Here is a 57,671-nt window from a genome sequence, read left to right as displayed (position 1 = left end):
GTGTGACTGGTGAAATTGAAGGGAAAATACCTGTTTCGACCAACTTCCCGAAAGAAGCTTTCTCGGAAGTTGCCGAATATGCTAATTGGGTAAAACAATGATCCCTTCTATAAGCGCAGTAATTCCGGTCTTCAATGGTGAGCAATTTATAGTTGAAGCAATTAAATCAGTCATATCCCAAACTCATTCTGTGCAAGAAATTATAATTATTGACGATGGCTCAACTGACCGCTCCTATGAGCTAGCATTTGGTCTATCAAAAACATCACCGATACCAATCAAGATTTTCAGACAAAAGAATAGTGGTGTGTCCGTCGCTAGAAATTTTGGATTGTTATGTAGCTCATGCGCACTCATTGCGTTTTTAGATGTTGATGATATATGGGCCTCGGATAAAATAAAAAAACAAATTCTTTTGCACTCTGGGGCAGAAAATGAAACCGTCTTTTCATTTTGTGATTTTTATTTTAATAGCAGTGTTGAAGAAAATAGAAAATTCTTCAGATGCCCAAGTATTTATAATTTACTAGAGTATCAGTATAGCAAAGAAGATTTTCAGTGCGCGTTTATAAACGAAAACTTTGTAGGTACAGCATCGTGCATCATGTTCAATCGTGAACTTGCTCTTAAAATCAATGGCTTTAATGCAGTAATGAATCACTCAGAGGACTTTGACTTCATTTTGAGATACTCAAATCATGCACCTGTTAAAATCCTGAATGAAGTCTTAACCACAAAAAGAATACATGGTAACAATTTGACCGGAAATTTACGTTTGCATTTTTGGAGCCATTTGTATGCTCTGAAAATGAATATTCACTCTCAGTCTCGGTATTGCAGATTCAATTACTCTGAAGCGGTCTTAGGAGCCTTAAGATACTCTCATGATGTGTATAGTATGAAGTATAGCAACGAGCTTTATGAGAAAAAACCAGTAGAGGGATTAAAATCATATTTAAAGGGCTTATTTCAAGCAAAATCTCTTAAGGGTTTTAGAATCATAAGCATGGGACTAGTCAGAAAATTACTCCGTACACTTACGTTCAATAGGGTCAAAAGATGATAGATTCAATAAATTTGTATGAAAATCAGTTTGACCCAGCTCACAATTTTCCTGAATCCGAAATTCACAAAACTCTTATTATCGCCTCAACGCCCCGTAGCGGAAGTCACTTTCTTGGGCATGCGTTATTTCAGAGCAAGCATTTTGGCTTTCCACTCGAATATGCGAATCCCGTGAATATGAAAAAATGGAAAGATATATACGGAGAAACAAAATTTTTTGAAACTTTAGGAAAAATAGAACTGGACAGAACTTCAGAGAATGGCGTATTCGCAATTAAAACTCATTATTCACATTTAGCAGAATTTGGTGGTATTAACGGATTGCTCCAAAGGTATAAAAATCCACATTTTATTTTATTGACACGCTCAGACATCATAAATCAAGCCGTATCATTGGCAATTGCGAGGCAAACTGGCATTTGGATTTCTGACCAACTCCCTAAGAACAGCGTGCCGAAATATAACTACGACGAAATACACTATTGCTTAAAAAGAACATTGCTACATAACGCATCTTGGAAATACTTGTTAACAACACACAATTGCAAATTCATAGACTTAGACTTTTCAGATCTTAAAAAAGATTTAAAAACCACAATCTTGAAAATTAGCAACTTTATTGGAGTCGATGTGCCAGAAGATAGCCTTATATCTGAACCTGTCACTAAGCAGCAAAGCAATAACCTCAATGTTGAATGGATTAATCGGTTTTTAAAAGAACATCAAAGAGATAAAGAACTAATCGACATAGAATTTGAACTCGATAATTCAAGAAAGCAGCGCATACTCAAAGTATTGTTTGGCAAGTAGCTAGCATCTGCTCTAACTCTGTAATTAAAACGCTTTTTGACCATGCTCATTGTTTTTTGTTGCTTATACTTTTAATTGTGTTGAAGATTTCAGTGTCAACTCTGCATATACTTTTTAATTGGTTCAGCAAATCAACATCGCCCATTATGTCATCAAACACCTGTCTGCTGGGTGAGCGGTTTGTTAACTTTAACTCAATATTAGCATTTAATGTCTTATTTAGGTTTGTTATCCAACCATTGAGGTCATCCAAAAAACCAACACTATAAAAACTCTTTAAGTTATCGATCGACTTTTGAATAGCAAAGGATTCATTTTTTAAAATCGACTCTTGACTCAAACCTGAGAAGTATAATGATAAACACAGCCCGCTGGACACTCCTACTTCGCTTTCAATATATTCTCTTATCGGCAGTGTGTTTTTCTTCCAGTTCTCAGGCTTATATGTATTGTAAACATATTCAGAGACATACCTTTGCACCGGCTCCCTGAGAACGGTCAAAAACTTCCAATCACTTCCATAGGCAGTGACAACTTCAGGGTTGACATTACAATGACCGGTGACAAAAATTTTGTTTGCGCTTTGCAAAACACTCAATAACTGTACTTGTCTTACTTTTTGCTCTGGGATTTGAATAAGTTCTGCAATCTTCGCAGCAGAAAAAATGTCTATTCCTGTCGTAAGAGGTGTTTTTGTCAATATTTTAGGGTAAACGCCGGCCAATATTGAGTCCGCAACTGAAGAGCCTGCGCACTTAGGAACATGCACATATACGATTTTGGGATACTTAATCGTTATTTTTTTTAACTGAGTGTTGAATACTGATTTTAGTTTATTCATGGCCAAAACAAGCTATCAGAATTTTACTAAAAAGTCGCTCATCAATTTACAAGTTAATTGGATAAATTCTAATCAAGCTAACTAGAATTATTTTTTAAAGAAGTTAAGTTTACATTGTTTTAATATTTTGCGATCGCCAGTAAACGTTCAGAATGAAATACTGAGAACAACTAGGATGTGTATATGTCACTGATGGAGATTCATTGGTCAATTGGAAGCTACTATTGAATTTGATAAAGTAACACTCCCGTAGATCAGAAATTAGTCATAAGAGAACGAATATAAACTTTGATTTATATTTATTGCAGTACCGTATAGGTATTGCGACATAAACGGGAATCGAAGACACTACTTCATAAACTTGATCGCTATAATTTCTATAACTAGGCCAACAGCAAAAATGAGTAAGTTTAGAACAGATATACAGGGATTGCGGGCATTTGCAGTAATGATAGTTGTGTTATTCCACTTCAATCCTGAGTTTCTTACGGGCGGGTTTATAGGCGTTGACATCTTTTTTGTGATATCAGGTTATCTAATGACATCCATCGTTATTAGGGGCATTGAGTCAAATAAATTTTCTTTAGTTAGCTTCTATGTAGCAAGAGTCGTCAGAATAGTCCCAGCCTTGCTCCTTCTTTGCACCACACTCACTATTTTTGGCTTTATTCTGTTAAATTTAGCTGATGCCAGCGCACTTGCAAAACACGCTGTAAGCAGCGTCACTTTTATTTCAAATTTCGTCTATTGGTCAGAATCTGGATACTTTGACGATGCATCAAAATATAATTGGTTACTGCACACATGGTCCCTTTCCGTCGAGTGGCAGTTTTATCTTGTTTATCCAATTGCCATTTTGCTAATAAGTAAATTTTTATCTATAAAAGCAATTAAAAGCGTAACAATAGTTGCGATATTATGTGGCTTCCTGTTTAGTCTATGGGTGTCAAACAACATGCCGTCTGCTTCATACTTTTTACTGCCAACAAGAGCTTGGGAGTTATTGATTGGCGGAGCAGCATTTTTTTATCAATTACCTACAACGCTATCACAAAAAATGAGGAGTTTTCTTGAAGCCAGCGGTATCGTTTTACTCATGCTCTCGGCCTTCTATATAACAGAATCAATGGCATGGCCAGGTTACATGGCTCTTTTCCCAGTTTTAGCAACACTTCTAATACTTATTGCAAACAATCAAAGCAGTACTCTAACCGGTAACGTCATTGCTCAAACAATCGGTAAATGGTCATACTCTATATACCTATGGCATTGGCCTGTAGTCGTATTTTTAAATTATTTTGAGTTACCCAAATGGACTAACTTGATTGGTATTGTTGTTTCACTAATTTTTGGGTGGATTAGTTACCGATACTGTGAAATACAATTTACCAATCGGCCAGATAAAATAAACCTCTATAAACCAAAGCATGTGTTACTGAGCTTTACGATAGTTGTGTCAATTGGTGCGGGCTTGTACGTGTTACAAGATAATATTTTCAGGCGTAACTTAGCGGTCATCGAACCATTTATTTCTGGACAAAAGTATTTACTGAATAATACTTTTAAAGATGCAATTGCGGGCAATACTTACTTTTTAAATGACGCAAGCGCAAGCGACTTTGACTATTTAGCGATAGGCGATAGTAATCTTTCTCACTATGCCTACGGCATAACCAATCGAAAAGAAGACAAAATAATATTATCTTGGGAAGGTTATTGTCTGAGCTTTCCAAACTACATTACTAAACCCTCTGCCAGTTATATGAACAAAACATGGGAAAGTTTCTGTGAAAACAACTATAAAAATATAGATGTATACCAAGACAAACCATTGATACTAGCTCACCAATGGCAACTTAGAGATATGATTTGTGTCAAAGAGCCATGCATAATTGAACCGAAAAGATCTAACTATTATCTAATATTGGAAAATCAGCTAGATGCGCTACTGGAATACATCGGCTCTTCCAGAAAAGTCTTTATTGTTGGGCAAGTTCCGGCGCCAAGTTCAGCTGTATATAAATGTATGAAGGGCTTTAACGCTGATTCTTGTCCAAGAACATCAAATGAAAAAAACAATGAACGAGTTGAAGTTAATGCCATGCTTGAGAGCTTCTCGAATAAACACGCAAACGTTACTTTCATCAATCCGTTTAGCGCAGCATGTAATAGCGAATTCGTTTGCACCACGATAATAGACAATAAAAGCCTATTTCACGACGAAGGCCACCTATCAGCATTCGGCTCTATTTATTTTTGGGATTATATTTCTAAGACTATAAAAACTAAAAAGTAGAACCTCGTTATTTTTCATAATAAACGAATTTCGATTCAAGGATCGTACCTTAATCACTGAAGATATTTTTTGCAGTAGCTTTCATTTTCAGAATGTTTTTATTACTCATATTTTCGAAATGCTCAAGGAGCCTGACTCTTTTGACAAAAGCTTCGGCAATTTTTGTACAAACTTCTAAGGTGCTTTTCTCAGAATCTACTATACATTCTGCTAGTCCGTTATCATTGAAAATCGAGGTTATTTTGCCGTTATGACTCGGTTTAATTAAAGCTAGAGGCAAAGTGCCTGCGAGGGCTGCTAAAATAAGCACATGCAACCGATTACTTATGACCATTGCCGCCTCAGAATAGAGCTCATGGGCATCAGCAATACCTAAACGATTATCCAATAACGTTGTTACGTGTTTTCCTGCAAAATGTTCATGCAAAAGTCGTGATGGCTCCTTATCAAATTCAACTTGATGGCAAAAAACAAGCTCACAATCTTTGAATTCTGATTCTAGCAATAGAGCTTCTAGGCATAAAATTAGAGGTGTTAAATAACTTTGGTCATGCACAGTACCGTAGGAATTTGAACGAAAACAAACTACTATTTTATTTTCATTAACTTTTTTCCTTGGATATTCTGCGACATTCAGCGCCCAAGCCATATCAGGAAAATAGTCACAATTATCGATTCCAATTTTCTTAGCGTAATCAAGCGTAACAGTATCTCTAACACCGTAAAATTTGAACGCTTTACTGCCGAATTTTTCCGCCAAAACATTAGCGTTATCAAATGGCCCAATCGAAAAACCCAGCCGAACAATTTTTACTCCAAACCAGTTTAACAATTGTAATTTAAGATATAACTCTAAAGTTTTCGCAGCAACTCGCTTGCCTTTCCTACTAAAGTGACCAGGGGGTAATAGCAAGAATGTATTTGTATCCGACTTCTTAAGTCTATTTGCAATTTGGTGTTTTAAAATTCCAAAATAGAACCCGCTCGCACCATATTTCTTTGAATATAAAATATCGTTTTCTGCCTTTAAGCGATGAAGATACCAGTCTGGGCTGTTTCTATCATTCAGAATCACTTGCCCATGTGGCCGAATTAAGTTTATTAATGCCAAGTTAATTAACTCATCACCTGAGTTTTCAAACTGTGTAAATGTCTCAAAAAAAATTATGTTAATAGTCGTTCCCTCGTTGATTTTAATATGAAAAGGTACTTTCATATCTTCCTGATGTATTTTTCTACACTAGTTACTCAAATTGTGGAGTAATTCTAAGAGAAAAATACATATTGCTTTATGAATTATTATACCTTTTAGGTTTTCGGTGCAACGTTTTATGCCATAAAGATATAAAGAACTGAAATGTTATTGATGTATATGTTTTTTCGAAGTGAATACTATGCTGCAAACTAGTTTGCTTGAACATCTAGTTTATTGCGGGCAAGAAAAGCACCTATAAAGAACCAAAAATACCAATTAAACACTAGGTAATCGAATACATTATCTGAATAATGAATTAAACAATAAGCAACGAATAGTGCAAATACAATTATGTTTTCTGAGGCCTTATTTCTTAATTCCCAAAGTTTTTTTAGTAAGGGTACTAGTAACCATAAAAACGCAAAAAAACCTACGAGTCCAAGTTCGAATAACAATTGAACATAGGTGTTATGTGCACCGGCTCCCGTATCGCTTTCAATAATAAAAAAGGCGCTAGAATAATAAGTAAAGCTTTCGTATCCGAACCCGAGAATTGGCTGCTCCCAAAACTTAATTATAGCGCCGCCCCATATCACTTTACGCCAAGCATATGAATTCAAAGCCTCATAATCATTGAGAAGTGCATCGGGGTCATTGCCTTGGAAGATGTCCAAAACTCTATCCTGAATACTAGGTATCATCAACGCGACAGTCGCTCCGAATACTAAATAAAGCAGATAGCGCTTTTCCTGAAAAATACCATAAACCAAAATAAGTAACGCACAAACCGCCCAAGCAGAGCGCGTTTTTGTTCCTAATATACAAACCAAGCTAAATAATAAAATCAGCCAACACTGTTGACGAAACTTACCTTCTCGAGCGAATAAATCGCTTTTTATAGCAAAAAAACACACGCTGACCACCGTTACTAAATAAAAAGCAAATACATTTGGGTGGTTAAACGTTGAAAACAATCGGAACCCATTTATGTTGGTACTACCAGCGGGAAAAGCAAACTCATAAAAAACTGCTACTAAGGGAATAAAAGACGAATAAACGATGACTTTTAAGCACTCAATAAAATGCTGATCAGATTTTATAAAATGGAAAGGGATAAGAAATACCGCAACATAAGTTATAACTACTAATAAACTGCGCAGGCCCTGCATTAAATAGGGTGTATATAAGAGAGAGAAGCCCATTATCAAAATTAATGGAAGCCACGCCATCATCATTTTGTTTAGCTTAAACCGCTCATGACTTAATATAGCGAATAACACATACAGCATAAATAAATTAACAATTGCACCAAAACCCATGCCACCAACTTTAAATAAATCAAATATTGGGTCAAGAGAGGGTCTAGCGAGAATCACTAATAATAACAATGGGCTGTAAAAATATAGGCGTGGCAATTTAGACATATTGATGAAAACTTATGGCCCTTTGCATGCTGACAAAACACAGGAGTCTAGCGTAAAACATTTATGAGTCATTTATATCTTTCTCTTATAAAAAGGTTTATATGTATTGTAACGATATTGAGAGTATACCGTCTAAGTCTGCTTTCACGAACCATCGCTAAACATTATTTTGCATAAATTAATGTTCAGGTATTGCGAATGAGAAACTCATTGAAATAGAAAAAGTGATTTAGGTCCAAAAAATGGCTATCCTCTAGCTTATGCATGATCAATTGAGTCAACATCATGAGGACCCTAAAATAATGATAGATATTGTGACCAAAATTCAACATGTTGACACCCAAGAGTCGGCATTGGATGAAATTTCTTCCTTAATGAGCTACCCAAAGGTAAACGTTGTTTCATTTATCAATGCGCATGCCTACAATATGGCGGACAATTCGGACGCTTTTAAACACAGTTTACTGAATTCAGACGTACTTTTCAGAGATGGCGTTGGCGCAAAAATATTATTAAAAGCTTATAACAAACCCGCTGGTTATAATGCTAACGGCACTGACTTAATTCCTATTATACTCAACGCTTTCAAAAATAATAATATTTGCTTCATCGGAACAGAATCGCCTTATATTGAGCAAGCAACGGCTATTTGCAGAGATAAAGGCATAAATGTTGTCGACTATCTAGACGGATTTCAGACTACCCAAAAAATGAGCGAGTTCGTAGAGCATCACCAGCCTCGAATATTGATATTAGGCATGGGCATGCCGAAACAAGAAGCATTTTCAATGTTCCTAAAATCAAACTACGCTTCGCCTCTTCTCATTATCAATGGAGGCGCCATATTTGACTTTATGGCAAATCGTTTTGACCGAGCGCCTACTTTTTTCCGCAACAACGGTCTTGAATGGCTTTACCGCTTAACAAATGAACCAAAGCGCTTATTCAAACGGTACGTACTTGGCATACCAATATTTATTATGAAACTGCTTAAACACAAGGCGGCAGAGTGAGCGCTTAAACTTAATCGTCTCTTTTAGTGCGCACCCATTTTTTTTGGCGATTAGTAAAAAAGCTGGAATATATGCTGAATTTGCTTAATACGAATAACGGCATTCCTTTTAATTGCCTAAAAGACAATATTTCGCGTCCGAAATTAAACCAACTGATAGCAAGTCCAACAACTAATGCAAATACACTTAACACCAATATATAAAACCAAATGCTTGATATCCAAATACTAGCTATTGCGGCAGTTAGAGTAGTCGCCATCAAAACCACCCCCCACAAAACCGTTGGTGGAATTGCAGCGTCTAGTGCCTGCATAAACAATCGATAGTTCATGGTCATTATTGCTTTTAGTAACACTTTTGGCGTGCGCGATATTATAGAAAAGTGTCCGTGTTCCCAACGCTTTCTTTGTATATCTAAACCTTCTTCGTTTTCAGGAAAGTAACTTATCACCACAGCTGCAGGATTAAACAAAATAGCTTCACCACCATTTACCAAGTTCAAACCTAACTCTAAATCTTCTACAATATTTGACGACGCTAACGAATACTTCGCGAAAATGTGTTTTGGAAAAGCCATACCTGAACCCTGCAGATGACAACTAATGCCCATGCGTTTCTGTCCTAAAGGCCGAATCCAATTTTTAATCAGCCAAGTAAATTCGCTTATATTCAACTTTACATTCTGTTTATTGGGTGATTTCATTAAATAAAGAGCTTGTGAAACACTCTGCTTGGACTGCGAATCGCTGACTAAAACATCAAGAGCATCACTTTCAAAAGTGCAGTCCGCATCCATCACGACAATAGTCGGCCATTCATTTCCTAAGGCTTCTATATGATTTATACCTGCCTGTAATGCGTGCCCTTTGCCAACCTCGCTGGTGTTAAAACGCTCAACAACCATCACTCCCATAGAGCGAGCAAGCTCAGCAGTCTTATCATTGCAATTGTCTGCAACCACCACGACCAAGTCATCCGCTTTTGTCTTAGTCAGAATCCCCCGCAGCGTAGCTTCAATGCCCATTTCTTCATTATGTGCAGGAATAATGATGGCCGCTTTTTCTCTTGATATTTTTTTGCTACAACAACGCTTCGAACTAATCTGCCCGAGGAGTAGTTGGGCTGTAAAAAATAACGACACAAATGAAATTAAACAAAATAGTCCGGCTAAAAATATGGACATCTAAACTGCCCCTTTGAGGATTTTTATAATTTTTGCAGCTTCTGTTTCAATGTTATGATGAGTACTAACCGCATTAAAGGCCCTTTGTTTCATATCAACGATTTCAATACTGCTCAGTTGACTAAACTCTAGAAGCGCTTTCTCAATGGCAACTTGAGAGCCAGCACAAATAAGTAAACCTGTCTGTCTATGCACTATCAACTCAGGTATACCCGCGATAGAGGTACTAATCACCGCCACACCCATAGCCATAGCTTCCATTATTGCAACAGGGAGACCTTCAGCAAAACTTGGCAGCACCATCGCATCACTTGATTTTAATAACGATTGAATCTCGTTAGAATCTACCCAGCCTGTGATAGCTACATTTTTATCGAGGCCGTGCTGACTAACGTATGCCGCGACTTGGTCTCGCATTTCTCCATCTCCGGCAAATGTGAGGTAGGCCGGATTACCCTGTTTTACGAAATTGTTAAAAGCCTGTAGTAGTAACAACTGCCCCTTTTGCTCGCAAAGTCTGCCAATGCATAAAAAATTCAAATGCTTTGTTCGGGAGTCTTTAGCTGCAATAGTATCGTCAAAAAACGAGGGTTCCAATCCACAATGGACAAGTTTTATTTTATTCCAATCCTCAAATCTCGCCCAGCGACACAACTGCGATTTGCAAAAGTGTGTAATTGCAAATACCGCATTTGCGTGCTTTATTTTTTCATGTAAATTTAGGGTGATTGGTTTATCAAACTCTTCAGGTCCATGCACCGTAAAGCTATATGGAATACTTGTGAGCAAGCCTGTATACATGGCAACTTCAGCAGGATTTGTACCAAAATGAGCGTGGATGTGGGTGATACCATGTTGATTGCAGTAGTTCGCAACGTTACAACTCTCAACAATATAAATTATGTGCTTAATTAAAGATTGATTGGACTGTCTGTACATTTTAAACATTATTTTTAAAACAACCCAAAAGGTGGCCGGCTTAGAAATTACGGTACTAATAAGTTGCTTTAATAATGCGACGGGTGCGACCTTAAGAACGTAAAACGTTTTTTTGTATTCAGCTTTATCTATATCGCTCATTTCATTGAAATCGTCGGAACGCATCGCAACTCTCTTAACCTCAACACCATGCTTTTCTAGGGCTTGTATTTCACGCCTAATAAATGTGTGACTTACTTTCGGGTATTGATTTATTAAATAAAGTATTTTCATTTGATGTCGCTAGAATCTCAGGTGAACGTTAACAATGAATGCTCGAACAAAATTTACATTACAAACATTGACTTAGCCAATAGTTAAAACATTTGCGCAATATAAATGCAAGCTTACAGACTTCCGCTAAAAAATCATAAATAAAGTTTATTTTTTCTGTTAGAGGCGCTTGAGCGATAAAAGAGCTTTCACGACCAGTAATCGCTAGTTATGTTGCTTGTTTTTTTTGAAATATGTACGGTTAATAATTTGAGCGCATTTTCGGAAGTAGCCCCCCAAACAAATTAGTAATATCTCACTAAACAGATTATTGATTTGTGGATAACTATACATTGTTTGCATCAAAGCAGCTTTTTCGGAAAAACTCATTGGCGCTAGTTTGCTTTGAAGTCGCTCGAAGGCAAATCTAATTTTTGAGGCTGGTTTTTCAGAAATTCTGTTGCCTCCATGGTCATGAATTTGAACATACGAAAATGTATTTATATTCAACAAATCCCCCTTTGCTTGAGTGAGTCTAATCCATGTATCCCAGTCTTGAAGAGCCGGCATCAACTCATCAAAGCCATTGATTTCTCTAAGGTTAGCAGCAGTAGTAAATACTTGGTTACCGACTACATTCGCTCTTCGTAAAGCACGAATAGAAACTTTGGCTGTTTCATAACATCGGACCTTAGCATACTTTCTATGCTCCACGACGCTGTCAAACAGACCTGCATAATTGATACCCTCAGCTGTCAACCTTTGCCAAGATGACACAAAAGACTCAATTCTCCATGGTTCAAAATAATCATCATCGTCAAGTCCGGTAATAAAAATTCCGTTAGCTTTCTCAATAGCTCTATTACGCCCAAAACATGCACCTTTAGCGTCCCCTTCATTGCAAAATGCAATCAAATTAGAAATGGCCGCCTCACCTTTCAAATATTCTTGAGTACCATCTGAAGAGCCATCATCAGCAATGATTAACTCAATATTCTGATATGTCTGATTTTTCACTGACTGAATAGCTCGCTTCAGCAATGCGAGTCGATTAAATGTTGTGATGTACACTGTTACTAACGGGTTGTAAGAAGATTGAGTGAATTTAAGAGTAGCCAAATTTAAACGCCGTTAAAAAAACTAAATTAAATGTTATTTAAACAATACCAAGGATAATTCAAAGAATCACTTATTAACTTTCAAAATACCTATGTATCGAAATAAATCCATTTCAACGATAAAAAACGAGCTATTTTACAAGATTTAGTTAAGGTTTCCGCTCTAAAGCGCGATTACCTTTGAATAAACCTAATTTTAGAGCCTTTGCTTTTAATATGTTGATGCGCCGATTTCTAACATTTGCACTTTTATTAATGCTAACACTTGGATTGCCATCTGCATTTTCTAGTATTTTATTTAGTAGCAAATTATTTGAGAGTGTAGCGCAGCGCTACGACAAACGAGCAGAAGAGCGCGTGCGCGACTGGCAAAGGCTGATGGCCGAAAATCGAAACAGCTCAGTAGAAGACCAGCTTTTTGAAGTAAACCAGTTTTTTAATAGAATTGAGTTTGTAGACGATATAAAACATTGGGGTGTTAATGATTATTGGGCGACGCCTATAGAATTTATCGCCACCGACGGCGGCGACTGTGAAGATTTCAGTATTGCTAAGTACTTTTCATTGAGAGAGCTTGGCGTGCCAACTGAAAAGTTGAGGCTTATGTATGTAACCGCCACAAGGCCTAGGCAGGCGCACATGGTATTGGCGTACTACGAAACTCCTAGTGCAGTTCCACTTGTGCTCGACAACATCAACAAGCGCATATTACCGGCCTCGCAGCGACGAGACTTAATCCCGGTTTATAGCTTTAACGGCGAAGGCTTGTGGTTAGCAAAATCGCAGGGGCGCGGTCGACAAATGCAAGGTCAAAATAATAACGCATTATGGCAAGACTTAAATGATAGAATGCAGCAGGGCTTTTAATGAGTAAACTTATGTTATACAAGGTTATTAAACAACAGAGGAACAACCAAGATGTCGTTATCTAAACAGCTCGGATTAGGGTTTTTCTTTGTTTTATTGCTAGTGTTCGTAGGCACCCTGTGGATAAACACCCAAAATACTCGACATTTTTTAGAGCAACAGCTTAATTCTCATGCTCAAGACACGGCAACCTCTTTGGGCCTGTCAATCGTCCCATATATTGGATCTGAAGAAGACTTACCCATCATTGAAACCATGGTTAATGCAATATTTGACCGTGGATACTATCGCTCTATTGCGCTTTTTGACGAAACTGGGAAACTAATTTTCGAAAAATCACAACGTGATATGCAAACCGACATTCCAGAATGGTTCACATCAAAGTTTAAGATTACGGTACCTCAAGCGAGCTCTGAGGTGAATGACGGTTGGAATATTAAAGGTTCCTTAAAAGTGACCAGTAATCCAGGTTTTGGCTACAACCAGCTGTGGCAAAATGCCATTCACAGCTTGCTTGTTACGCTGTGCGGCTTATTTATCGCGATGATATTCGTTTGGTATTTGGTCAAAAAGGTCATATCCCAGCCAATCAACAAAGTTATTGATCAGGCCGACGCCATTAGTCAAAAACAGTTTGAGCAAATTCAAGACATTCCCACAACGAAAGAACTGTATCGTTTTGTAAATGCCATCAACAGCATGTCTGAAAAGCTGTTTATTATGTTCAAAAAAATGACCAACCAATCAGAAGAGTATCGTCGCTTTGCCTACGCTGATTTCGTTACCGGAGTAGGCAATCGTCGGGCATTTGAACTGGCGATAAATGGTTTGCTCAACGACACCGACGAACAGTCTGAAGGCTACTTGTTTTTAGTGCGCGCTAGCAGCCTTAAAACCATTCACACCGAGTTTGGAGGTGATGCTGGAGACAAGTATTTAAAGTCTATTTGTCAAGCAATAAAAGAGGCCGCAGCAGCAGAATATGACCACTTTGCGATTTACCGAGTTAACGGTGGCGATTTTGCACTGATTATTGAAAACATTAGAGAAAGTCATGCAAAAGCAATGGCTCAACTGCTCGCTATTTACACCAAAAGATTAGAAAAAAATGAACACCGAGAGGGCGCAGCGCATGTTGGCGGTAGCTCGTTTAGTTGTTCAGACTCTTTCAAAGACCTAATGGAACAAGCAGACTCTGCACTAATGACGGCAACGAACTCCGACAGCCGCTGGCAACTGCGTAGTAACTTGACCATGTCCCACTCTAATCATGAGTGGCGCGACAAGCTCAACGATATTATTAAATATGGCAAAGCTGACTTTGTTGCTCAGCCAATAAAAAGCAAAGCTAACAACGTCATATATTCAGAATGGTTTGCTCGCTTAACTGACAGTCAAACAAAAGAATTAGTCCCAATGGCGCAGCTTTTACCAGCGTCTATGCGTTTAGACTATGCACAGCAGCTCGACAAACTGATTATTCAAAATATGTTTATATTGGCGTCTCAACTAAATGAAAAAGTAGGTGTAAATATCAGCAGAATATCGCTGTTTGATAAAGCGTTTATTGCTTGGTTTATTGAAAAACTAAATGTGTATCGCTCAACGTGCCCTAATATCGTATTAGAAATCCCTGAGCGGGCGCTTGTACACGATGTTGACTCACTTGAAGAGCTGACTAAAACCGCTAAGTCTTACGGAATGGCCATTTGTGTAGAGCACTTTGGTGCCCAACTAGCTGGAATTGCCCATATCCGCCAGATAATGCCTGACTATTTAAAAGTTGACGGACGTTTTACTAAGAGTATTCACACCGAAACCGACAATCAATTGTTTGTAAAATCACTGATTAACATCGCGCACGGATTAGATATTAGGATTATCGCCGAAAAAATCGAATCCCAAGCTGAACAAACGTGGCTGTTAGAACACGGTATAGACGGTGTGCAGGGATATTTCATCGCACCTCCAGAGTCAATAAAAACACCAACTGAAGAATAGGCAAATCATAAGTTGATTAACTATTGAACAAAACGTAAAATAACCACCGGCCTGACGCTGTATGTTCAGGCAAATTAGAAAAGGATACATCATGAATTTGCGCCGCTTTATATTATGCTCCGTTGTTGGCATGTTTGCTTTAGTTAGCACTGCAACAGCGCAAATAGCATTCACATCAAACTTGTTTGGAGACGAAGAGCAACCCGGAAATCGTCTACACGACCAAATCATCATCATATATACCGGCGGCGATGAAGCAGCAATCGCTCGAGCAATTGATATCTCACTTGAAGATGACAATACTATTTTAGGTGGTGAAGCGAAGCAGGCAGTTGCGTTTGATGTGGAACATGCAAATGCGTTTTATGTAGAAATGACTCAAAGCAACAGTTTGATTGAAGTTACCAAACGCCTCATCGAAGCAAGACCTGAAATGGTAGTCCATACTATAACGCTCGGAGTCGTTCTTTATCCGGATTATGCGCAAGACATTTATGATGGAGCTTCACTCACAGGGGTAATGGAAAACGACGACCTCCTAGTTGCTATGCTTCAAGCAGGGGCAGATCCTAGTTCATTTGTTGACGCTACTGCTACTGGAAATATTACTGCAGCTGGCCCAGTCACTGCTACAATAGCCCCACTTGGCGCGGGAATCGGTGCTGGTGGATCAGGTGGTGGTGACACAACAGCCTCCACCAACTAGCTTGAAATTAGTTACCAAGCCCCTCAATTGGGGCTTTTTTAATGACTAATATAATTATAAGAAACTATCAGTGAGAACAATTCGTAACTTTACCGAGAAGCATTTGTCGGTTCCATTTTATATCTTTTTGGCAATTCTATTTTTGCTTCCTATTCCACTGGGCTCCAATAGACCTTGGGCATGGAGTTTTTTCCAAATAGCAATCTTTGCTCTAACCTTCTTTACAACATTTAAACTAAGAGAAACTAAAGATGCGGGTGTGCATCGTTATAAAAGTATGGTTCTACTATGGATTGTATTTATCGTTATTGCATTACTTCAAATTACCCCACTACCTGTTGTCCTAATAGACATATTCTCCCCATCATCGAGCGAACTTTATAGGCTTGCAGGTGCTGAAACATTTTATTTGTCAATAGATCATGGTCAAAGCATGATTAGCTTTATAAAACTACTTAGCCTATTTTGTTTGCTTTTATTGACAATGCAGCTTATTAACAGTGAAACTCGTATTAAGTTACTACTTTTAACAATGCTAGCCAGCGGCACTTTTCAAGCCTTGTATGGATCTTTGGAAATACTTTTAGGAGCAACGGAAAGCTTGGTTTTTGGATTCGAAGTAAAGGAATTTGCAACCGGCAGCTTTGTTTATAAAAATCATTACGCCAACTTTTTAATGCTTTGTTTGTGTGCTGGGATTGGCCTAATTGTAACATCCTTAGAAAAAGACAAGATGATGTCACCAAAGGACAAGTTACGTTCGATAGCATCTAGTCTGCTAAGCAGCAAAGCCATAATTCGTATATGTTTAGCGGTTATGGTCATAGGTCTAGTAATGTCTCGTTCACGAATGGGAAACGCCGCCTTTTTTGTGTCTGTAGCCATTGTCGGTTTAATATCATTGATACTGATACGTAACAGAAGCACTGGTCTATTTATATTTGTCGTAAGTATGTTCATTGTAGATCTATTTATTGTAAGTGCCTACTTTGGTCTTGCTCGTGTAAAAGAAAGGCTAGAACAAACGACCTTGTCAGATGAGACTCGAGATGAGGTGGTTCAAGATGCGTTTCCAATTATTGCTGACTTCCCATTATTTGGCTCTGGCGGAGGTAGTTTCTACAGTATTTTCCCTAGCTATCAGAAGCTTGAGGTTTTTGACTTTTATGATCATGCGCATAATGATTTTTTGCAATTTACAATTGAATTTGGTGTAAGCGGTGTTTTCATCTTATTTATTATTCTTTTATTTACGCTCTACAAAGCACTGAGAGCAATGTACATGCGCAAAAACTCAATTTTTAAAGGTGCATCTTTCGCTGTAGCAATGGCAGTTCTTGGTATGAGTATGCATATGACTGTAGACTTTCCATTGCAAGGATTTGCTAATGCTAGTTATTTTGTAGTCTTTATTGGATTGGCAATGGTGGCTAACGGTCTTAAAATTAGGCGTATTAAATCAACAAACAAAGAACGTGAAAATCGCTTTTAAAGCGATTGGCTTAGTTTTGCAGTGCTTTGCAATTTAAAATATCGTTATATACTAACTCATCGTCCCTTTTAGACCAGATGCACGACAACTCTAAAGCATCGTAACTTATGATAGCTTGTTTTACTCTCTGTCTACTCTCTCTATTGCGCAAACCAGCAATTAGTCGATGCTGAGTTTGCTCGCGCACGTTGACATAGAAAGGGTGGTTAGATACATATAGCGCTAACCCTAGTTCCGTAAATAAAACATGAATCTCTGGTTTTTGCGGCCCCATTTCATCGGCCTTATTCAAGTAGCTCAGCATTTCATCATCAAATTCCTGAAGACGCCATTTTATAACTGCTAAAGACCCCCAGGTTACAGGCCAACTTGGTCTCAATTTAGTCGCTCTTAAGTAATCGTATTTGGCATTCTGAAGAGCCTCCACAGATTTATAACCTGCCATAAAGCCCCACTCTTCCAATTGACCTGAGAGATCAGCATATAGTGGATGAGAAAAATGTTTTGATTCCGCGCTATCTATTGCTTGTTTTGCTGCCAAATATTTTTCATTAGTTTGTAAGTTTGCGTCATTTTGCCAAAGCTCTATTGCATTACGAACGAAGTAGTAGTCTAGGGCTGCCCCCCCAAATCTAAATGCATTCCAAATACCCACGGTCGCAAGCAATAGAATAAATAAAGCAAGTAGACGTTTGCGAGATAGTTCTGTGTCAAACAAATTTCTTAATTTATCTATTTGCATGTTCGCTATTGCCAAATAGTTTGAAGGGTTATCTTCTTTGGCGTATTTACAAATAAATTCTTAGCCATGCTTTCACCATTTTGATTCAAAACCGCTTTGTAAGCTTTAGACATCTCATTGGGGCGCTTAGATAAATTGTGCATATCAGAAGCAACATATGCAAATAAGTTATCATTAAGCATTCTCCAAACAAGGCTCTCAACATTGCTGCCAAAGGTGCCAGTAAAAGAGCCTGCTGTTGCTTGAAAGAGGACGCCTAGGCTTTTGAGCCAGGTTGCTCTATCGTAATTTTCTAAAATATCTCTGTTTCGCTCTGGGTGAGGAATAATTGGTTGAATATTATTTTTAAGTAACCACTTAATTAGGCTATCTGCCCCGGCCGGAATATGGCTGTGTGGGAGTTCCAATAAAAGTGCGGCTTTTCCTTCCCAAAATCCTAATAAAGGTATTTTTGACTGTAAAATCCAGTCTGTTATTTCCACTCCAATTCTTACTTCACATGAATAGCTTAGACGTATCGAAATTTCACTTTCTCTCAAAGTATTAACTGTGCTATCGAACACATCTTTAATACTCTCTCTATTATTATCAAAAACACCAATATGAATGTGCGGAGTGCAGATCATATGTGTAACGCCTTGGTCAAGTGACTGTCTAGCTAGTTCAACTGTATCTTCAATTGTGCGCGGCCCATCATCGATACCGGGTAACAAATGACTGTGTAAATCAATCAATTTTTTTGATCATCCGCTTGGTAGCTGTTGTAGCCATATTGATCATAAAACCCAGCATATTCACCGCTACGCCTTGCCTTTTTTATATCAACCTGATTGAGCACAACGCCATCGATACGATGGCCAATCTCAATAAAGCGGCTAAGGCCGTTCTTGATCAATTTATTGCTAGTGCTATCCGCTTTTACTACGTATACCAACGAATCACAGTGCTTTGAAACAACAATAGCATCGCTTACTGCTTGTGTAGGCGCACTATCAACTACAATGTAACTGTAAGTAGCTTTAAGCTCTTTCATTAGAAGGCCAAACTTTTCAGATGCAAGCAACTCTTGTGGGTTTGGAGGGAGAGTTCCTGCGCTTAAAACGTAGACATTAGAAGCTTGGTCGAACACCACACATTCATCTAAAGTGTGACTTCCAGAGATAATATTCGCTAAGCCTGGTTGAAAACCTGGTAAACCAAATTGTTTAGAAATCGAAGGTTTACGTAAATCGGTGTCAACTAAAATGACTTTTGCTAGTTGCCCCATGGCAAAAGCCAGATTTATCGAAACGGTGCTCTTGCCCTCTTTAGGCACGCTTGAAGTGACCAGAATTGTTTGTGATGGCTTTTCGATGTTAAGTAGCTGAAGACTAGTTCGTAAAGTCCGAACTGACTCGCTAAACATATGGTGGTTAGGGTCAAAATAATGCCTTAACGCCAAACTTTCTTTTTTGTCATGAGGTTGCCAAGGAATAATTCCTAGCATTCGCTGCGATAACTTACGTTCAACATCGTCAACTGAACGTATACCGTTATTAAGTGCCTCTAAAAAAAGTGCTAAAAAAACACCCAAACCAATGCTAGCCACAAAAGCGACGCCAACTATCAGACCCTTTCGTGGCTTTGATGGAGTAAAGGGGGGTTTTGCAGAATCTAATACTCTTGCATGAGCAGATTCGAATCCACTAAGTTGATCTGTCTCTTTAAGGCGAGTGAAAAACGAGTCATATAGTTGTTGGTTAATATCTACATCTCGTTGCAAAGCTTTACGACGACTTTCTAAATTAGAAAGTGTTCTGAAATCTGCTCTAGCTCTAGTAACATCGCGTTGCAACGCTCGGACTTTAGCTTCTGTGGACCGGTATTCATTGGTTATGCCAGAGACTAAATTAGTAATTTGTTCCCTAATACTATTCTGAATAGAGTTAAATTCAGCCGTCGCAGCGATCATTATTGGGTGCTTAGGTCCGTATACTTCCTGAAGTTCAGAAACTCGACTTTGCGCGAGTATTTCTTCCCTTTTTACCGATTGAACTGATGGGTGATTTAGTACTTCAGGTACGGCGGCAAGTTCAGCAATAGAAAGTCCTTGACGATTTACTTGCTCATAAATCGCCTGATTCTGGTTTAATAAAACTTGAGCATCTATTAATTGGTCGCTTAATTGCTGGAGTTCATCAGATGCAAGTCCAACCACGCCGTCGACATTTACTAATTGCTCAGCCTCATCAAAGTCTGAAAGTCGCTTTTCAGCCTCATCTAACTTAGTGCGTAAGCCTTGCAAGCTTTCATTTAACCATTTTGTCGCCTTTTCGGTCATCTCAAGCTTTGCTACTAAATAGTTTTCAATATATACATCAGCCATCTCGTTAGCGATATCTGCACTTAACTTAGCGTTGGGTGTTTCGATAGAAACTTCAACAACCTGAGTGTTTTTCAGAGGCGTTACTACTGTGCTTCTCATCAGTAAAGAGACCGCAAAAGCCTTACGAGCGTCTAGCAATTGTTCTTCTGTACGTTCTTGTATGATTTGTTGGGGTAAAAATGGTAGTGACGATTTTAGTAATTCTTTGGTTCCTTCAACAAAACTAACAATTGCACCTTGATTTTCTTCAATCACATCTTTATCAAAGTATTCTGTGTCCTGAAGTTGCATGCGCTCGACTACTCGCTCCGCGATTTGCCTTGATCGTAAAATCTGATATTGCGTTTCAAAATATTCTTTTCTACTTGAATCGAGCCCATAGACTTCCTCTATAGATAAAACGTTAGTTTGTTCTGCTTCGATTAGTATTGAAACTTTTGCGTTGAATTGTGGGGTGAGCGAGAGAACTATCAAAGCAACTAAAAGCGTTAAAAAGAATGCTAATCCCAATATTCTCCAAGCAAAACGCTTCACGACTTGAAAGTATTGAGCGAAATCTATGATATCTGAGTCAAACAGTTTAGTGTTAATTTGTTCTACTTGATTGTTAATCATTAGAGGATTTAACTCACTTAAAAGAAACGTTGGGGAACAGTTATAATATCGCCTGGCATAACAATTTCGCTAAGACTGGCTTCGATGGAAACCTCTCGGCCTGTAACGCTTCTCCTTATGCTAACAGAATTTTTTGCGGCCCGCTCTGTATAGCCCCCTGCAAGTGCTGCTGCTTTTTCAACAGTTAAACCGTGCTGGTAGGGATAGCCACCCGGTTTGGAAACTTCACCATTTATAAAAAATGGTCGATATTCTAAGACTGTAACTGAAACCGATGGATCAACTAAATAATCGCCTCGCAAACCTTCATCAATGAGCAGTTCGACCTGATTGACTGACTTTCCTACAAGTCTAATATCCCCTAAAAATGGAAATCGAATGATACCGATATTTGAGACACGAGTCTCTACAGTCAGGTCATCTTGACCAAATACCGTAATCTTAATTACATCGCCACTCCCAAGAGTATATTCACCCTCAGCAGTCTGAGCTACTCCAGTTTGAATCCAAAATGCGAACAACAACAAAAATAATAGTTTTGGAACATTAATCATTGGATTTTGCATAACTTCTCCTTTACCAAACTAAGGTATGAAATCTTATAGAGTAATTAGTGCATTAATTAGAAATTGATTGCGACCAAAATCAATATCGTTCCTATTACTGTCTCGTTCATCGTAAATATACCCAACTTCAAGATTTAACCATCGTCTAAATTGATAATAAACTGTTGCCCTCAACCTTATATTATCATCTGAACGAATATTCGAATCATCAATTAATCTACCTTCATATCTGTCGGTCCCATAAGAAACTCTGACAGAAGACCTAAGCCTCTCTAACCAACGATGCCTCCATTCTGCAGAATAAGCGTCCGTCCGGATAAAATCACCTTCACCATTTGTTTCATTAGTACCAGCAAGGGTCGTTAACTCTAAACTGGAGTAATCTACAGGCTCCCACAGCACCCCAAGCTCCCAATCAAAACCTGCAAAATCTTCTCTAAACGATGAGTCAAAATTCTTTTCTTGATATCCTACTTTCGCATAACCTGATGTCTGCGCTGTTGCTTCCCACTCTAATCCGATCAAATAAGATATTTCATTACTATCTAACGAACTAGCATCATCAAACGAAAATTGATAGTCAATGGTAGTATATCTAACATCAAATACAGCATCAGTAGCAGCACCTACTCGATAATAAAATGTGCCCGCCAAACTTACTAACTCCCTGTCTCTTGCACGATAAGCAGGTGTATCGATATCATAATCGAGTTCAGTCATATCTAGGTTTATATCTAAACGACCATCAGCATTAAATGCTCCATACGAATATAGCAAATCAAATTCGGATTGTTTATACTGGTCAGGCTCAGTAAGAGCCTCTCCAAAACCAATAGAAAAGTTACTCCCTCTAGCTTCGTGTCCGTCCTCAAAGTTCAGCGTCGCAATTAACCTGTTTCTAGCGCTAAATTCCATGTTGGCCTGCGCTAAAAAGAAGTGATCTGTATAATTGTCTTCTGAACTACTAAAGAACACCTCATCTCGCAATCTGTATGCTAGAGTAACTTGGCTCGCACCCAAAGCGCTTTCCATAGTAATTTGAGGTGAAACAATACGCGACCAACTGCTTATTTCGTCGACATTCGCTCTCGTTACATTGTCATCATAGCGGAGGCCTAAGTCTATGGTTGGAGTTACGTCGAATCCGCCAACTGGGAAGGTAGCCGCATCATCAAATTGCTGCCCATGAGCAACCATAGAGAGTGATAGTGTTAAGGTGACACTGACTTTGGTGAAAATATTCATAATCGTCCTTTTTAGCAAAATCCATAGACTAACTTGGCGAAGTAGCGGTATTTGGTGAATAGCTTCATTTTAGCTGCTATGCATCATTATGCTGCTGAAAGTTCGCAAAAGTCTAATTTCAGGCCGACTCACATCTTAAAAATATCGCCTGAGTCGATTATACATCACATAAATTAGATTGAACAATGACCAATGAAAAAACCAATTAATTACTGCAAAAGTGTCTGTATTTGGATACTAAAGGGGACTAAAGTCGACATCTTTGTTAATTTTCTTAACAACATCTATATATTCAATTGAAATTGCTTGCGTTTTACATAGCTTTGACCCCAAACTTATTCAGAAATGGAAATTTACAAAATTTTGAGGTTATGTTTGGTTAACGTTTGAAACAGTAAACACTTGCAACTTAACGTCAGCTGAGAGTATGCATGCTACCATCCAGATTTTTAACAATAACTGTTAGGCAAAGTAAACTAAATGGATAAAAAGCAACGAATCGACAATCCCTCTAATAGAGGCGGTATTATTCAATCAAACAAAAGTAGCTTTGCTTCTTTGTATAGATTGGTCGATTTAATTGTGCTATCAACATTGTATTATATGGCATTTATTTATCGTGAGATTGAGATTAACTCATTCACCTCCCTCACGCTGCTCGTAGGTATAATCATTTTTAATATCAGCGCCGAGACCCTTGATCTGTATCGGTCGTGGCGCACGCAATCGAGCACTGCGTTGTTAAAAATGACGGTCGTGACGTGGACCATCACTAGCATCGCTATTATTCTTTTAGCATACTTTTTCCCAAGCATTTTAAATATCAAAAACGAAGCACTATTGCTTTGGTTAATAGTTTCTTATCCATCCCTGATGGCATGGCGACTGATTTTTAGAGAAATTTTATTTATTCAGCGCAAACAAGGGCGCAATAGCCGCACAGCTGCCATTATTGGCGCAACTCCTTCTGGTTATAACCTAATGATTCAACTCGTTGAAAATGATCATTTAGGCATTCAACTGCACGGATTGTACGACGACCGAGATATAAAAAGACTGCCCCACGAATTTCAAAACCATGTTACCGGCACCATCACAGATGCTATGGAAGCCGCTAAAGACGGCAAAATAGACTATATTTACGTCGCTATGCCAATGAGCGCTGAGTCGCGGATTATGGACATCCTCAACCAATGCAGCGACACTACCTGTAACGTATATATCATCCCCAACTTCTTTATTTACAACTTATTAAATGCGCGCTGGCAATCGGTTGGTTCAGTGCAGACGCTCAGCGTATTTGACACCCCTTTTCAAGGCGCAAATAACGTTTTAAAGCGCGCAGAAGACATTGTTTTCGGCAGCATAATTTTGGCAATGATTACCCTACCCATGATATGCATCGCCATTGGGCTTAAGCTGAGCTCTCCAGGCCCAGTATTGTTTAAACAAAAGCGCTACGGCTTAGACGGCAAAGAAATCAAAGTCTATAAATTCAGGTCCATGGTCGTTCAAGACAATGGTAGCGAGGTTAAGCAAGCCACTAAAGGTGATGTTCGAGTAACCCGATTCGGCGCTTTTTTACGGCGCACATCGTTAGATGAGCTTCCGCAGTTTATCAATGTATTACAAGGCCGAATGTCAATCGTCGGGCCCCGTCCGCATGCGGTTGCCCATAACGAGCAATATCGTAAACTCATTGAAGGATATATGCTTAGGCACAAGGTCAAACCGGGTATCACAGGCTGGGCTCAAATCAATGGCTTTAGAGGCGAAACCGAAACCATAAATAAAATGGTCAAACGGGTTGAATACGATTTGGATTATATTCACCGTTGGTCGGTGTGGTTAGATATCAAGATTATCTTTGCTACCGTGTTTAAAGGATTTATGGACAAAAACGCATACTAAACCGCTGCGGCGTTTTCAGAGTAAACATAACACGCAGCTTTATTCAGGCATCTCATGACAGCCATCCCTTTGGTATTTCATCCTATTTATAGTCAGTTAGACTTGCCCGTAAGGCACCGCTTTCCTATCGAAAAATATCAGGGTATTAAAGACCAATTACTGTCTTTAGGCTTAGACGAATCTGCATTTCATCAACCCGAAGCTCTGAGTATTGAACAGTTACAGCGAGTATACGAACCCTTATACATCGAACAATTGACTACGGGCAAATTAGATCCAAAGGCTATGCGCCGGATAGGATTTCCTTGGTCCCAGCAGTTAATAGAGCGCACACTTACCGCCGCAGCCGGCACAGTATTAACCGCCGAACTCGCGCTTTCCCATGGCAAAGCATTGAATTTAACTGGTGGGTATCATCATGCCTTTGCCAACTATGGCTCTGGATTTTGTATGGTCAACGATTTGTATCTAGCGGCGCTGAGCATGCTAGAGCATTCACATATAGATAAAGTGCTGATCTTTGACTGCGATGTCCATCAAGGAGACGGCACAGCTAAACTCGCTGCAAATAATCCTGCGGTTTATACTGTTTCGCTGCATGGCGAGAAAAACTTTCCTTATCGCAAACAAATCTCTGATTTAGATTTCCCAATTGCCAAAGGCACAAGTGATGCGGAATACTTGAGCACAGTGGAGCAGGCTCTTGGCATGGCGCTTAGCTACAGCCAGCCTGATGCGGTGATTTATGATGCCGGCGTAGACATCCATGAAAACGACGACTTAGGGCATTTATTGATTTCTACCGACGGGGTATTTAAACGTGACAAAATGGTATTTGACGCATGTGAGCAGCTCAAATTACCTGTTGCAGCGGTTATAGGCGGTGGATATCAGCGCGACATAGACGCCTTGGTGGGGGTGCATTTACAGTTGTTCAAAGCCGCAGGAGTTTTTTAAAACAATCTAATCATTTTGATTGCACACTGAGTATTCATCCAGTAGACTCTGTACAAATTAACAGTAACTACAAAGGTGAGTAATGACTCTAACCGCGACTCATAATCTCATTGAACAGCACCTTGTCAATTTGTCCTTATCTCAGCGTGAACGTTTAGCGTTCATCGATTTTAATTTGCAATTCTTTGGCAAGATTTCGCGCGGAGATTTAATTGCGCGATTTAAAACAGGGCTTGCCGCTAGCACAAGAGATTTTGCAGCCTACCGAGAATTAGCAGAAGACAACCTCTCACTCGATCACTCTACAAAACAATACTATCGCACTGCGCAATTTAAACCATTATTTGTATTCTCTGCTGACACTATTTTACAGTCAGTTAGTAAAGGCTTTAGCGACGGCATCATTAGTGACTCTCAGCCTTCCACCCATTGTTTTGAAGCCGTACAGCTCATTCATCCTGACGTAGAAATTATCGCCACTTTGATGCGCGCCATTCATAACCAGCAGGCCTGTATTGCCAAATATGTATCGGTAAGCTCGGGCGAAAGCCAGCGCAGATTGATACCCCATGCCATCATTAACAATGGTCACCGCTGGCATGTGAGGGGCTTTGATGGAAAATCAAAATCTTTCAGAGACTTTGTATGTACACGCTTTACTGAAGTCAGTGAGCTTGGTGCGCCGAGTGAACAACATGAGCTCGCCCACGCCGACACGCAGTTCAATACTTTTGTAGATTTAGTGCTAGTACCACACCCAGGGATCAGCAATCCTAAGGCGATTGAAATGGATTACGCGATGAAAGACGGTGAAAAATCCATGCGTGTAAGAGCCGCACTTGCGGCCTATATCCTTCGGCAATGGCAAGTAGACTGCTCAGCAGATGCGCGTATTTTGCATCAAGGTTGTCAACTGGCGTTAAAGAATACGCAAGTCCTTGATAGAATTGAAAATCCTCAGTTGGCACCGGGATTTAGGGCAAAAAAGTGAACCTGTACTATAATGATAGGTCGAACATTAACGAAAATAGCTAGGATGCAGTTATGTCTGAAAACTCCGATACATCATTTGCTCGTTCTCAACGCTACAATGAAGCCTTGGTTCGTATGTCAGTTTTGTTTTACCAAATTGACGGAAAGATCACCCTAACAGAACAAGACTATTTCGAAACGCTCACAGAATCTCTCGATTGGAAAAGTGGCATCGTCATATCAGCATTTATCAGTCAGGCAATTCATGAATCAAGAGAGGCTATATCGAGTGGAAACGCCTGTGAATATTTACGAGACCTTGGCAATGACTTAAATATTGATGCGGCAAGGTCACTTGAAGTAGCGATGGACATTACCGCTGCTGACGGCAAAAGAAGCGATGAAGAATTAGAGCTTCTGTCGCTTCTTTCCAATAGAGTGCTAGCGAAAGGCTTGGTTGCTTAAGTCATACCTCAGCTTGCTCATTCACTACACCAAACATCTGTGCATAGCGCTTACAAACGATATAAGAAGCGATGCCACCAACAATGCCAGGCGCGACCCAAAACACTAACTGCCATTGTCCGAGGTCGCTGAATAAAGTACGTCCTCCAAAGGTCAGAAACGCAGTGTAGGCAGCAATACCCGAGCCTATCATGCTGCCGATGTGTTCTATTATCCACTGGCGCTTGGCAACTGAGGTTTTTAAGCAATAGCGCAACATATTCACGCCAATTACCAAACCTAAAATCCCAAATGCGATATGCAGAACGTTGCTGTTAACTATGCCAAATACAAACAACATCACCCCGCCAACAGCTAACATCCAAACCGGCACAATATAGTTAAACTTGCGCAGTTGCTCCCGTTTGTCTTTTACTGCCAATACTTCGATACCGTGGCGAGTGGTAGTAAATGTTAGTAGCGCTAAGAAAATTAAAAATATATTTAAGGAGCGAAAGTATGCAACAACCGCTTCTGGGTTTTCATGGTTTAGATACTCAGGTTTTACTACAAAAGGTTGCGCCATCATCATCGTTGCCATTAACACACCAGTTAATGCAACTGTGTACATCGCCACTTTATAATGATGCCCAAATTTACGATGATTCAAGTGCCCCTTTTTCGTAAATATTGGCACCCAAAACAATACCAATGCAATAGCGGCAAATACGATGTGTAGCCATAAATTAGCGGAGTATAAATATGTCATGGTCTTTCCTTTGTTTTAATATGGGCAATGCTTGGCTTGCCGCTTTACAATGTCTCAACAATACTTCACCTATCTATTGAGCATCAGTGCCAAAGGTCATGACTTTTTTTATGACTTTTTACCTATAGGCAATGTTTAGGCTTTACTGATAGGCTTGCATTAATATTTAAGATTTAATTGAGTGCGTTTGACCATGACTGCTTTTAAAGCTTTATTTTCACTAGAAAAACTCTCTGGGCTCGTCACGTGGGCGGTTGTGACTGGCATGAGCCTGCTGGTAATGGTCAACAATGACTTGTCAGCGCTGCAAATTGCCTTCGCTAGCGTACTCTACCTATCTTACATCGTGCTGTGGTTTTGCCTGATAAGAGAAACCGAATATGCTCGCGATACACGTTCGAGAATGGCAATTTTAGTCATCTTATTTGGCATTGTTGTGACCATATACTTTGTTGTACCGCTCTCCTTCAATAGCATTTTAATGGGGATTATCACCGGCGCGCTTCCTTACTTTTTTAGCGTGAAGCGCTCGTTAATTATTAGTTCGTTGATGTCACTGCCTTTATTTTTTGTTTTTACCTATCATTGGGAGCATACTTTTGTATTTTTAACGGCATCACTGTTTTGGACATTCAATATCTTCGCGGTGATCATGGTAAATTCAACTGTAAATGAAAAACTGGCACGCCAGCAAGCTGAAGATGCTAATCGACAGTTGCTCAGTGCACAGGCCTTGCTCAAAGAAGCCAGTAAACAAAGCGAAAGGGTAAGAATCGCTCGAAACATTCATGACTTGTTAGGTCATCACTTAACAGCGCTGACCATTAACCTGCAGGTTGCGAGCTTAAAAACAAACGGTGAGGTCAAACAAAGTATCGATCAATGTCATCAGCTTGCTAAGCTATTGCTAAGCGATGTCAGAGAGGCTGTCAGCGATATTCGGGATAAGAGCCAAGTAGATTTAAAAGCAGCTATTCAGAGTATGTCTGATCAGGTATCTGGTCTCAATATCGACCTAGACCTTGCCGACAATCTAAAAATTGACGACCTACAAATAGCCGATACACTGATGAAATGTATCCAAGAGTCTGTCACTAACACCATTAAACATGGGCGAGGTAAACACGTGTCTATTGCACTATCGCAAGATGCCAATAATGTTAAGTTACGCATTCAAAGCGACGGTAAAATGCCAGCAACACTTATTCCAGGCAATGGCTTAAAAGGCATGAAAGAGCGAATAGCATTGGTCAGCGGTAGCATTGAATTTATGCTTAGTAAACAATCGCTAATCACCGACGTCATGATCCCCCTAAATACTGAACAGCTTGCATGATAAAATTGATGTTGGTCGATGACCAAACCCTAGTGCGGCACGGTATTCGCAGCCTACTCTCGATGTCTGAAAAAGTCAGCGTGATAGCCGAAGCTGAAAATGGCGAAGTAGCACTACAAAAGCAATCTGAGCATAACGATATTGATGTCATCTTAATGGATATCCGAATGCCGGTTAAAAATGGCATTGAAACCTTAATCAACTTGCAGCAGCGCACTAACGTCCCGCCGGTCATCATGCTTACCACCTTTGATGATCATGAATCGGTAATGCAGGCCATTAAAGCCGGCGCTAAGGGCTATTTACTAAAAGACGTGTCTTTAGATACCTTAGTCAAAAGTATCGAAACTGTGCACGCGGGCAATACACTGATTCAACCAGCCATCACTGAGCGCCTTATCGCTGGTCTGCAGGGTAAACCCTCAGAGTTTGCATCAGCTGATATACCAGAGCCACTGTCAAAGCGTGAGACCGAAATATTGCGCCTAATGGCCTCAGGCTGCAGCAATAAAGAAATGGCAGACAGCTTATTTCGTTCTGAAGGTACTATTAAAAATCAGGTCTCTAGCATATTAGCAAAACTCGGGGTTCGCGATCGCACAAGAGCAGTGTTAAAAGCAATTGAACTTGGTGTTATTTAAAGTATTTAGGCATATACTCGGCGTCCACACCAAGGTCATACCCTGCCAATTCGGAGCCCATATTGCAAAGTATTATCGACGAAATCGCTGAGCAAATGTTGCTCACAGAAGATAAAGGTAAAGTCGCGACCTATATTCCGCAACTTGCGCGAGTCGACTCAAATCAGTTTGCGATCACAGTTGCCTTACCAAGCGGTGAAATATTTAGCGCAGGGTGTGCCAATACCTTATTTTCAATACAAAGTGTGTCTAAAGTATTTACCTTAACCTTGGCCTTAGGAAAATTAGGCGACTATGTATGGACACGAGTCGGCCGGGAACCCTCTGGAGACCCTTTTAATTCAATTGTTCAGCTAGAGCATGAGCATGGTAGGCCAAGAAACCCCTTTATCAATGCTGGTGCAATTGCGATTGCCGACACCATTATGCAAGGTCATGAACCCAAAGAAACCTTAGCTGAAATCATACAGTTTATTCGTTTTTTATCTGACGACGATAGCATCACTATCGATGAAAAAGTCGCCCGGTCTGAGCAAAAAACCGGAGCAAGAAATACTTCACTGGCCTATTTTATGGCTTCTTTTGGACATTTTGAAAATCCAGTTGAAAAGGTCCTTGGCACCTATTTTCATCATTGCTCGATTGCGATGAATACAGTGCAATTAGCAAAAGCAGGTTTGTTTTTAGCTAACAACGGCATTAACCCCAATTCAGGCACGGCGATTGTGTCACCTAAGCGCGCTAAACGCATAAATGCGCTAATGCTAACCTGCGGGCATTATGACGGTTCAGGTGAGTTTGCATTTAGAGTGGGGCTACCCGGAAAAAGCGGCGTGGGTGGTGGCATTTTAGCAATCGCCCCTGGCAAAGCTTCTATTGCGGTATGGTCACCAGGCCTAGATCCCATTGGTAATAGCAAACTCGGAACGCTAGCCCTAGAAATTCTTGCGGCTAAAACTGGCTGGTCTGTGTTTGGTGAATAAGCGCTAAGCGAAACTTAAACGCCCGCATTTGTGCCAAATTTAGGTAAGGTGACTCTAACTATCAAGCCACCTGTGCTGCGATTACTCAGAACAATTTGACCATGGTGAGCGTCTATAATTTCTCGACAAAGCGCTAAGCCTAATCCAGAGCCATTGCTCTTCGTCGAATAGAAAGGGATCAACACACTGTTAAGTGAGCCCTCAGCAATTCCTTTTCCTGCATCAGTCACAATAATTTGAGTCTCTTGCATTGCTGGCGCAGTAAAAATTTCAATGCGAATGTCTTGTCGCGGCGAACCCGATTCATGGGCATTCTTAAGTAAATTGATAAGTAACTGCTCTAACTGTGCTGGGTCTGCATAGATAGGTATATCTTGGCTTATGTCGTATGTAAACTCCCATTGATCAGACAAATTTTTCAACAGCGCTTGGCTGCTAATTAGCTGGACCTTAGGCTCCGGAATTTTAGCAAACTGACCGTAGCCTTGCACAAACTCACTGAGGTGTTTAATACGTTCATCGATGGTTGAAAACACTCGGGCCAAGCGGTCTTCGTCAACCTTTAAGCTTAATATACGGCCACTGTGTAGCATCGAAGAGATTGGGCCCAAACTGTTATTTAATTCATGGCTTATTACCCGAATCACCTTTTTCCAAACCGCCACTTCCTGTCGACTTATTTCACGCGTCATTTGCTTTAAAATATAAAGTCGGTGAGTTTGATTATTTAGCACAAAATTACCGCTTGCCATATGCCAGGTTTGAGAGTCTTGATGATTGTCTTGACCACTAAAATTGATACTGAATAAACCGTCTTTACCTGCCTCTATGGCACTTTTAACGCCCGAAGGAGCAGTCTCTAATAGCTGACTTAACTCCCCGCCGTCTAGACTTGTGGGTACGTCAAAGAATCGTCTGGCGGCAATATTACTGAAGATGATTTGCTGATTATCGTTAACTAAAAATAGTGCTTCGGGAGAGCTTTGGGTGACCTTATCTAGCAATAGTTCTCGCTGATAGAGCCAGCGTTTTTCAAGGCGTAGATGTTCGACTGTTTGATTATACAACTGACACAGTTTGCCAAGCTCATCATCATTTTGATAAACCAAAGTCGTCGAAAACTCGCCATCTTTTAGATTTAGCAAACCCACTTCAAGGGCAGCGAGCCCCTCGTTTACATCTTTAAATAAATAATGCGCAATTACCCACCCGCTGAGATAAATGCTTACCGAAAATAATCCTTTGTATACCAGCTCCCATTCTGCAAAATACCACACAGGTATCACCGCCATGCTGCAAATCACCAGCACAATTACCCACACACGATGCAGTAAACGAAGCTTCATTAATATTCGATACCAAACTTAGTTAAGCGCCGGTAAAGCGCTTGTCGACTCAATCCAAAGTGCCTTGCGACCCTTGCTATGACTCCCTCGTGTTGCTTCATAGCCCGTTGTAACTCGTCTTTCGTTGGTTCCTTTATTACGCCAGTCTGAGTACTATTGCCCTGCATGTCGACAAACGCCAAATCTTCGCGCTCGATGATGCCTTCAGGTTTCATCACTGCAAGACGTTTACAGAGGTTTTCGAGCTCTCTCACATTGCCTTGCCAAGTATGCTGCATCATGGCTTTTTCAGCGTCCAAACTAAATGCGCGCTCGGGTAAAAAGTGTGTCAATAGAGGCTGAATATCATCCAATCGCTTACTCAGCGCCGGCAAATGCAGCTCAATAACGTTCAAACGATAATACAAGTCTTCTCGAAACTCGCCGGATGCAATCAGCTCTGGTAAATTGGCGTTGGTCGCTGAAATCACCCTTACTTTTACTTGCATAGTATCGACGGAGCCCAAACGCTCAAATTCGCCGGTTTGCAACACGCGTAGCAATTTAGTTTGCCCCGCATACGACAAGGTACCAATTTCATCTAAAAATAAGGTGCCGCCATTAGCCGCTTCAAACCTGCCTATTCGTGTTTTATTTGCACCGGTGTAGGCACCAGCCTCTGCACCAAAAAGTTCAGCCTCAATTAAGTCTGCCGGCAACGCTGCGCAATTAACCCGTACAAAGGGCTTTTCTTTGATCGGTGAATTGGCATGGATCAGCTCTGCAATTTTTTCTTTTCCAGCACCGTTGGCCCCGGTAATGAGCGCCGAGATATCTGACTTTGCAACCTGCATTGCCATATCAACCACTCTTTGCATGGCAGCACTGGCATAAATCAGTCCAATTTTTTCTGCAGCGTCTCGATGAGGCTTGTGTGTTTGTAAAGTGCGAGTAAGGCGCTCATTTTGCTGTTTCGATTTACCGAGCTCAATCAGGTTTGCCACGCTAGTCAGCAACTTTTGATCGTCCCAAGGCTTACCGATATAGTCAGCAGCACCTGCTTTGACGAGTTCAATCGCTTGCTCTAGGTCAGTCCAAGCGGTGATCAGAATAATAGGCAGATGCGGGTTTATAGCGCGAAATTCATGAAACAGCGCCCTGCCCTCATCCCCCGATGTGGTGTCTGCCGTAAAATTCATATCTTGGATAACTAATGAAACTCGCAGTTGATCAGCCAGTTCAATCGCATGCTCAGGAGAGCTTGTGGTGACCACATCATATCCATGAATTTCGAGCAGGAGCGACAGTGCTTCTAGCACTGCCTTGGTATCATCCACTATGAGTATTTTTTCCATGAGTTACTCGTTTACCTCCCTAACTTGCGCATTCGTTTGCCGTGACACAATTCTCTATACACTTCTTGTCGCCACACTTGGAGATATATTCGCTGCCCTATTTGCCGGAACCAACACAGATAGCAAACTGACACAAAGCACACACACTGCCGTCACCACAACGTAGGTATTATCTAAAGCGGGTAATGAGTAATGTGTGAGCAAGGCTTGTCCTAAATATATGGCAGCAATTGAACCTAGTGCTAAACCGAAAACACAGATTAAGCTATTCTCGACTAAAAAGTAACGAACTATTGCAGACTTTCTGGCGCCGAGTGCTCGGCGCGTGCCGATTTGCTTTGTGCGTTTATTAATATTGAACACTGTCAAACCAAATATGCCGAGTGCCGTCACCATGACTAATACTGAGATAAGTACAATCAGCATGCGCATCATCAGGATGTCAGAAGCGTTGTATTCTTGTTTGGCATCGTCCATACCTTGGGGCGAGGTGATCACTCTTTGGTCGTAGTTAGCCAGCATTAATTCCTCTACCTGACGCATCACCGCGGCGCGCTGGCCGGGTTCGGTACGCACTATCATTTTTTGAAACGTTTGCTCAGTCACCAATGGAAACAAGATCATATTATCTGCGGCGCGGTCTTTTAACCAAGGGCCCTTCATTTTTTCGATAATACCAATAATTTTTATAGGGTATGGACCGAAATGGAAAATACTGCCCAGCGCATCCCCCTCTGGAAACAAATCATCGGCAAAGCCTTTTGACACCACCGTTACGGTAGGGATTTCATCGGGTGTTGTCTGAATCACTACGTCTTCTTGGGTAAAATCGCGGCCTTCTAGAATCTTTACGCCAAGCGTACTGATCATATTCTCATCGCCAAACGCATATGCTGAGCGTGCCGTCTTACTGTCAGTAGGATCGGCATCCAATGCAAATGAACTAGCAGAGCCACTTCCCGATAGTGGTATCTCACTCATGTGCACCGCATTGATCACGCCCGGTACGTTGCGCAGCATGTCCTCATCTTTTTGTATTTGCTGAACCTTGTCGATGTCGGTGCCAAAGGTAAGCACACTGAAGCTGAATACATCCTGCTCTGGATACCCGGTTTCTTGTTGCAAATAGTTGATACGATCATAAATAATAAAAGCGGCGTTACTTACTATAGCAACGGTGATCGCAATTTGTATAAGCAGCATCATTGCACCGGCTTTAGAGCGGCGCAGCGAATTAAAAATTGGTTTAATTTCTAGCATATTGGGCGCTCCTATTGGGTTTTTAAGTAAATGGCGGGGGCGGTTTTACACACCAACCAAGCGGGATACATACCAGCTATAATACAGGCAACAATAGAAATAACTGGCGCGGCTAAGAACATAGATAGGTCCATGGTCGCCAAGGCGCTGTAGTAATCATAAGTATGGCGCACGCCCCACAAGCCCAGTTGCGCAATGCCTATTCCGGCAATTCCGCCAATCAAACCCAGCATCGAAACTTCTACCAAATGCTGTAAAAAGATTTGCCGTTTATTGGCGCCCAATGCTCGTCTGACCCCAACCTCGGGAGCACGCTTTAAGAACTTCCCGAGCAGTAAGCCTAATATGTTGGCAAGACACACGACCAAAAACATAAAGCTCAAGCCCACCAGCACTTGATTATCTTCAGAGACAACGTTGTTGTAGCCTAACCACTCACTCACATCTCGAATCGCATAGAGCGGCTCGTCGTTACTCTCAAAGCGACCCAGGCTCCCTTGCTCAATCATGTAGTCGCGAATAAAGTTGTCGTATTCGAGCACCGCTTGAGCATCGGGCAGCTCTGCCCAAAACTGTATCCACCAAAGCTCTGAAGCTAATCGCTCTTGAAAGGTATTGACCTCTTCAAATTTCCAACCGTTGGTATTTCCCCATGTAGGCAGCTCCAGCGCCGGCAATAAACCAAAGGGGATAAACAAGTTTTCTACATCGTTAAATGCGCCGTTGGTTAAATCATAATACTTAATGTGAATATCCCAATCTTGCAACACGCCAATGACCTGAAAGCTGTACTCGTCTAACAATATTTCTTTGCCCACAGAGTTTGCGCCACCAAATAGCGTATTGTTTAGCGCTTCACTGATCACTACTACAGGTGCAGCACCCACTTCCTGCTCCATTGACCATGGTCCACCGTAAATGAAGGATAGTTCAAACATGCTAAAGAAATCTCGCCCGGTCACTCTTGCAGACTCTAAAAAAGGCTTAACCTCACCAGACCTCATGTGGACTGAAAAACCGGTGCGCATCATCGGGACTTTTTTGGCAGGAATATCGGCTTGATAAAGGGCCATAGCGTCTTTGTAGGTAATATTGCGATTCCAACGATCTCGATCTTGACTGTCATCCGCGTCGGATGTGACAGTTTGTACTGCAAACAGCTTGTCGCTCTTGCTGGGAATGGGGTCCATCGACATCATGTGATATACCGACAAACTGGTCATGGTAATGCCAATACCTACCGCAATGGCCATTACCATTAGTGCGGATACTAATGGCGTGCGTTTTAGGCTGCGCCAGGCTAGGTCAATGTAATAGGCTAACATGCTACACCTCAGCGGATTTGTTGTGGGCACTTGCTAGATCAGCAATATCCGAGGGTTCAAGTACACCGCTGTTGCGGCTTTGATACAGCGTAAAATCGGCTAACTGGCCGTCTACTACTTGGATATTTCGCGGCGCTCTTCTGGCAAGCTCTTGGTCATGGGTAACCATGATAATCGTAGCGCCTTCTGCATTAATTTGTTCGAGTAACTCCATCACCTGACGTGCCATTAAACTATCAAGGTTACCGGTGGGCTCATCTGCCAGTAAAAACCGCGGTTCGCCTGCTAAGGCTCTGGCAATAGCTACACGCTGCTGCTGGCCCCCGGAGAGCTGCTGAGGAAGGTGTTTCGCGCGACTGCCTAAGCCGACCTTTTCTAAACACTCCATAATGCGGCGTTTACGCTCTGCTGACTTAATACCGCGATAACGCAAAGGGACTTCAATGTTTTCGTATAAATCCAAATCAGGAATAAGATTAAAGCCTTGAAAAATAAAACCGATTTTTTGATTACGTAAATCTGCTCGCTGATTGTCAGATAGCGACCCCACATCAACGCCGTCAAGTTTATATTGACCAGAGGTAAATGTTTCGAGCATACCTGCGATATTCAAAAACGTGGTTTTACCGGAGCCGGAGGGGCCTGTTACGGCAATAAATTCGCCTTCTTGCACTTCTAAATCGAAATCGCGCAAAGCATGAGTTTGTACTTTTTCAGTTTGGTACAACTTGCTAATATTTTTCATCGATAACATGTTTAATTCCCTGTGTTATACAAAACGTTGGATGTAGGCGAGCATTACTATGCTACTTAAGTAAAATGCTGTCTGCCCCTTCAAATTCGCTGTAGTTTGAAATAATAATTTGGTCGTTTGCAGAAAGGCCGCTGAGTATTTCAATTTCACGCATACTGCTCGCCCCAATCTGAATGTCTATGCGAGTGGCGATATCACCCTCTACTTTGTAAGCAATAAAACCACCTGCCTGCACAAAGCTGCCGCGGCGGACCTTTAATACATTGGCCTTGTTTTCGAGTAAAACTCGTGCCGATATTTGTTGATTTTGGCGTGTACCCTGCAGTTCTTCTTGATCAAAGCGCACCCGCGCTGTGACTTCACGATTAGTGACTTCAGGTGAAATTCCCGATAGCTGCCCCAAAATTGTCTTGCCCTGAAAACTCACTTCGACTGTCATGCCAATGCTTAAGTCGCTGGCATACGTCTCTGGCACATTCAGCTCAGCCTCATAGGCTGTCAAATCGACCAAGGTCATCAGGGGCTGGTTTTTATTCACGAGGGCCTGTGGTTGAGTGAGCAAATTGCCCACAACGCCCGTAACAGAAGCGATTATCTCTAGTTCTTGGGTTTTGCGGGCCAGCTCTTCTACTACCAGCGCCTGACGCTCTACCGTACTTTTGGCACTGTCGAGTTCAAAGGCTAAGGTGTCTTTTGCTAGCGCAACTTCTTGCTGCGCATGCTTGAAATTAAGCTTCGCTCTGGCTAAATCGTCTACCGCTTTCTCGTGATCAATTTGGCTGATCAGGTTATTTACGATCGACGCCTGTGCCCTGCGCTCTTCTCGTTGCGCGGCTTGTAAATCTACTTCGGCCAAATCTAATAGCTTGCTGAGTTGCAGTGCTTGACGTCTCGAATCAAGCTCTTGGCGCGCTAACTCGCCCATCAATCTATCTTGCTCTGAGAGCTCTTGTTTAAGCTGGTTTTGCAGCTCAGGACTGTCAACCACCGCCACTATCTGGCCTTTTTCGACCGCATCACCGGCTTTGACTCGCAGCGATACAAATCCTTGCTCGGGGCTATAGAGTTGAGGTGCATTGGCGGCAACAATTCTGCCAGTGGAAAGTACATCTCTGACCAAATCACCCACTTCTAAAGTGGCAATTTGAACCGAGCTCCGATCAATAGAGCGAGTGGCGGTTGTGACGCCCGTCAGCGCGCTAATACCCAGAGCGATAACTATTATTGCTACAACAATAATGATAGCTACCTTAAGCTTCTGACTCTTTGGGGCGACTGCCGTGTCGGTTGCGCTGGTATCTCTTATCATGTCCATTTAACCTATATTTTAAAATAGCGGGTGTAATACTGCCTCGACCTATCTAATAAGGCGAGTTTCTAACCATGCGAACAATAAACCAAAAACAAACACCGTTAAGGGCGGCAACAAAAAGTAAAAGGCAATCATCTTAAGCTCCAATATGGTTTGCTTCATACAAGAGAGATAGCCATATTCATGCCATAATTAACTAACTGTTTTTTATGAGTTTTATTTTAAACAACATGTACGCGGACAGCTAAAGTGTCCGCTGCGGACAGGTCTAGCGCTCAAACTCAGGCAAGCAAAAATAACGACGCTACTGCATCATCACTTGTATTTTTAGTAAGGTTTCGGCAAAGCTTAGTGTTCGATAGCGCGATGAATGCTTTGAGCAATACTGCTTGGGGAGAGGTTTTCTTTACTGAGTGTATGCTCGATGCCGCAACTGTGGATCAAGGTATCAACTTCCGCTTCATCTAGACCTGTTACCATCACCACCGGTTTATTTATACCCATTTCGATAAGTGTGTTAACCAACTCCACGCCAGTTTCACCCGCTAGATAGTAATCGAATAGGCAAACGTCAATCGACGTGCTTTGTAATATGCCAATAGCGTCATTTGCGCAATTAGCTTGAAAGCAATTGATGTCCCAATCGCTTATTTGCGAGACAAAGTAGCTCATTAGTTTAAGCTCAATTTCACCATCATCCACCACGAGGACATTTAGCGATTTTTTATTGTCATGTTCAGTGCTTTTCATTTTGGCTCTACACACCTGTGCATCATCATTAAGATAAAGGGTCCGACCAATTCATGTGCAATCGCACATAATTTTCAAACCCTTAGTATCTATCGGCCGCTAACTACTTTTCACCAATCCACTGCACGCGATAAAGGTCACGACGCTTATCGAGATAGTTCCTAACCGAGCCTTCATTTTTCAACTTTTCAAGCTTATCGAGATCGAGGTCGGCAATCAGCATCATTTCAGTATTAGGCGTTGTTTCTGAGACAATAGCGTCGTGTGGAAAGGCAAAGTCAGACGGTGAAAATACCGCAGTTTGCCCATATTGAATATCAACGTTATCTACTTTGGGCAAATTGCCTACACTGCCGGCAATTGCGACGTAGCATTCATTTTCGATTGCCCGCGCCTGCGCACAACGACGAACCCGTAAGTATCCGTTTTTAGTGTCGGTCCAAAATGGCACGCACAATATTTGAATTTCTTCTTCTGACAGCAAGCGCGCAAGCTCTGGAAATTCGACGTCATAACAAATCAATATGCCGATTTTTCCAAAATCTGTCTCAAAGGCAGCCAGTTTATCGCCGCCCTTCATTAACCACCCATTTTTTTCATAGGGTGTAGGATGCAGCTTGTATTGACTGTCGATGCGTCCGTCTCGATGACACAAATACGCAACGTTATATAGCTCATCATCTTCAATAACCGGCATTGAACCGGCAATAATATTAATGTTGTAGCTAATCGCCAACTCTGAAATTTGGGTAAGAATTTCAGACGTGTACTCTGCGAGATGCCATATAGCATCGATGGGCGCTTCTGATTCGCTTAGGCCCATTAATGGCGCATTAAAAAATTCAGGTAATATAGCGAGATCGCATTTGTAATCGGACAATGCATCAATAAAATACTCAACCTGCTGCTGCATGTCTTTTACGCTATCAAAATAGCGCATTTGCCATTGTACCAAGCCAATTCTTGCGCTCGAGAACTTGCTGTCGAGCAACGAAGGTTTATCTGCGTCGAAATACATGTTGTGCCATTGCAATAAGGTGGCAAACCCCATCGACTGATTATCTTCAGGCAAATAGGCCTTGAGCACTTGCTTGACCTCAAAACCATTGTTCATTTGAAATGACAAGGTAGGGTCGTGTATTTCTTTTGCTTTAACTTCTTCGATATATTCAAACGGTGTCATTTTATCCGCATATTTTGAATAATTCGGAATGCGGCCACCGGCCATGATACTTTTCAAATTAAGGTTACGGCAAAGCTCCTTGCGTGCTTCGTAAAGCCTGCGACCAAGTCTTAAGCCGCGATAAGCTGGGTCCACAAAAAAATCGACGCCATAAAGGACATCGCCTTTAGGGTCATGGGTAGTAATGTAAGCATCGCCCGTAATTTCTTCATAGGTGTGTTTATCGCCAAATTTTTCATAATCAACAATAACTGAGAACGCTGCCGCAACGACTTTTCCTTTATCTTCAATACAGATTTGACCGTCAGCAAAGGTATTTATCTGTGCCTGAAAACGTTTCTTGGAAAATGCTCCACCGATATTCCGATACACCACATTCATGAGTGATTGGATACCTTCATAATCATCTAATGTTAAATGACGAAGTTCAAATAGATGTTCGGTTTCATTGGCTGATTTGGGCGCTTTTTCGTCGCTCACGTATATCTCCTAAAATTTTGATGTGCCGCTATTACTGCATAATGCTTATAGCATAGCATTCACTGGCATCCTTAAGTATCTAAACTACCAAGGGTGTCAATTACGGCGTAAAGTATGACCAAAAGCAAAACAACGCAATACCTTTTTAAAAGATTATTTGAAGTAGTTCGTTAAAGCACCTTTTAACACTCTAAATACTCAAAATTGCGCAGGCCATTTGTATAAAAAAGGCAGCCGTTGGTTGGCTGCCTTTATTGCTCTTAGTTAGCGGTTTTGCACTAAAATTTTACGATGTTAAGCGCCTTAGTATCAGCGCTGCCACTTAGGGTTTTTTGATATAAGCCTAACATTGCCTCTATCCCTTCAAAATTCTCCTCGTGCATGGTGTTTTGAAGCGCTTTGGCGACGTGTTGCCATGCAAGTGCATACTTCTCTAAGAATACGCCCTGCCCCCACTCTTGATTCAATGACTTGACTAACGATGGCGCAAAGAATATTTCGGCTTCGAGGGCTTTTTTGTTGGGTTTTTGAGTAGCCTTCCAATCGGTTGCGCCAATTAAGGTGATTTTACCTAGATGTGCCTGCAAACTTTCTTGCAAAGCGGCAATCACTTCGCCGTTTGCGGCGAAGTCTAATAGCCAACTGCTTTGTTTAGGTAAAGACGCAATTTCATCGTAAGTAAACACAAGGTCATAACATCCTAACGATTCGACTAAAGCTTTGTTGGATGATGAAGTGAGCCCAATCACTTGATAGTCTTGATTACGTTGGGCTTTGTTTGCCTGAAGTAAGAATGCAGTACCAAATGCGGTTTTACTTGAGGCACTGCTCAGGATCAATGATGCTTGATTTACCTGCTGGCCGACAAACTCATCAAGCACAAAAGAGGTCATAAACAAGGGTCTGAAATTTAACTGCCACGGCTCACGCTTAGGGTTATAACCAGGGTCTTTTTTGCAATACAAGTAATTGTCATAAACTGGACTAATCGATTTACGATTAGGGTGCCCATCTGAAAATCCATATTCACTTATCTTGTGCGGACGCGCCACTAAATGCGAGGCCATTGGTAAATAGCCAAATACCTTTTCACCCACTGCAATATCTTTGTGCTTTGAGGCAGCCACTGTCGCAAAACCCCAAACCGGCACGATACCGTAGCCTTCATCTGCAGGAAAGAAGCCCCAATAGCCCATGCCATGGCCAAGTGCCGCATAGGTAATGTTATTGGCAGAAAATCCGAAGGTGTCGGTTGCTAATAATATTTCACCTTGCGCTAACTGAGCCTCATCTATTTCAACAAGCTTGGTTTTGGTAATGGCCAAATCGTCTTGTTTAACTTGAATTTGCGTAATTGTGGTCATGGGTTTCCTTAAACATTGAGGGTACGGAATACTTTGTAGTATGCGCGCGAGTTTTGCGACTCATATCTGGCTATGGATAACTATTAGCGTTGCTTAAGCAAGAGCATCAAAGCACACTAATGCTCCCGCCGAAAACAGCATATTGTCTACCCTTCATTTTTCTGGGAGCCCATCACACCGGTATCTGGATGGAGTTCTTCGTAGCTTGGCATGCGCCGCTCTTTTTGCGCCGTCATCGCTTCCATCACGTCAGGCATCTGAAACATACCCGCTTGCCATGTAGCCATATAGTTCAAACTATCTGGCACGCTATGGTCACGCGTATAGTTAATCATCTCTTTACAACCAGCCACTGCCATGGGGGAATTTGCAGCAATGCCCTGAGCAATTTTCATGACCGCGTCAATCATTGTATCTTGATCATCAAATACTTGATTAACAAAGCCTTGCGCCAGCGCCTCTTGCGCACTCCAATTGCGGCCCGTATAGGCTAATTCACGAATGAGGCCTTGTGGGATCAAATGCGGAAGCCGCTGCAAGGTGCCGACATCTGCAGTCATGCCAATTTGAGTTTCTTTGATTGTAAAGAAGGTATCTTGGGTGCAGTATCTGCAGTCTGCAGCGCTCACCATATCGACTGCCCCGCCTATCGCACCGCCATGAATAGCCACCAATACTGGCATGCGCACTTCTTCTAACGAATTGAAGCTGTCTTGTAATGCCAGCACAGAGCGCCTCATAGCCTCTGCTCTGCGCGCCGGCTCACCGGTAAATGTTGATGCCATATTGGTAAATACTGATAAGTCCATGCCGGCACTAAAATGTTTACCGGTACTGCTGATAACAATCACCCGAATATCGCCACGCGCGTCCAACTCTCTTACTAAACTTGGCAACTCTTGCCAAAACTCGGGGATCATAGAATTGAGATGCTCTGGGCGAATCAACTGAATATGTGCGATATTGTTAGATATGGTCAAGGCGAAACATTTCAGTGCATGATCCGTATCCATTTGCTTTGATGCATTTGTAGAGGTCGACGACATTGATAAAAATACTCTTTGCTTATTTGAATATTCTTATCTTATGATCAATGGGAGGATAGGCAAAGCAATTAAGTACTAGATATTGGAAAATGAAAAAACCCAGCTGATGCTGGGTTTCTAACAAGTATAACGCTCGACTATTTAGACGACTGAGTGATATCAAGATTCTTATGATTGACCGATTAAACGCTATTATTAATAGAGAGTGGCTTAGTTTAGATACTCAAATCACGGCAAAATTGCGCGATACTGGCCGCCGTTTCTCGACTAATTTCAGGGCATGCAATAGGAAATACTTCAATGGCGTGGATTGTTCCCATCACCTCACGAAAATAAGCCTTAGCGCCAGCTTGCTTTAATAGTTGATAGAATTGTTCACCTTCGTCACGCAGAGGGTCGCATTCATTCACGCTTATAACCGTTGGCACGAAACCGCGCACATCGTCTTCAGTTGCAAACCTAGGCCAGGCTAGAGGGTTGCCCTTCTCAAATTCTTCAATACCGTAAATCGTGCGGCCCTGATTGTTGTGTAGGTCGAGCAAAATGCCATTGTTTTCAACTGACGATGGTAAATCTGCTTGTGGCCATTGCCCTGCTATGTAGGGACAAAGTGCAAAAACCCCCGCAATAAGATTGAGGTCACCGTCTTGTTTTAAACGCAAGGCGCTGGCTAGCGCTAAGTTACCGCCCCCGCTATCGCCACTGACAACAATTTTAGAAGCATCAATAGCCAGTTCAGTGCTGTTTGCACTTAACCATTTCAAGCCTGACACACAATCATTTAAGCCGGCCGGAAAAGGCGCAACTTCTTTTGAAGAAGACGCTACCAAGGCGTTACGGAAGTCGACCATAGCAACAGCAACACCTTGCGCCGCCATAATGCGCCCCCACGCTTTATAGTTGCCATCGTAACAAGACATCGTCGCCATACCACCACCATGAATGTAATACACACAGGGTAAAACGTCGCTATTGTCGGGGCGAATAAATTGAATATTAACAGTGTTGCCATCAGGCTCAGAACGGAAGGTTTTATCGCTAACGACTAAGCCCGTTGAGGGAGCCAGTGTTTCGGTGTCGCAGCGGTTTAAAAACCCACTAACCATTTGTCGAGTGAGTATTGACTTTATGCTGTTCGCCGATTTAATCGCCGACTCTCTGCTTTGCACATCGTTACTGCTGCCGAGGGCTATGCTGCCAAAAATTGCTTTGATCCGTGGATCGATTCTTGGATCATCATTCATTTTACTCATTTATTGCTTCCTAATTTTTCGGTCATGGTATACGAAAACAAGCAGCACTCATAATCGCAATAACGATATTTAATCTCTTTGCAAACTTCTTATAAACAAGGATGGGGAATAATGCCGTCTGTTGAAAAGTCCTTATGCCAATACTCATAGGCGGTTTTGCCATTGCTAAACCAACAGTATTCATTGTTCATCTGCAGACGCCATTGCATGGATGCAATCGGAACTCTACTAGCAAAAGCGCTCGGCTTAAAAACTGCAACATTATTGCCTTGCTCGAATCGGGCACTCGGGTAAATCAAATACGCAAGACCCTGCTCTCGAAATTGCGTGCCTTTTTGTTGCGATGCTTGCCAACTGTCTGCTGCACATAATGTTTTCAATTCGTCTTTAGTCACAAGCTCGGTGAGCATGGCTCCTTGTTCAGTTAACAAGGCAAATTGAAACGCAGTGCGCTGCGCATGCATCTGTTTAAGCGGACCTAAGTCGGCCATGCCGGCTTGAAATAGCCATAAATATACCGAGGCTTCAGCAAAGGCCGTTTCAAGAGACGTCGAACCATAAAAAATACCGCGCTCAATAGCAGAGCCAAAACGAGAGCCATAATCTAGAGGCGGATAACGAAAGGGTGTAAACAAACGATAGTCTAAACCAACGCAATCGAGAGGCACCATCGGTTTAGTCTGATCAAGGAGTTCCTCGAGGCGGCTTTGTGCTTGTGCTGAGGCTGTAACCGCGCGTGTTGCGGCAATTTCCTGCGTTTCAACTATTCGCCAGCCCAGATGATTTTCAGGTGCAGTCATTGTATTAACATGCAATTGTTAACAGGCGTCTTATTTTTACGGATGATGTTTGCTAAAGAATATGGACTAAATTCGGCCACGCATAGCATCCAGGTAGCGCACAGTGGTGTACATACCCTGTATCGATTTAAGCAGTTGTAGCGGAGTTTGTTCGTTTAAATGACGATTATCGGTATTTATCCAATGCTGCATCTTGGCTTTGTCACCGCCCACGATGGCAAATAAACTACGGTAAATACGAATCAGCATCAGCGCCAACTCCATACGCTTAGCGTCATTGATTTCAGCGGTCTTGGCCTTGTACCGAGCAATAGAGGCAACCGATGCCCCAATAATATCAGCTAAATCTTCGCGTTTAAGACCCAGCCACTCACCCGCTTCACAATAAGCTTGCGTCACTATTTGACCATCACTTTGCTCTTGTATGTGCTGATTACTCGATGCCACTATATATCACCTGATACTAATGAATTTAAATCGTATCAGATGATACACTTGATATCTAAAAATATCAACTTTGTACGAGAATGCCTAGATTGAAGCCTAACAAGCGAGTTAACCTTATTCCCGTATCTCCATGCATCTATTGATAAGAAGAGACAATAAATGAACAAACACTTCTCACTCGTTTTGGCAGCACTTAGTTTTTGGGCCACACCGCTTTTGGCCACAAACATCGACTCCGATATGATCAGTAAAATCTCTATCGAGGGTGGCAACGGCAAGGTCGCCTTGGCCGATAATGCCTTTTCGGATGTCGTTGAGCATAATTTTATACACAAAATCACCCGCAAAATTGATCAAGGGCTGCCTCCAACGCTATTTAATACAACTCAAGATTGGAGCGCACTAAGCGGTGAATCCGCAGGCACGCACCTGCTCAGATTTTCAATATCTGCTAGTCAGTTTACAAAAGGTAGGCTCAGTATAACGGGCGCAGAAACCTCATCTTTATATTTAAATACAGAAGCGATGAAGGGTGACAATGAGTATGACTTAACACTTATGAACCAAGACTATCGTGCACTGCTAATGGTGACCGGGGTTGAGCAATGGCAGGACTTTTCGATTGAGTGGGCGGATGATGCTGTCGCACAAACTCAAGCTGTTGAGCCGGATAATGCTGAATCGACTGATAGCAAGCGCAGTGATGCTGCCACGCAAACGTCTAGCACGGTGACCTTTGGCAGCGACCAAGCGAAAAAACGCGCTTCCATGAAGCAGTATTACGACAGCGAAACCGTCGGTACATTAACCCTATCACCCGACGGCGAACTGCTTATTTGGTCAAAACACGCCTACAGCGATACCAATGGTGACAGCCCTATCTCGGTGGTTGAAATTATTAATGTAGATTCACAGCAAGTGGTTTATCGCTGGCAGGGCATGTCGCCTCAACAAGCCACATGGCGAGCAGATAGCAAGGCATTGGTGTTTGTTCATGACAATGTTTTGTATCAGCTTGACCGCAAAGATTGGCAATTAAGGGCGCTAGCCGAAGATTTAAAAGGCATCAGAAATATCGATTGGTTGAATAATTCGAGTCTGCTAGTTTCTTGGCATAAACCTGAAGACGCACCGTCCAAAATCACAAAAAGGTACCGTGCGCTTGAAGACCGCTGGAGCTATTGGCGCGGCAATCTGCAGCTGCAAATATTTGACATCAACTCAGGGCTATTTACACAGCTTACTGAACATGAACTCTCTACCAACCTTGCTGATCTTGATGCCGAAAATATGCGAGCATTAATTACGCGCAATCCTTTAGATTACCAAGCGCCGCCCCATAGCTTGACGCAGTTATCAACACTCAATCTAAAAACCGGCGAAGAGCAACTGATTGGTGAATATAGATTCTTTGGATCGGCCTACTTTCATAAAGACGGCATCGTTTTTCACGCTGGCCCAGACTTTAATGGCGGCAAAGGCAATACAGTAAGCGCTGGCGGTATAGCCAATAACTACGACGGCCAAATATATTTAATGGATGATTCTGGCGAAGTTACTCCGCTTTCAGAGAATTTTACTCCCTCCATTAGCGCTGTTGAATTACTCAACAACGGCGATATGGTATTGCTAACCACCGACCAAGACAAAACCCTCCTGTATAGCTACGATCTTAGCCGCAAAAAATTTACGCTAATCGATACCAAAGTAGAGGCGGTTAGCGGGTTTAGCGTGTCAAAGCAAAACAAAGCGACGATGGTCTACAAAGGCTCTAGTGCCACCCAACCAGAATCTGTGCATATGCGCAGTATTAGCTCCAGCAAAGATAAGGTCTTATTTGACTCTGCTGCGGAAAGTTACGCCAATGTAGAATTTGCGAGCTTAAAAGATTGGGATTACACCACGCAATCCGGCCAGTTTATTGACGGGCGAGTTTACTATCCACCGGGCTTTGATGCAGACAAACAATATCCCGCACTGATTTACTATTATGCGGGAACCTTCCCGGTTGGTCGTTCGTTTACCGGTAGATGGCCGTTTAGCATGTGGGCATCTCATGGATATGTCGTTTATGTCTTGCAGCCGTCTGGCACTGTTGGCTACGGGCAAGACTTTTCTGCGCGCCACGTAAATGCATGGGGCATCAACACGGCAGATGAAATCATTGAAAGTACACAAGCGTTTACCGAAGCACACCCTTTTGTGGATAAAAACCGTTTAGGTAATATGGGTGCCTCCTACGGTGGATTTATGACCATGTACTTAGCCACACAAACCGATATTTTTGCTGCCTCTATTTCTCATGCAGGGATCAGTAACTTAACTTCTTACTGGGGTTATGGTTGGTGGGGATATGGATATTCAGGTGTGGCTACCACCGGCAGCTTTCCGTGGAATAGAAGCGATTTATACACCCAGCAAAGCCCAGTATTTGCCGCCGACAAGGTGACAACGCCAATACTTTTAGTGCACGGCGACTCTGATACCAACGTACCGGTGGGCGAAAGCCATCAAATGTTTACCGCTTTAAAACTGTTAGACAAAGATGTGGAGCTAATTGAGTTTTTAGGCGACGACCATCACATCAATAAGCGCGAGCACCGACTGCATTGGTGGAAAACCAAACTAGCATATTTTGACATGAAGCTTAAAGGCGAGCCGCTTTGGTGGCATAGCATGTATCTTGAGCAAGAGTCAAAATAAAGTAGTAGGGAATATGGCATGCACTATGACTATCACGGTTCGATCAATGCATTTTTTGCCCAATAAATTCGCACTGTGACAAGCATGAGCTATGTCGCCACGAAAATATATAGCGCGAGAAAATTGGACGCCAAAAATGCTATTACCTTTTTTATTGCAAGGCTAAATAAACAGCCTAGGATTCAAGTTTATTCTGTTTATCGATCTTATCTATTTTACCGATAATAATGTATTGCAGAATAATGGATAACGCTATGGAGCTCCCTAAAAATATTTGAAAAAACAGTTCACCATTACCGACGTAGGTAAATGCAACAAAAGAACCGAGATTTACAGCAAAGTAAATAATTTTCACAATGTTTAGCATATTCATATTTATAGCCCTAAGTGAGGACACCACCAAGTGTGGTGTCCTTTATTAACATGATTATCTTGCTTTAAAGTAACCGATGATCATCATCGAGCCACCAACTGCAAGCCCAAATGCGCCCGTCGCGGGTCCGCCGCTAATGCCAAGAGCTATTACCGCCATACCGCCGCCAGTCCAGTCATTAATACCGCCCGAAACTTGCTCTAATTCGTCCTGATTAATATCTTTCATTTTGTATCTCCATATTGTTTTAAAGTAAAGTGTTTGAAGTTATCTTCAAACCGCATCCAGGTTATAAAACTAAATTAAAACCCGAAACTGTACCCAATAACGGTTTTTTATTCATATTCTGGTGGGCTTAATATCTAAATAAGCAGCTAATTTTCAGAAACATCTCTTTAAGCCCAATAGCTTAATTTGAGGCGTACTGACGGGTTAGAGAGGCTAACTTGCCAAGGTACGAAAATACCTGATGATTTAGCCAGGAGCCCTTATTAACCCAAACTCTCATATTCACTTCGCCTAGCCTATATCTTTGACAAGTATGGCGTTATATCAATAGCTTTGACAAGATTCTGTTTAACACTAATATCGTTGCGATCATTGCTAACTTAACGGTATTCTTCGACACGGAATGGCAAGGTTCTAATATGGACGAAGTCAATGTTAGGGCAACAGAAACACACAAAAGGAAAGTAATGAAATCTTCGCTGGGGCAAGTGCTAACAAATATATTTCGTCGTTGGATACCGGAGCCCTTCGTATTCGCGCTAGCGCTAACCATCTTAGTCGCGGCAGCTTCGATGTTTTTCATGGATGCAAGTTTTTATAAAGTTACCGACGATTGGTATCGCGGTTTTTGGATGCTGCTCGAATTTACTATGCAGATGATACTCATTCTGGCAACGGGATTTGCGATTGCGCTGACTCCTCAAGCAGCTAAAGGCATTGATCGCCTCGCGAAGGTAGCAACGACGCCCGCCTCGGTATATATCATTGTACTGGTAGTCGGGGGACTGTTTAGCTTGGTCAGTTGGGGCTGGGCTGTGCTCACCGCTATACTTGGCCGTGAACTAGCAAAGCGAGTAGATGGTGTCGACTATGCCTACCTGATTGCTTGCGTGTATTTTGCCGGACAGCCTTGGGTCGGCGGTTTATCTAGCTCAATTCCGCTGATGCTCAATACCGAAGGTAACTTCTTGATTGAATCGGGCACTTTACTCAGCACTATTTCCACTAAAGAGACTTTAGGCAGTTGGTTGAATTTGGCCTATGTATTAGGGTTTTTCCTAGTGTTTCCGGCTTTATTTTATTGGATGCGTCCGAAAGCTAACGAAGTAAAAACCTTAAAAGACTTACAGGGCGCCGAGCAAACAGAAACAAACACCGTAGCCGAAGAAGCAAACACCATGATCTTAGGCGATAACAATATGTCAGACCGCTTAAATAATTCACTTGTCTTGCAATGGATAATTGGCTTGTCGGCGCTTTGGTTTTTAGCTCGGCATTTTGCAAACAATGGTTTTGATATTAATCTAAATATCATGATTTTCATCTTCTTAGCGATTGGTTTACTTCTGCACGGTAGCCCAATGCGTTACAACCTTGCAATGAAACGCGCTTGTGCGAATGTTTATGGCCTGATATTTCAGTATCCATTTTATGCAGGGATCATGGGTATCATGATGTTTTCAGGTTTAGGCAGTGAAATTTCACTTTGGTTAGCACAAGGCGCTTCTGTTGCCACCATGCCCCTAATTGCCCAATTTGCCGGGGCATCTGTTAACTTTGCCATTCCCTCCGCAGGAGGCCAGTGGGCCGTAATTGGGCCTGCGCTAACTGAAGCTGCGTTAAATGTCTCAGCGCATTTACCCGCAAACGAGCAGCAAGCATTTATTTCTCGTATCGCAATGGCAGTTGCCTATGGAGAAACCTCCACCAATCTTTTACAACCCTTCTTCCTGTTGGTGGTGTTGCCGGTAATGGGGGTAGGAGTAAATCTAAATGCCAGAGATATCATGGGCTATCTTATGGTGCCTTTTACTGTTGTTTATGCCCTAACTGCTGCGTTGGTGAGCTTTGTTCCAATGTAATGCCAGCTGCGTGCTCCACAGCTAGGGGCACAATCGGTCTTGTTTGAAAATTGAAAAGTAACTCAAAATTATCAGACTTTATTGCAGTCTTTCATATACATTATGCTTACAACCGCAAACTCAATTCTTTTAAAGATTATTAACCCTTTATAGGGTTACAATAGAGGGGACGAAATTAGCGCTCTAAATGAGCGATAAAAATAAAAATATCTAACGACAACTGCTAACGAATAATCATGGAGATAATACACTGTGAATAAAGTTCCTACCCTTTTGAATTACTTAGGTGCTGCGGCCTTGCTAATTGCAATTACTGCCTGCCAACCTCCTACAAACGACGACACCCAAGCTATGCAAGACGAAGCGCAAGCGACCTCCGGAGATGAAGCGCAAAATCCGTTCTTCACCCCGTCTACTTTGCCATTTGCCATGCCTCCCTTTGACAAGATCAAAGATTCGCACTTTAAGCCCGCAATGGAAAAAGGCATGCAAGAGCGACTTGCCGAGATTGATGCCATTGTTAACAATCCTGAGCCTGCAACATTCGAAAATACCATCGTCGCAATGGAAAAAGGCGGCCAAATTTTAGGCCGTACGCTACGTGTATTTAGTAATTTAAACGGTGCCGACAGCAACCCAGAGCGACGCGAAATACAACGCGAAATGTCACCAGTGTTGTCAGCGCATAACGACGCCATTCAGCTTAATCCAGCGCTATTTGCACGTATCGACACCTTGTATCAAAACCGTGCTGAACTTAGCTTAACGCCAGAACAAATGCGCGTATTAGAACGCTATCATCAAAATTTTGTGCGTGCCGGCGCACGCCTAGCCGAAGAGCAAAAAGTGCGTTTGAGAGAAATCAACACACGCTTAGCTAATCTAGGCACTAATTTTAGCCAAAATGTATTAAGCGAAGTCAACGCTTCTGCCTTGATCGTAGACAGCGCAGAAGAATTAGCTGGTTTAAGTGACGCTGAAATTCAAGCAGCCGCAGACGAAGCGGCCAGTCGCGACATGCCTGGTAAATTTGTGCTCACGCTAAAAAACACCTCAGGCCAGCCGCCCTTAAGCTCCCTAGAAAACCGCAACACACGTGAACGCTTACACAAGGCATCACTGACTCGCGGCGGGCGAGGCGGCGAATTTGATAACCGTGAAATTATCGCCGAAATCATGCAGCTTCGTGCTGAACGCGCCCAACTTTTAGGTTACAACACTCATGCAGACTTTATCCTTGAAGTGCAAACAGCAGGTTCGGTTGCAACGGTTCAAGATTTATTGGGCTCTTTAGGCCCAATTGCCGTTGCCAATGCCCGTAAAGAGGCCCAAGCCCTGCAGACCATGATTAACCAAACAGAAGAAACGCCCTTTGAGCTTGCCTCTTGGGACTGGGCGTATTACACCGAAAAAGTGCGTCAAGAAAAGTACGATTTTGATGACAATCAAATTCGCCCTTACTTTGAGTTAGAGAGCGTACTAACTAACGGCGTATTTTATGCCGCAAACCAACTGTTTGGCATTTCGTTTACCGAGCGCCCAGACTTGCCCACCTATCACCCCGATGCCCGCGTGTGGGAAGTAACAGACGCAAACGGTGAGCCACTTGGTTTATTTATTGGTGATTTTTATGCTCGCGCCTCAAAGCGAGGCGGTGCATGGATGAATTCTTATGTGCTTCAGTCTGACTTGATGGGCACACGCCCAGTGGTAGGCAACCATCAGAACATTCCAAAGCCACCAGCGGGCCAGCCAACTCTCATGACTTTAACCGAAGTTACCACGATGTTTCATGAGTTTGGCCACGCAGTGCATGGATTGTTTTCAGACGTAACTTACCCAAGTGTAGCCGCTACCGCAGTACCCCGTGACTTTGTTGAGTACCCCTCGCAAATTAACGAAATGTGGGTAACTTGGCCGAGTATCCTTGCAAACTATGCGATTCATAACGAAACTGGCGAGCAAATCCCTCAGGCTTTATTAGATCGCGTAATTGAAGCATCACAATTTAATGAAGGCTTCCGTTCAAGCGAATACTTAAAAGCCTCTATTTTAGACATGTGCTACCACACCTTAACCGCAAAAGATTTACCTGCCGCTGATGATATTCTTGCATTTGAAGCAAATTGTCTTGAGCAAGCGGGAGTCGCGTTTGCGCCAGTTCCGCCTCGCTATCGCACTACGTATTTCTCGCATATTATGGGTGGTTATTCTGCGGGGTATTACTCGTATATATGGAGTGAAGTACTCGATGCTGACAGTGTGCGCTACTTAGAGGAAAACGGCGGTTTAACTCGCGAAAATGGCGATCATTTACGTAAGTCTTTGCTTTCTCGCGGCGGCAGTGTGGATGCGATGCAGCAGTTTGAAGACTTAGTAGGGCGTGCGCCTGACATTCAGCCTCTTTTAGAGCGACGTGGCTTAACCAGTGATGGCTCAGGTAACGAATAGTTGATGTGTAAGTAAACTGACCAAAAGAGCCTGTTATTACAACAGGCTCTTTTGTTTCTGAGCAAACACCTCAGAGCTTAACCTTGCGATGCTCCATTAACTCCACTGAGAATTCGTCGTTTACTAATACAGAAAATACCTATGAAGAAATCAATAAGAGAATATTTAATACGTTTTTACATGATCGGGCTGGTTTGTTTCGCTACGCAATTTTTACTAGCCTGTGGCCAAGCGCAAACACCTGTGCGGGTGACGCTGTCGATGCTTGTTATGAGCGCCGAGGATTTTAATCATCGCGAGGTTCAAGCCCAAGGCATAGTCAAGTACTTCGAGACGCCATTGCACTATTGGATAGAAGATGAAAGCGGCAATCGCATCGCTATTTTTCCAAATAACATTGCGGCAAAGTATCTGGATAAAAGTGTGCTAGTCACCGGCCGTTTTGCTTTTTCAACTACGCAAGGTCGCTCAATCGAAATTAGCGACATATTAGAACTATAAATAAGTAGAGTCAGCCGATAAGCCGGGTTCTGTCGTGGGCAATCATTCGTCTAGGCCAGCAATCACTCACTGGCTCAAGCAACCTACCCGTTCCCAACGCGGGCCGCGCCATATGGGAACCTATTTGGTCTTGCTCCGGGTGGAGTTTACCTTGCCGTTTACTGTTGCCAGAAACGCGGTGCGCTCTTACCGCACCCTTTCACCCTTACCAACTTTACCCGAAGATAATGCTGGCGGTCTCCTCTCTGCTGCACTTGTCGTCGGCTCGCGCCGCCCAGATGTTATCTGGCACCCTGCCCTGTGGAGCCCGGACTTTCCTCCCCTGCTATTTGCCGAAGCAAACAACAGCGGCGACTGCCTGGCTGACTCTGCGGCGCAGTATAAAGCATCTACATGAAAATGCGACAGCCAATTTATCCCGACGAGTCTATTTTACGTTGCAGCGTGACCAAACTGAGTGAACTTTAATCACGCTCCTGTAACAGGGGTATTTGTATAGGTTCGAGTAATTATGCATTCACATTGTGATACACGTTTTGCACGTCATCACAATCGTTGAGCATGTCCATGAACTTATCGAACATCGGCATATCTTCTTCGCTGATGTCTTTGGTTTCTTGAGGTAACCAGGTGATTTCTTCTACGTCAAACTCGATCCCTTCAAAGGATTCTTGCAGAGCAGTTTTCGCTTTGTAAAACTCAGCCTGTGGCACAAGCACCGTAACCTGGCCGTCTTCGACCTCTACATCGTGAATATCAACATCAGCATCCATTAACGCCTCAAGTATGACTTCGTCGTCGTCACCAGGAAAGCCAAAAATTGCCAAATGATCAAACATGAATGCAGAGGAGTTTTGCGCGCCCAACTTGCTATCGGTTTTAGTAAAGCAGTTGCGCACATCGGTAATGGTACGATTCACATTGTCGGTCAGGCAATCCACTATCACCATGCAGCCACCGGGGCCAAAGCCTTCATATCGAGCTGGGGCAAAATCTTCACCGCCGCCGCCCGCCGCTTTGTCAATCGCTTTGTCGATAACGTGTGCAGGTACTTGGTCTTTTTTGGCTTTTTCGATAAGACGTTTTAACGACAAGTTAGCGGCCGGGTCAGTGCCGCCGCTTTTAGCAACCACGTAAATTTCTTTACCGTATTTTGAGTAGACTTTGGTTTTTGCCGTCGCGGTTTTTGCCATGGCGACTTTTCTTACTTCAAACTTTCTTCCCATAATATGCTCATTTTATTATTTACTTAACTTGAACCTGCTATGCACCACAGGTCTCTAAAGAATGCGGCAGATTGTAACGGAATAGACCGCTATGAGTAAATTCTAACGCAATAAAAAATATAAATTTACGCCAAATGCTGCTCAGCTAAATAGGATCTGGACTGCATTTCTTGAAGCCGGCTCAAACATCGTTGAAATTCAAAGGTAAGTCGACCTTGACTATACAGCTTCTCGAGGGGCACTTGAGATGACATTATCAGTTTCACTTTACGCTCGTAAAATTCGTCGACCATGGCAATAAATCTGCGCGCGATATCTTCAAGATCTGCACTCATCGGTTCGACATTGGCAATTAGCACGGTGTTGTATTCTTTGCTTAATTGAATGTAATCAGATTGACTGCGGGGTCCGTCACACAATGCTCTAAATTCGAACATGATCACTCCCTCCGCTTTACGTAAGGCAGGAATGTGGCGTCCTTCAATTTCAATTGAGGTGTCTTGTTCACCTTTTTCTGCAGCCAGTTGGTCAAAATACATATTCAGGTTTCGCTGGGCATCGTCATCAAGCGGATAATGATAAATTTCAGCTTTTTCTAGTGTGCGCAGCCTGTAGTCGGTGCCGCTGTCGACGTTTATTACTCGCGTATTTTCATTTATAAGGTCGATGGCCGGTAAGAATCGCGCGCGCTGTAAACCATTTTTATACAGTTCATCGGGAATGATATTGGAGGTTGCCACCAAAACGATGCCGTGAGAGAAAAGCTCTTGCATCAGCGTGCCTAAAATCATCGCATCGGTAATATCAGAAACAAAAAATTCATCGAAACAAATAATCCGCGTCTCACCGGCAATTTTTTTTGCAATAAGCTTTAAAGGGTCAGATTTGCCGCCTAACAGTTTCAGCTCTTTGTGGACACGCTGCATGAATCGATGAAAATGCACACGCATTTTTCTCTCGAAAGGTAAGCACTCATAAAATGTATCGACTAAATACGTTTTCCCGCGGCCTACACCACCATAGAAGTAGATGCCCTGGATACCAGGCCTTGTCATGCCCTTACCAAATTTTTGCGCCAATTTTACGCGCCATTTAATTTTCTGTTTTGGCTGCGTAAGTTCATCATATAAACGCTGCAGTTCCATTACTGCGTTTTCTTGTGCAGCGTCATATTGAAACTCAATCAGCGTTAAGTCTTCTTGGTACTTTTCCCACGGTGTCATTGCTATTATATAGACCTACAGTTAATTGATGGCAAACTAAAATCATAATTGGCTGCGATTATACAGGCTTGTCAGTTTTTTAAGCAATAAACCCTTGCATGAAGACGACTAATGTTCAATGATCTTATCAACTAACGTATCTGACGGAAAAATCATGGACCTTTTAAGTATTGTAGTCGGAGTTGTCATCGGCATTATTATCGGTTTTGTTTGCGCTTTGCTATGGTCGAACGCAAAAGCTGCGAAAAAAGGCAGTAACGTGAATCGCTCAGAGCTAGAATTAAAAACCATTTTTGCTGAGCAGGCTAATCACCACATAGAAGCAAGCAAAGAATCCATTGACGCGATCCATTTACGTTTGGAGCAGTTAACTTCCAATCTGCAACAATATGAAGCGTCGCTACAAGTTGGCAATGAAGAAAACGATAAAACGAGCTTTTTTGGTGAACATGCTAGCGTCTTTCTGCGTAATAGTAAGTCGAGTAAAGCGTCAAACGATAAATTAAACATTAGCGATGCACCTCCTCGAGACTTTGCAAATAACGGTTCAGGTCTTTTTGTTGGAAATGTAAATAAAGACAAATCTGCAAATAAATAACTTGTAATCTGAACTATTGCCCCAAAATTTGAGTCTCTAGAAGGTATTTGAACTTAGGAGTAATAGCTTACATGAAGCAAATGATACGCCGTAGCTTAGTTGCTATCACCGCTGCCATTTTTGTCATAACCACCGCATCAACTGCAACCGCAGGCATACCGTTCTTTTCGGATGACGACATGCCTTCGCTCGCACCCATGCTTGAAGAAACCACGCCTGCAATCGTAAGCATCGCTGTGGAAGGCACCCAAACCTCTCGCCAGCAAGTTCCTGAGATGTTTAGATACTTCTTTGGGAATCCGCAGGAAGCGCCTCAAGAGCGGCCTTTTAGAGGCTTAGGATCGGGTGTCATTATTGATGCTAAGTTAGGCTATGTGGTTACCAATAATCATGTCGTCGACAATGCCGACAAAATCATCGTGAAACTAACTGATGGACGCGAATTTTCTGCTGAGAAGTTAGGCGCTGACGCTCAAAGCGATATCGCGTTACTGAAGATTGACCCCGACAACCTCAAGCAAGTTGTGCTTGCAGACTCTGACAAATTAAGAGTAGGCGATTTTGTTGTCGCCATCGGCAACCCTTTTGGTTTAAGTCAAACCGTTACCTCTGGAATTGTTAGCGCTTTAGGCCGCTCAGGCTTGAACATTGGTGGTTATGAAGATTTCATTCAAACCGATGCTGCTATCAACCGCGGTAACTCGGGTGGCGCATTGGTCAATTTAAGAGGCGAGTTGGTTGGTATAAACACTGCGATTTTTGGCCCAAATGGCGGTAACGTAGGCATCGGGTTTTCAATTCCTAGTAATATGATGAAGAATCTTGTGGACCAAATCGTCGAATTTGGCGAAGTGCGTCGCGGATTGTTAGGAATATTAGGCAATGATGTTGACGCTGGTCTTGCTGAAGCCCTCAATTCCCCCGCTAGCAAAGGTGCATTTGTTAACGAAGTCACCGAAGATTCTGCGGCCGACAAAGCAGGTATTCAATCGGGTGATATCATTACCGCTATAAACGGCAATGACCTGCACAGCTTCAATGAGCTTAGAGCCAAAATAGCCAGTTTTGGTGCCGGGGCAGAAGTTGAATTAACGATTATTCGCA

General features: G+C 42.1%; 51 protein-coding genes and 1 other RNA gene (2 of these 52 cut by a window edge). 23 read left to right on the top strand and 29 right to left on the bottom strand.

The window, feature by feature from the left end:
- The 3 genes in view from AB9H30_RS12335 to AB9H30_RS12325 are tightly spaced (each overlapping or abutting the next) and all read left to right on the top strand, a layout consistent with a single transcriptional unit that may run on beyond the window.
- Positions 1-101, top strand: the 3' portion of a protein-coding gene (locus AB9H30_RS12335; RefSeq protein WP_371194973.1) for a polysaccharide pyruvyl transferase family protein. The gene continues 910 nt to the left of window position 1, outside the view; 101 of the gene's 1,011 nt are visible here — the last part of the coding sequence; the start codon falls outside the window, past its left edge; the stop codon is at positions 99-101.
- Positions 98-1,063, top strand: coding sequence for a glycosyltransferase family 2 protein (locus AB9H30_RS12330; protein ID WP_371194972.1), 966 nt, complete (start codon positions 98-100; stop codon positions 1,061-1,063). The genes AB9H30_RS12335 and AB9H30_RS12330 overlap by 4 nt, the downstream gene beginning before the upstream one ends.
- The gene (locus AB9H30_RS12325; protein ID WP_371194971.1) at positions 1,060-1,875 is read left to right on the top strand and encodes a Stf0 family sulfotransferase; all 816 of its coding nucleotides are present in this window, start codon (positions 1,060-1,062) and stop codon (positions 1,873-1,875) included. Before AB9H30_RS12330 ends, AB9H30_RS12325 begins: the two co-directional genes overlap by 4 nt.
- Positions 1,876-1,921: 46 nt before the next feature.
- Here AB9H30_RS12325 and AB9H30_RS12320 read toward each other — a convergent pair whose 3' ends face one another.
- A complete protein-coding gene (locus AB9H30_RS12320) occupies positions 1,922-2,716 on the bottom strand; it encodes a hypothetical protein (RefSeq protein WP_371194970.1) in 795 nt (264 codons plus the stop codon).
- Between the two features lie 400 nt (positions 2,717-3,116).
- Between AB9H30_RS12320 and AB9H30_RS12315 the strand changes: the two genes are divergently transcribed.
- On the top strand, positions 3,117-5,012 hold the full coding sequence (locus tag AB9H30_RS12315; protein ID WP_371194969.1) for an acyltransferase family protein: 1,896 nt from the start codon (positions 3,117-3,119) through the stop codon (positions 5,010-5,012).
- A 49-nt stretch (positions 5,013-5,061) separates the two neighbouring features.
- Here the strand turns inward: AB9H30_RS12315 and AB9H30_RS12310 are convergent, their stop codons facing one another.
- Both AB9H30_RS12310 and AB9H30_RS12305 read right to left on the bottom strand, forming a co-directional pair.
- Positions 5,062-6,228 (bottom strand): polysaccharide pyruvyl transferase family protein, encoded by a 1,167-nt coding sequence (locus tag AB9H30_RS12310; protein ID WP_371194968.1) that lies wholly within the window; start codon positions 6,226-6,228, stop codon positions 5,062-5,064.
- Positions 6,229-6,416: 188 nt separating this feature from the next.
- Positions 6,417-7,442 (bottom strand): O-antigen ligase family protein, encoded by a 1,026-nt coding sequence (locus AB9H30_RS12305; protein WP_371194967.1) that lies wholly within the window; start codon positions 7,440-7,442, stop codon positions 6,417-6,419.
- Positions 7,443-7,933: 491 nt separating this feature from the next.
- Here AB9H30_RS12305 and AB9H30_RS12300 point away from each other — a divergent pair, with 491 nt between their 5' ends.
- Complete coding sequence (locus tag AB9H30_RS12300; protein ID WP_371194966.1) at positions 7,934-8,644, top strand: WecB/TagA/CpsF family glycosyltransferase; 711 nt, start codon at positions 7,934-7,936, stop codon at positions 8,642-8,644.
- A 10-nt stretch (positions 8,645-8,654) separates the two neighbouring features.
- On the opposite strand, the gene AB9H30_RS12295 is transcribed toward AB9H30_RS12300, so the two are convergent.
- The 3 genes from AB9H30_RS12295 to AB9H30_RS12285 form a co-directional block, all read right to left on the bottom strand.
- On the bottom strand, positions 8,655-9,827 hold the full coding sequence (locus tag AB9H30_RS12295; protein ID WP_371194965.1) for a glycosyltransferase family 2 protein: 1,173 nt from the start codon (positions 9,825-9,827) through the stop codon (positions 8,655-8,657).
- Positions 9,828-11,039, bottom strand: a complete 1,212-nt coding sequence (locus AB9H30_RS12290; protein WP_371194964.1) for a glycosyltransferase family 4 protein — start codon at positions 11,037-11,039, stop codon at positions 9,828-9,830.
- A gap of 204 nt (positions 11,040-11,243) precedes the next feature.
- Positions 11,244-12,137, bottom strand: a complete 894-nt coding sequence (locus AB9H30_RS12285) for a glycosyltransferase (protein ID WP_371194963.1) — start codon at positions 12,135-12,137, stop codon at positions 11,244-11,246.
- A 221-nt stretch (positions 12,138-12,358) separates the two neighbouring features.
- Between AB9H30_RS12285 and AB9H30_RS12280 the strand changes: the two genes are divergently transcribed.
- From AB9H30_RS12280 to AB9H30_RS12265, 4 genes are all read left to right on the top strand, one after another.
- Positions 12,359-13,003, top strand: coding sequence for a transglutaminase-like cysteine peptidase (locus tag AB9H30_RS12280; protein WP_371195018.1), 645 nt, complete (start codon positions 12,359-12,361; stop codon positions 13,001-13,003).
- Positions 13,004-13,054: 51 nt separating this feature from the next.
- Complete coding sequence (locus AB9H30_RS12275; RefSeq protein WP_371194962.1) at positions 13,055-15,004, top strand: EAL domain-containing protein; 1,950 nt, start codon at positions 13,055-13,057, stop codon at positions 15,002-15,004.
- A 91-nt stretch (positions 15,005-15,095) separates the two neighbouring features.
- Positions 15,096-15,710 (top strand): hypothetical protein, encoded by a 615-nt coding sequence (locus AB9H30_RS12270; RefSeq protein WP_371194961.1) that lies wholly within the window; start codon positions 15,096-15,098, stop codon positions 15,708-15,710.
- Between the two features lie 70 nt (positions 15,711-15,780).
- The gene (locus AB9H30_RS12265; RefSeq protein ID WP_371194960.1) at positions 15,781-17,202 is read left to right on the top strand and encodes an O-antigen ligase family protein; all 1,422 of its coding nucleotides are present in this window, start codon (positions 15,781-15,783) and stop codon (positions 17,200-17,202) included.
- Positions 17,203-17,212: 10 nt separating this feature from the next.
- Here the strand turns inward: AB9H30_RS12265 and AB9H30_RS12260 are convergent, their stop codons facing one another.
- From AB9H30_RS12260 to AB9H30_RS12240, 5 genes are read right to left on the bottom strand one after another with little or no spacing between them, the layout of a single operon-like run.
- Entirely contained in the window at positions 17,213-17,944 is a 732-nt protein-coding gene (locus AB9H30_RS12260) for a VpsP family polysaccharide biosynthesis protein (RefSeq protein ID WP_371194959.1), read from the bottom strand.
- A gap of 5 nt (positions 17,945-17,949) precedes the next feature.
- Positions 17,950-18,678 (bottom strand): tyrosine-protein phosphatase, encoded by a 729-nt coding sequence (locus tag AB9H30_RS12255; RefSeq protein WP_371194958.1) that lies wholly within the window; start codon positions 18,676-18,678, stop codon positions 17,950-17,952.
- Positions 18,675-20,924 (bottom strand): GumC family protein, encoded by a 2,250-nt coding sequence (locus AB9H30_RS12250; protein ID WP_371194957.1) that lies wholly within the window; start codon positions 20,922-20,924, stop codon positions 18,675-18,677. Before AB9H30_RS12250 ends, AB9H30_RS12255 begins: the two co-directional genes overlap by 4 nt.
- 17 nt (positions 20,925-20,941) lie before the next feature.
- Positions 20,942-21,490 (bottom strand): polysaccharide biosynthesis/export family protein, encoded by a 549-nt coding sequence (locus AB9H30_RS12245; RefSeq protein ID WP_371194956.1) that lies wholly within the window; start codon positions 21,488-21,490, stop codon positions 20,942-20,944.
- A 33-nt stretch (positions 21,491-21,523) separates the two neighbouring features.
- Complete coding sequence (locus AB9H30_RS12240; RefSeq protein ID WP_371194955.1) at positions 21,524-22,735, bottom strand: outer membrane beta-barrel protein; 1,212 nt, start codon at positions 22,733-22,735, stop codon at positions 21,524-21,526.
- A gap of 480 nt (positions 22,736-23,215) precedes the next feature.
- Here AB9H30_RS12240 and AB9H30_RS12235 point away from each other — a divergent pair, with 480 nt between their 5' ends.
- From AB9H30_RS12235 to AB9H30_RS12220, 4 genes are all read left to right on the top strand, one after another.
- Positions 23,216-24,646, top strand: a complete 1,431-nt coding sequence (locus AB9H30_RS12235; RefSeq protein ID WP_371194954.1) for an undecaprenyl-phosphate glucose phosphotransferase — start codon at positions 23,216-23,218, stop codon at positions 24,644-24,646.
- 54 nt (positions 24,647-24,700) lie between these two features.
- Positions 24,701-25,603, top strand: a complete 903-nt coding sequence (locus AB9H30_RS12230; protein ID WP_371194953.1) for a histone deacetylase — start codon at positions 24,701-24,703, stop codon at positions 25,601-25,603.
- An 82-nt stretch (positions 25,604-25,685) separates the two neighbouring features.
- Positions 25,686-26,594: a WYL domain-containing protein gene (locus AB9H30_RS12225; RefSeq protein WP_371194952.1), complete on the top strand. Its 909-nt coding sequence runs from the start codon at positions 25,686-25,688 to the stop codon at positions 26,592-26,594.
- A gap of 53 nt (positions 26,595-26,647) precedes the next feature.
- Entirely contained in the window at positions 26,648-27,040 is a 393-nt protein-coding gene (locus AB9H30_RS12220; RefSeq protein ID WP_371194951.1) for a TerB family tellurite resistance protein, read from the top strand.
- 1 nt (position 27,041) lies between these two features.
- On the opposite strand, the gene AB9H30_RS12215 is transcribed toward AB9H30_RS12220, so the two are convergent.
- Positions 27,042-27,788, bottom strand: coding sequence for a hypothetical protein (locus AB9H30_RS12215; RefSeq protein WP_371194950.1), 747 nt, complete (start codon positions 27,786-27,788; stop codon positions 27,042-27,044).
- Positions 27,789-27,981: 193 nt separating this feature from the next.
- Here AB9H30_RS12215 and AB9H30_RS12210 point away from each other — a divergent pair, with 193 nt between their 5' ends.
- The 3 genes from AB9H30_RS12210 (at position 27,982) to AB9H30_RS12200 (ending at position 30,748) form a co-directional block, all read left to right on the top strand.
- Positions 27,982-29,124: a sensor histidine kinase gene (locus AB9H30_RS12210; protein ID WP_371194949.1), complete on the top strand. Its 1,143-nt coding sequence runs from the start codon at positions 27,982-27,984 to the stop codon at positions 29,122-29,124.
- On the top strand, positions 29,121-29,765 hold the full coding sequence (locus AB9H30_RS12205; RefSeq protein ID WP_371194948.1) for a response regulator: 645 nt from the start codon (positions 29,121-29,123) through the stop codon (positions 29,763-29,765). The genes AB9H30_RS12210 and AB9H30_RS12205 overlap by 4 nt, the downstream gene beginning before the upstream one ends.
- Before the next feature lie 62 nt (positions 29,766-29,827).
- The gene (locus tag AB9H30_RS12200; protein WP_371194947.1) at positions 29,828-30,748 is read left to right on the top strand and encodes a glutaminase; all 921 of its coding nucleotides are present in this window, start codon (positions 29,828-29,830) and stop codon (positions 30,746-30,748) included.
- Positions 30,749-30,762: 14 nt separating this feature from the next.
- Here the strand turns inward: AB9H30_RS12200 and AB9H30_RS12195 are convergent, their stop codons facing one another.
- The 8 genes from AB9H30_RS12195 to AB9H30_RS12160 form a co-directional block, all read right to left on the bottom strand.
- On the bottom strand, positions 30,763-32,094 hold the full coding sequence (locus AB9H30_RS12195; RefSeq protein ID WP_371194946.1) for a PAS domain-containing sensor histidine kinase: 1,332 nt from the start codon (positions 32,092-32,094) through the stop codon (positions 30,763-30,765).
- Entirely contained in the window at positions 32,094-33,428 is a 1,335-nt protein-coding gene (locus tag AB9H30_RS12190; RefSeq protein ID WP_371194945.1) for a sigma-54-dependent transcriptional regulator, read from the bottom strand. The genes AB9H30_RS12195 and AB9H30_RS12190 overlap by 1 nt, the downstream gene beginning before the upstream one ends.
- Before the next feature lie 54 nt (positions 33,429-33,482).
- Positions 33,483-34,688 carry an ABC transporter permease gene (locus tag AB9H30_RS12185; RefSeq protein ID WP_371194944.1) on the bottom strand — a complete coding sequence of 402 codons (1,206 nt, stop codon included), beginning with the start codon at positions 34,686-34,688 and terminating at the stop codon, positions 33,483-33,485.
- A gap of 11 nt (positions 34,689-34,699) precedes the next feature.
- Entirely contained in the window at positions 34,700-36,013 is a 1,314-nt protein-coding gene (locus tag AB9H30_RS12180) for an ABC transporter permease (RefSeq protein ID WP_371194943.1), read from the bottom strand.
- Position 36,014: 1 nt separating this feature from the next.
- Positions 36,015-36,767: an ABC transporter ATP-binding protein gene (locus AB9H30_RS12175; protein ID WP_371194942.1), complete on the bottom strand. Its 753-nt coding sequence runs from the start codon at positions 36,765-36,767 to the stop codon at positions 36,015-36,017.
- 52 nt (positions 36,768-36,819) lie between these two features.
- Complete coding sequence (locus AB9H30_RS12170) at positions 36,820-38,076, bottom strand: efflux RND transporter periplasmic adaptor subunit (protein ID WP_371194941.1); 1,257 nt, start codon at positions 38,074-38,076, stop codon at positions 36,820-36,822.
- Between the two features lie 351 nt (positions 38,077-38,427).
- A complete protein-coding gene (locus AB9H30_RS12165; RefSeq protein WP_371194940.1) occupies positions 38,428-38,829 on the bottom strand; it encodes a response regulator in 402 nt (133 codons plus the stop codon).
- 103 nt (positions 38,830-38,932) lie between these two features.
- Complete coding sequence (locus AB9H30_RS12160) at positions 38,933-40,492, bottom strand: GNAT family N-acetyltransferase (RefSeq protein WP_371194939.1); 1,560 nt, start codon at positions 40,490-40,492, stop codon at positions 38,933-38,935.
- Between the two features lie 217 nt (positions 40,493-40,709).
- Here AB9H30_RS12160 and AB9H30_RS12155 point away from each other — a divergent pair, with 217 nt between their 5' ends.
- Positions 40,710-40,760, top strand: a complete 51-nt coding sequence (locus AB9H30_RS12155) for a KxYKxGKxW signal peptide domain-containing protein (RefSeq protein WP_371195017.1) — start codon at positions 40,710-40,712, stop codon at positions 40,758-40,760.
- A gap of 10 nt (positions 40,761-40,770) precedes the next feature.
- Here AB9H30_RS12155 and AB9H30_RS12150 read toward each other — a convergent pair whose 3' ends face one another.
- The 5 genes from AB9H30_RS12150 to AB9H30_RS12130 form a co-directional block, all read right to left on the bottom strand.
- Positions 40,771-41,856 carry a DUF2855 family protein gene (locus AB9H30_RS12150; RefSeq protein WP_371194938.1) on the bottom strand — a complete coding sequence of 362 codons (1,086 nt, stop codon included), beginning with the start codon at positions 41,854-41,856 and terminating at the stop codon, positions 40,771-40,773.
- Between the two features lie 146 nt (positions 41,857-42,002).
- Entirely contained in the window at positions 42,003-42,869 is an 867-nt protein-coding gene (locus AB9H30_RS12145; protein WP_371195016.1) for a crotonase/enoyl-CoA hydratase family protein, read from the bottom strand.
- A 248-nt stretch (positions 42,870-43,117) separates the two neighbouring features.
- Entirely contained in the window at positions 43,118-44,155 is a 1,038-nt protein-coding gene (locus AB9H30_RS12140; RefSeq protein WP_371194937.1) for an alpha/beta hydrolase, read from the bottom strand.
- An 89-nt stretch (positions 44,156-44,244) separates the two neighbouring features.
- On the bottom strand, positions 44,245-44,955 hold the full coding sequence (locus tag AB9H30_RS12135) for an RES family NAD+ phosphorylase (RefSeq protein ID WP_371194936.1): 711 nt from the start codon (positions 44,953-44,955) through the stop codon (positions 44,245-44,247).
- A 66-nt stretch (positions 44,956-45,021) separates the two neighbouring features.
- Positions 45,022-45,402: an MbcA/ParS/Xre antitoxin family protein gene (locus AB9H30_RS12130; RefSeq protein WP_371194935.1), complete on the bottom strand. Its 381-nt coding sequence runs from the start codon at positions 45,400-45,402 to the stop codon at positions 45,022-45,024.
- Positions 45,403-45,561: 159 nt separating this feature from the next.
- Between AB9H30_RS12130 and AB9H30_RS12125 the strand changes: the two genes are divergently transcribed.
- On the top strand, positions 45,562-48,105 hold the full coding sequence (locus AB9H30_RS12125; protein WP_371194934.1) for an alpha/beta hydrolase family protein: 2,544 nt from the start codon (positions 45,562-45,564) through the stop codon (positions 48,103-48,105).
- Positions 48,106-48,532: 427 nt separating this feature from the next.
- On the opposite strand, the gene AB9H30_RS12120 is transcribed toward AB9H30_RS12125, so the two are convergent.
- Entirely contained in the window at positions 48,533-48,706 is a 174-nt protein-coding gene (locus AB9H30_RS12120; RefSeq protein WP_371194933.1) for a Blp family class II bacteriocin, read from the bottom strand.
- 467 nt (positions 48,707-49,173) lie between these two features.
- Between AB9H30_RS12120 and AB9H30_RS12115 the strand changes: the two genes are divergently transcribed.
- From AB9H30_RS12115 to AB9H30_RS12105, 3 genes are all read left to right on the top strand, one after another.
- Complete coding sequence (locus tag AB9H30_RS12115) at positions 49,174-50,568, top strand: short-chain fatty acid transporter (RefSeq protein WP_371194932.1); 1,395 nt, start codon at positions 49,174-49,176, stop codon at positions 50,566-50,568.
- 252 nt (positions 50,569-50,820) lie between these two features.
- Positions 50,821-53,019, top strand: coding sequence for a M3 family metallopeptidase (locus tag AB9H30_RS12110; RefSeq protein WP_371194931.1), 2,199 nt, complete (start codon positions 50,821-50,823; stop codon positions 53,017-53,019).
- 141 nt (positions 53,020-53,160) lie between these two features.
- Positions 53,161-53,520 (top strand): hypothetical protein, encoded by a 360-nt coding sequence (locus AB9H30_RS12105; RefSeq protein WP_371194930.1) that lies wholly within the window; start codon positions 53,161-53,163, stop codon positions 53,518-53,520.
- Positions 53,521-53,522: 2 nt separating this feature from the next.
- Here the strand turns inward: AB9H30_RS12105 and rnpB are convergent.
- From rnpB to zapE, 3 genes are all read right to left on the bottom strand, one after another.
- An RNA gene (gene rnpB, locus AB9H30_RS12100) (RNase P RNA component class A) lies at positions 53,523-53,890 on the bottom strand.
- A gap of 139 nt (positions 53,891-54,029) precedes the next feature.
- A complete protein-coding gene (locus tag AB9H30_RS12095) occupies positions 54,030-54,746 on the bottom strand; it encodes a YebC/PmpR family DNA-binding transcriptional regulator (protein ID WP_371194929.1) in 717 nt (238 codons plus the stop codon).
- A gap of 125 nt (positions 54,747-54,871) precedes the next feature.
- Positions 54,872-55,969, bottom strand: coding sequence for a cell division protein ZapE (gene zapE / locus AB9H30_RS12090; RefSeq protein ID WP_371194928.1), 1,098 nt, complete (start codon positions 55,967-55,969; stop codon positions 54,872-54,874).
- Positions 55,970-56,123: 154 nt separating this feature from the next.
- Here zapE and AB9H30_RS12085 point away from each other — a divergent pair, with 154 nt between their 5' ends.
- Both AB9H30_RS12085 and AB9H30_RS12080 read left to right on the top strand, forming a co-directional pair.
- Positions 56,124-56,567, top strand: coding sequence for a ZapG family protein (locus AB9H30_RS12085; RefSeq protein WP_371194927.1), 444 nt, complete (start codon positions 56,124-56,126; stop codon positions 56,565-56,567).
- A 71-nt stretch (positions 56,568-56,638) separates the two neighbouring features.
- A protein-coding gene (locus AB9H30_RS12080; RefSeq protein ID WP_371194926.1) for a DegQ family serine endoprotease crosses the window boundary here: on the top strand, positions 56,639-57,671 show its 5' portion. Its footprint extends 326 nt past the window's final position; only the first 1,033 of its 1,359 coding nucleotides appear in the window; it begins with the start codon at positions 56,639-56,641; the stop codon falls past the right edge of the window.

The organism is Glaciecola sp. SC05 (assembly GCF_041380235.1).
Classification (GTDB): domain Bacteria; phylum Pseudomonadota; class Gammaproteobacteria; order Enterobacterales; family Alteromonadaceae; genus Glaciecola.
This window is presented reverse-complemented; position numbering and strand designations above follow the sequence as displayed.

Bases quoted from the DNA above. Each gene is read 5' to 3' on its own strand.
- AB9H30_RS12175 (WP_371194942.1), bottom strand. From the start codon at position 36,767: ATGTTATCGATGAAAAATATTAGCAAGTTGTACCAAACTGAAAAAGTA.
- AB9H30_RS12095 (WP_371194929.1), bottom strand. From the start codon at position 54,746: ATGGGAAGAAAGTTTGAAGTAAGAAAAGTCGCCATGGCAAAAACCGCG.
- AB9H30_RS12330 (WP_371194972.1), top strand. From the start codon at position 98: ATGATCCCTTCTATAAGCGCAGTAATTCCGGTCTTCAATGGTGAGCAA.
- AB9H30_RS12275 (WP_371194962.1), top strand. From the start codon at position 13,055: ATGTCGTTATCTAAACAGCTCGGATTAGGGTTTTTCTTTGTTTTATTG.
- AB9H30_RS12150 (WP_371194938.1), bottom strand. From the start codon at position 41,856: ATGACCACAATTACGCAAATTCAAGTTAAACAAGACGATTTGGCCATT.
- AB9H30_RS12305 (WP_371194967.1), bottom strand. From the start codon at position 7,442: ATGATGATGGCGTGGCTTCCATTAATTTTGATAATGGGCTTCTCTCTC.
- AB9H30_RS12135 (WP_371194936.1), bottom strand. From the start codon at position 44,955: ATGACTGCACCTGAAAATCATCTGGGCTGGCGAATAGTTGAAACGCAG.
- AB9H30_RS12125 (WP_371194934.1), top strand. From the start codon at position 45,562: ATGAACAAACACTTCTCACTCGTTTTGGCAGCACTTAGTTTTTGGGCC.
- AB9H30_RS12170 (WP_371194941.1), bottom strand. From the start codon at position 38,076: ATGATAAGAGATACCAGCGCAACCGACACGGCAGTCGCCCCAAAGAGT.
- AB9H30_RS12235 (WP_371194954.1), top strand. From the start codon at position 23,216: ATGGATAAAAAGCAACGAATCGACAATCCCTCTAATAGAGGCGGTATT.
- AB9H30_RS12315 (WP_371194969.1), top strand. From the start codon at position 3,117: ATGAGTAAGTTTAGAACAGATATACAGGGATTGCGGGCATTTGCAGTA.
- AB9H30_RS12180 (WP_371194943.1), bottom strand. From the start codon at position 36,013: ATGTTAGCCTATTACATTGACCTAGCCTGGCGCAGCCTAAAACGCACG.
- AB9H30_RS12260 (WP_371194959.1), bottom strand. From the start codon at position 17,944: ATGCAAATAGATAAATTAAGAAATTTGTTTGACACAGAACTATCTCGC.
- AB9H30_RS12115 (WP_371194932.1), top strand. From the start codon at position 49,174: ATGAAATCTTCGCTGGGGCAAGTGCTAACAAATATATTTCGTCGTTGG.
- AB9H30_RS12120 (WP_371194933.1), bottom strand. From the start codon at position 48,706: ATGAAAGATATTAATCAGGACGAATTAGAGCAAGTTTCGGGCGGTATT.
- AB9H30_RS12240 (WP_371194955.1), bottom strand. From the start codon at position 22,735: ATGAATATTTTCACCAAAGTCAGTGTCACCTTAACACTATCACTCTCT.
- AB9H30_RS12280 (WP_371195018.1), top strand. From the start codon at position 12,359: ATGCGCCGATTTCTAACATTTGCACTTTTATTAATGCTAACACTTGGA.
- zapE (WP_371194928.1), bottom strand. From the start codon at position 55,969: ATGACACCGTGGGAAAAGTACCAAGAAGACTTAACGCTGATTGAGTTT.
- AB9H30_RS12310 (WP_371194968.1), bottom strand. From the start codon at position 6,228: ATGAAAGTACCTTTTCATATTAAAATCAACGAGGGAACGACTATTAAC.
- AB9H30_RS12210 (WP_371194949.1), top strand. From the start codon at position 27,982: ATGACTGCTTTTAAAGCTTTATTTTCACTAGAAAAACTCTCTGGGCTC.
- AB9H30_RS12320 (WP_371194970.1), bottom strand. From the start codon at position 2,716: ATGAATAAACTAAAATCAGTATTCAACACTCAGTTAAAAAAAATAACG.
- AB9H30_RS12300 (WP_371194966.1), top strand. From the start codon at position 7,934: ATGATAGATATTGTGACCAAAATTCAACATGTTGACACCCAAGAGTCG.
- AB9H30_RS12195 (WP_371194946.1), bottom strand. From the start codon at position 32,094: ATGAAGCTTCGTTTACTGCATCGTGTGTGGGTAATTGTGCTGGTGATT.
- AB9H30_RS12185 (WP_371194944.1), bottom strand. From the start codon at position 34,688: ATGCTAGAAATTAAACCAATTTTTAATTCGCTGCGCCGCTCTAAAGCC.
- AB9H30_RS12325 (WP_371194971.1), top strand. From the start codon at position 1,060: ATGATAGATTCAATAAATTTGTATGAAAATCAGTTTGACCCAGCTCAC.
- AB9H30_RS12165 (WP_371194940.1), bottom strand. From the start codon at position 38,829: ATGAAAAGCACTGAACATGACAATAAAAAATCGCTAAATGTCCTCGTG.
- AB9H30_RS12295 (WP_371194965.1), bottom strand. From the start codon at position 9,827: ATGTCCATATTTTTAGCCGGACTATTTTGTTTAATTTCATTTGTGTCG.
- AB9H30_RS12105 (WP_371194930.1), top strand. From the start codon at position 53,161: ATGAAGAAATCAATAAGAGAATATTTAATACGTTTTTACATGATCGGG.
- AB9H30_RS12085 (WP_371194927.1), top strand. From the start codon at position 56,124: ATGGACCTTTTAAGTATTGTAGTCGGAGTTGTCATCGGCATTATTATC.
- AB9H30_RS12140 (WP_371194937.1), bottom strand. From the start codon at position 44,155: ATGAGTAAAATGAATGATGATCCAAGAATCGATCCACGGATCAAAGCA.
- AB9H30_RS12230 (WP_371194953.1), top strand. From the start codon at position 24,701: ATGACAGCCATCCCTTTGGTATTTCATCCTATTTATAGTCAGTTAGAC.
- AB9H30_RS12225 (WP_371194952.1), top strand. From the start codon at position 25,686: ATGACTCTAACCGCGACTCATAATCTCATTGAACAGCACCTTGTCAAT.
- AB9H30_RS12220 (WP_371194951.1), top strand. From the start codon at position 26,648: ATGTCTGAAAACTCCGATACATCATTTGCTCGTTCTCAACGCTACAAT.
- AB9H30_RS12190 (WP_371194945.1), bottom strand. From the start codon at position 33,428: ATGGAAAAAATACTCATAGTGGATGATACCAAGGCAGTGCTAGAAGCA.
- AB9H30_RS12290 (WP_371194964.1), bottom strand. From the start codon at position 11,039: ATGAAAATACTTTATTTAATAAATCAATACCCGAAAGTAAGTCACACA.
- AB9H30_RS12245 (WP_371194956.1), bottom strand. From the start codon at position 21,490: ATGCAAAATCCAATGATTAATGTTCCAAAACTATTATTTTTGTTGTTG.
- AB9H30_RS12250 (WP_371194957.1), bottom strand. From the start codon at position 20,924: ATGATTAACAATCAAGTAGAACAAATTAACACTAAACTGTTTGACTCA.
- AB9H30_RS12215 (WP_371194950.1), bottom strand. From the start codon at position 27,788: ATGACATATTTATACTCCGCTAATTTATGGCTACACATCGTATTTGCC.
- AB9H30_RS12270 (WP_371194961.1), top strand. From the start codon at position 15,096: ATGAATTTGCGCCGCTTTATATTATGCTCCGTTGTTGGCATGTTTGCT.
- AB9H30_RS12205 (WP_371194948.1), top strand. From the start codon at position 29,121: ATGATAAAATTGATGTTGGTCGATGACCAAACCCTAGTGCGGCACGGT.
- AB9H30_RS12145 (WP_371195016.1), bottom strand. From the start codon at position 42,869: ATGGATACGGATCATGCACTGAAATGTTTCGCCTTGACCATATCTAAC.